Here is a 57,671-nt window from a genome sequence, read left to right on the forward strand (position 1 = left end):
CTGATTGTTGAAGAACAATGTTACTTCGTTGATAGGGTAGTTTGCCGCAATATGCAGAGCATTCAGTAGGTTTGCTTGACCGTCTGAGCGTAGTTCTGCCAGAGGAATTTGTGAGCCGGTCACGATGACAGGTTTACCTAGATTCTCCAACATGAAAGACAATGCAGAAGCGGTGTATGCCATGGTGTCGGTACCATGCAAAATCACAAATCCATCGTATTTATCGTAGTTGTCACGGATATCGTCAGCGATTTGTTGCCAGTCAGCAGGAGTCATATCCGAAGAATCGATCAGTGGCTCGTATTCGTGGATAGTGTATTCCGGCATTTCTGGACGGTGAAACTCGGGCATGCTGGCGAGTTGTTTTTCCATAAAGCCAGCGACAGGGACGTAGCCGTGATCGGATTTTTGCATACCGATGGTGCCACCGGTGTAAGCGATGTAGATGTGTTTTCTAGTCATCGTTCTACTTTACTTTCATGTAGGGGAACAGTGGCGGGGATTATAGCGAAATGAAACCTAATAAAAAGGGGCATCTCGCACAGAGACGCCCCTTTTTGGCTAAGCTAGGATAGCTATTGCACTTGGCAATTTAAGCAGAACGCGTATTGACCTTTTGGATCATTAAAACTTTGTAGCATGCTAGCGTCTTGTTCAAATTGCTGAGCCACTGGTTGAAGGCTCTTAGGTAAGAAGCTCGTTGCGTCAATACCGAGTGATACTTTGACTTGGTTCATGAACTCTTGAACAAATTGCTCTGTCGGTGAAAGTGGTTCTTCAACCCAGTAGATTTCGTAGTTCTCTACCTCAGCCAGTTTCGCCGCCAGTTTAACGGCATCATCGAAATCACCCATTTGATCGACTAGACCGAATGACAACGCGTCTTGACCCGTCCACACGCGACCTTGCGCTACTTTGTCCACTTCTTCAAGTGACATATCTCGGTTTGAGCCAACCAAAGAAATAAAACGTTTGTAACCGTGCTCAATACCCAATTGGAACGCCTCAGAAGCGCCAGCAGAAAGACCCGTCGTGATGCCATCACCAGAGAATGGAGAGGTCCCCACACCATCAGTGCTAATACCAAGTTTGTTAAAGCCCTTCTCAAAGGTCGTAATTACGCTGAAGATACCGATTGAGCCTGTCAGTGTTGTCGGTTGAGCTACGATTTTGTCTGCGCTCATTGAAATCCAGTAACCACCTGAAGCCGCAAGGCTAGACATCGAAACCACAACGGGTTTACCTACTTCTTTTAAGGCTTCTACTTCATTACGAATCACTTCAGAGGCAAAAGCACTGCCGCCAGGGCTATCAACACGAAGTACAACAGCTTTCACTTTATCGTCGTTGCGAGCTTGACGAAGTAGGCTTGCGACTGTGTCACCACCGACCGTACCACGTGGTTGTTGACCATCCATAATGGCACCGCTTGCAACAACAACAGCAATGTCGTTTTCAGCAAGGTTTAGTTTAGGACGCATGGTAGCAAGGTAGTCGTAATATCCAATTGCGTTGTAGCTGTCTTTACCGTCACTGCCAAACTCTTTAGCGAACAGCTTACGCACGTCTTGGCGAGTAGCCAGTTCATCAACCAATCCCATTTTTACTGCAAGCTGAGCGATGTCGCCGTCAACCGACTTCATCTCTGCTAGCAACTCTTCCATGGTTGGATTTAACGCTTTTGCATCAATGTTACGGTTCGTTGCTACGTCATCAACAAACGCGCTCCATAGTTGTGTGATCCAACGAGTCGCTGATTCTTTTGCTGCGTCTGACATGTCATCGCGGATGAATGGTTCAATCGCGGATTTGTAAGTACCTACTCGGAATACGTGCGTTGAAACATCGAGTTTCTCTAACAAGGTTTTGTAGTACATGGAGTAAGAGCTATAACCCTTAATCAATACGCCACCATCGGGTGCTAGAAAAACTTTATCAGCGTAACTTGCAAGGTAGTATTGGCTTTGATTATAGAAATCACCCACCGCGTATACTGGTTTGCCTGATGCTTTAAACTCGTTCAGCGCTTTTGCAATGTAACGAAGCTTAGTTAGGTTAGTTTCTGGCATATCACGCAGAGCAAGTACAAGGCCCGAGACTTTAGGGTCGTCTTTTGCGTATCGGATGGTATCGACAATGTCGAATAACACGTTTTCTTTCGGAATTTCGTTACCTAAAACCGAACCAGCAATGGAATCCATTGGGTTAACGTAACGACGTTGCTCAACGATCGGTCCCGATAAGTTCATAACCAAAGCCGATTCTTTATCAATGACAGGTTGACCTTCTCCAGTGTAGGTAAAGGCAAAGTAGAAGACAGCAATCATCACTAAAAAGATCAGGTTCACTAGCGCAAGTCTGACGAAGGTGATGGCTTTCCATATCCCCTTGAATATCAGACCAATAAATTTGAAGAGTTTTTTCATCTTGTCTCCATAACGAGATAGTCTTTCCCTAATCTTACAAAGTATGGGTTCTTATCTCTAAGATCTCAAAAGATAACAATTTTTTTAGCTTATCACGCTCATTCACAATTGGCATAGTTTAACGTGAGATTGACGCGTGTTGCAAAATTGTAAACGCTTGTTTGATTTTTTGGTTTTTGCGGCGTACTGTGGTCAGACCACAACAATAAAAATGGATGTTTAGTGATGTCTGCCATGTACCCAAATTTGTTAAAGCCATTGGACTTAGGTTTTACACAGCTACGAAACCGCGTCCTGATGGGATCAATGCATACTGGTTTAGAAGAGCACAAAGAAGGTCTTCAAAAGCTGGCTGCGTTTTATGAAGAGCGTGCCAAAGGCGGTGTTGGCTTAATCGTAACTGGTGGTTTTTCTCCAAATTTACGTGGCCGATTGCATCCGTTAAGCGCTGAATTTAGTAAGCCTAAGCACGCCAAAGCACATAAGGTTGTGACGGAAGCGGTTCACAAGCACGGCAGTAAAATTGCCCTACAAATTCTCCATGCCGGACGCTACGCGATGCACCCATTCGCGCAAAGTGCATCGGGTATGAAAGCGCCTATCGCCAAATTTGCACCAAGCGAAATGAGCGAGCGACAAATCAAAAAGACCATCGAAGCTTTTGCTAATAGTGCAGAGCTGGCTCAGCTAGCGGGCTATGATGGTGTCGAGCTAATGGGCTCTGAAGGTTATTTGATTAACCAATTCTTATGTAAGCGTACCAACATGCGCTACGACGACTGGGGCGGCAGCTACAAAAAACGTATGCGTTTCCCTATCGAAATCGTTAAAGCAGTGCGTAAAGCCGTGGGCGAAAAGTTTATTATTATCTTCCGTCTCTCGATGTTGGACTTGGTCGAGCAAGGCAGCACGTTTGAAGATGTTATTGAATTGGCAAAAGCACTTGAAGAAGCCGGTGTGACAATAATTAATACGGGTATCGGCTGGCACGAAGCGCGTATTCCTACCATTGCCACTCAAGTACCCCGCGGAGCATTTACGTGGGTGACTGAAAAGGTGAAGCCGCACGTTTCTGTTCCAATCATCACCTGTAACCGAATAAATACCCCAGATGAGGCCGAACGAATTCTTTCTTCTGGACATGCTGACATGGTTTCTATGGCGCGTCCTTTCCTAGCTGATCCTTACTTTGTTGCTAAAGCCGAGCAAGAAAAGTCACAGCTCATCAATACGTGTATTGGTTGTAACCAAGCGTGCTTAGACAATGTATTTAAAGGCAAGCGAGCAAGTTGTTTGGTTAACCCATTAGCTTGCTACGAAACTGAAATCGTGGTCGAGGATGCGTTTAAGAAGAAAAATATTGCAGTCGTCGGCGCGGGACCTGCTGGCCTCGCTTGTGCGACAACGCTGGCAGAACGTGGCCACAAAGTGGATCTGTTTGAGAAGAACGATCGCATTGGTGGTCAGTTCCGTTTAGCCATGCAGATTCCAGGTAAAGAAGAGTTTCGTGAGACCATCCGTTACTTTGCGAACCGCATTGAAGAAACTGGCGTTAACTTACATCTAGAAACTGAGGCGAATTACGATCTGCTGACTGAATATGATGAAGTGGTCATGGCATCTGGCGTTGAGCCGCGTAAAGTGAAAATTGATGGGATAGAAAACCCAGAAAAAGTGATCGACTATCAAACGCTTATTCGTGATAAAACGGCAGTAGGTGAAAAGGTTGCCATTGTTGGCGCAGGCGGGATTGGTGTTGATGTGGCAACGATGCTTACTGAGCCCGTGGGACAAACACTTGATGATTGGCTGCATGAATGGGGAATCGACAAAGAAATGTCTCAACCGGGGGGATTGTACCCTTATCCTGACGCCGTTGCTGATAAAGAAGTGTGGGTACTTCAACGTCGTAAAGGTCGCGTTGGAAAAGGACCGGGTAAAACCACAGGTTGGATTCATAAACGTACGCTTGAAAAGCGCGGTGTTCACTTAGTCGGTGGTGTGTCATACGACAAGATTGATGATGGTGGCCTACATATTCAAGTGAGCGGCAAGGCGCAATTATTAGAAGCTGACAAAGTGGTTATTTGTGCGGGGCAAGAGTCGGTTCGTCCGTTTGAAGACAAATGGCATGAGCTAGGCGAGAAATTACATATCATTGGTGGTGCAGACCATGCTGGGGAATTGGACGCGGTTCGCGCCATCCGCCAGGGTGTGAAACTGGCTGTCAAACTGTAAGTATCATTCTTTCTTAACTATTTTGCTGCGCCAAGTGCGCAGCTTTTTTTTGCCTACTTAACGCCTAGAAATCTAAAATTGGCTATCTAAACCCCCAGAAAACAGGTTGTTATTCGAAAGTTTGGATTATGCTAAAGTGAGCTGCGTAAAAATAATAATTCAATCAAATAAGGACTTGTTCATGGAAGCTCTCGATCTCTTGCTCAACCGTCGTTCTATCGCCAAGTTGTCTGAGCCTGCGCCAGAAGGTAAAGCGTTGGAGAATATTATTCGTGCAGGTTTGCGCGCGCCTGATCATGCAGGTTTAACCCCTTGGCGTTTTGTTATTGCTCAAGGCGATGGTTTAAAGAAACTGTCGGACATTCTTGTTAAAGCTGCTGAAGCGGAAAACAGTGAAGATGCGGTCGTTGAAAAAGTAAAAAATGCCCCGTTTCGTGCACCAATGGTCATCACGGTGATTGCGAAGGTGACGGAACATGAAAAAGTCCCTGCATTCGAGCAGTATTTGTCAGCAGGCTGCGCGGCACAAGCGATGCAAATGGCGGCGGTAGCACAAGGTTTCCAAGGTTTCTGGCGCTCAGGTAAGTGGATGTTCCACCCAGAAGTTCATCAAGCTTTTGGCCTTGAAGGCGAAGATCAAATCGTAGGATTCTTATATCTTGGCACACCAGGTTGCACCCCAATGAAAGTGCCAGAGCGTGACCTGTCTCAGTTTGTTGAGTTTCAGTAACCTAGAAAGTGACGCTATAACTGTTCATCTGTACAGTTTTCCTTGATTTGTTAGGGCTACATTAGATAATGTGGCCCTAATTATTATGATTTCCAAAACCTTATGTCTCGTCTGTTTATTGCTGAAAAACCAAGTCTAGGTCGCGCGATTGCGGCTGCACTACCAAACCCTCAAAAGAAAGATCAAGGCTTTATCCGTTGTGGTAATGGTGATGTCGTGACTTGGTGTATTGGTCACTTGTTAGAGCAAGTTGAGCCTGATGCCTACGATGAACGCTATAAAAAATGGAATATAGCTGACTTGCCGATTATTCCTCAGCAATGGCAGCTAAGACCGAGAAAAAGTGCCAGTAAACAGCTCACGGTAATACGTAAACTCCTTAAAGATGCGACAGAAGTTATCCATGCAGGCGACCCGGATCGAGAGGGTCAATTGTTGGTGGATGAGGTGTTGGACTACTGTAAGCTATCCAAAACCAAGAAAGAAGCGACACAACGACTTCTCATTTCAGACTTGAACTTACCCGCGGTTAAGCGTGCATTAAGCTCTATGCGCAGCAATCGTGATTTCATTCCTCTTTCTGTTTCAGCTTTGGCGCGTTCTCGTGCTGATTGGCTTTACGGAATGAACATGTCTCGCGCTTATACTTTGCTGGGCCAAAAAGCAGGCTACCAAGGTGTCTTATCGGTAGGGCGAGTTCAAACGCCTGTACTTGGTTTGGTGGTGCGCCGCGACGAAGAAATCGAAAACTTTGTGCCTAAAGACTATTTCACTCTGCATGCATTGATCCCTTATCAAGATCAAAATGGTTCGTTTGATATTCGCGCTCGTTGGAAGCCAAGCGAGGCATGCAAACCTTGGCAAGATGAAGAAGGTCGAGTTCTTAACCGAAAGCTCGTCGAGAACGTGGCGAATCGCATTGCTAACCAGCCTGCGAAAGTCACGGAATCCGAGCAAAAGCAGACTAAGCAGTCTGCGCCACTTCCTTATTCACTATCAGCCTTGCAGATTGATGCTGCCAAACGCTATGGCATGAGTGCCCAACAGGTTTTGGATACTTGTCAGGCGTTGTATGAGAAGCACAAACTGATCACGTACCCACGTTCTGATTGTCGCTACTTACCGATGGAGCATTATTCGCAAGCGGGTTCTGTCACTTCCGCTATCGCTAACAATGCCAAAGAGCTACAAAGCGCGGTGCAAGGTGCGGATTTATCAATTAAGTCCAAAGCTTGGAACGACAAAAAAGTGGATGCTCACCATGCAATCATTCCAACGCCAAAACAAGCGAATGTGAATGCATTATCAGGTAATGAGATGAAGGTGTATCAGCTCATTGCACGTCAATATTTAATGCAATTCTATCCAGCTGCAGTTTACGCAGAAGCGAAGCTCGTCTTTGATATTGCTGGTGGTACGTTTATCGCTAAAGGTCGCCAGCTTGTTTCTCCGGGCTGGAAAGCGTTGATGGGGAAAACGGACAAAGAAGACGATGGTATCGATGCTGTGCCGCCACTTGCGGAGGGCACCGTGCTGACTTGCCGTGAGGGTGAAATCAAAGATCGTAAAACAGAGCCACCAAAGCATTTTACTGAAGCAACACTGCTTCAAGCCATGACGGGCATCGCTCGTTATGTGGCAGATAAAGAACTAAAGAAGATATTACGTGAAACCGATGGTCTGGGCACAGAAGCGACGAGGGCTGGTATTCTTGATACCTTATTCAAACGCCAATTGCTGACTCGTCAGGGGAAATCGATTTTGAGCTCTCCAGCAGGACGTGGTTTGATTCACGCTTTGCCAATGGATTCGACTTACCCGGATATGACCGCGCATTGGGAACACCAATTACAAGGTATGGCAGAAAGAAACCAAGCGTATCAACCTTTTATGCAAGCGTTAGAACAACGTATAGATGGGCTTATGGGGGAGGTAAAGTCAGGTCCGATTCCGGAATCTCTGCGTCACCTTCCAAAAGTAGAGCGACCAGCATTCAAGCGTAAAAAGCGCAATTACAATAAAACAGGTTCATCAAAAACGACGACCACCAAACGTAAATCCTCTAAGTAATTCATGCCTTCCGGCGACTAAGCGGCACCAGCTAGTGCCGCTTTTGATATCAATATGATGACTAGTCGAACAAGTTATCGTTCTTGTCGATTGCGCCTCTGACGTCATCTTGCGTTAATACGCGTTTACCTAAATCCTGCTTTACTTGTCTACCCAAGTCGATCAATGCATCTCGATTTGCTTGAGTTTGACGCTTGCCTGCACTTCTTAAGCAGTAATTGAGCTCATGATCTTCACTAAAATTCACCAGATCTTTATCTGCGGCCATTGTTACTCTCCTTAGTGGGGTTAATACCTCACTAAGTCTGGATAGGAAACGGTGAAATTCAAGTTAAGTAATGAGATTGGAGAAGTGGAGAATGGGCGACGAAACAGGGAACCTTTCGTCGCCTAACGTTAACTTATTGATACTTGACTATTACCAAGGAAGTTCGGTGCCATCATAGTTAATAAACTGCCCCGAATTTTCTTGCGTGCTTTGCTCAATCACTTTTGCTAAACCATCAGCAGATGTTTGGGTGTCGATAAGCGCATTGGGTCCACCCATTTCAGTACGAACCCAGCCCGGATGGAGTGCCAAGACAGTGAAGCCCTCATCGGTTAGGTCATTACTCAAACTTTTAACAACAGAGTTGAGTGCCGCTTTGGAAGAGCGATAGATGTAACCACCACCAGAGGTGTTTTCCGTCATGCTGCCGACTTTAGAGGAGATACACGCAATTTTCTTCGCTTTGCCTTGTTGTAGCAGCGGATAAAAGCTTTCCACTAACTTCAATGGAGCGATGGTATTTATCTCGAAGACTTGTCGCCACTCTTCGATGTCGGTGTTACCAAATCCATAGCCTTTAGGCCCGTAGTAACCTGCATTGTTGATCAGCAGATCGATTGCAGGGAGTTCGCTTGCGAGTTGGGCGACTCGTTGGTAATCCGTCACGTCCAATTCATGTAGCACCAAGGTATTATAACGCGACGCTAATGCGTGTAGATCTTTACTGTCTGTTAGGTTACGGCTTGTCGCGTGAACTTGAGCGCCTTGTTGCAAATAGAGCTCGGTTAAACTCAAACCGATACCGCGATTCGCACCAGTAATAAAGACTGTCTGACTCATGAGTACACCTATCTGTCTGATTCAATAAGGTTAAGTGGAAACAGAACCATTGTGTTAGCTAAGGGCGATAAAATCAACTAACCACCATGCACCTAACATCATCGACATGAACAGAGAAATCGCGCAGAAAGAACCAAAGAAAGCGCCGAGTATCGTATATAAGGTTTTATTCATAACAGGTAGAAATTTAATTGATATTGAAAATCATTATCAATTAAATTTCTTTTTAATCAACTCAAGGAGTTGGTACTATTTCACAACGTTTTATGAAAAGAATGTCTCATGCTGCCACTGATTTATCACCCTATTTACTCGCAACTCGATCTACCAGATGGTCACCGTTATCCGATCATGAAATATCGCTACCTTTATCAAGCTGTGATGGAAAAACTCGCGAGTGAGGGTTGGGGAGGGCAAATTGAATTCTTCCAACCAAGCCCTCTAAGTACGGATGATATTAAACAGGTGCATGATGGGGAGTATGTCGACTTGTTGGTGACGGGAGCTATGCCTGCGGCCAAAATGCGTCGAATTGGGTTTCCTTGGAGCGAGGTCCTGATAACACGGACACTGACATCCACCGCCGGAACAGTGCTGACCGCAGAAAAGGCATTAGAGCATGGTGTCGCGATTCACCTAAGCGGTGGCTATCATCATGCGCACAAAAACTTTGGCAGTGGTTTTTGTCTATTCAACGATCTGGCGATTGCTGCTAAGCACATGCTTGATCATGAACACGTCGATAAAGTGATGATCATCGATAGTGATGTCCACCATGGCGATGGCACGGCAACGATTTGTGAAAGTGAACCCGACATTGTCACCTTGTCTTTCCACTGCGATAAAAACTTCCCAGCGAGAAAGCCAGACTCTGACCTTGATGTTCCATTAAGTCGTGGAACCAGTGATGAAGCTTTTTTGATGACGTTTAAAGAAGTGGTCGAAATGGCAATTAATCTGCATCGCCCTGATATGGTGATTTACGATGCTGGGGTGGATATTCATGTCGACGACGAACTGGGGTACTTCAACGTTTCGACGGAAGGCATATTTGAGCGAGACCGTTTCTTAATGCAGTTGATGAAAGACAGAGGTATTCCTGTTGCGGCTGTCGTTGGTGGTGGTTATCGAAGTGAACACGCGGATTTGGTGCCTATTCATATGCAGCTGTTGAATGCTGCCGAATTCGTTTTTAAAGACTGAATCTAGAATGTTGAAAATCGAGGAAATGGACTCAGCTCTCGAATGAACATTTAGGGCTGGGAATCCTTTCCCAATTTTATTTTCCTAGCCTTTGACGTTGTCTAAAACAACAAATGGATGGATTTAGCTAATGCAGAAAGAAGATGCTCCTGCCTTATACCGAGGCGAATACTAGGGGGCTTCGCGGTATTTAGATAGTTATAAACACCTTACAATTCGCCTGATAAAAAATGTAATCAGCAACTAACCTTTTGATTGGTAAGGTGACGTCTCAAGTTTTTGAGTTTTTTAGTGATAATGAGCTATTGTCGATTAAATTCACTGAGTGGGTGGTTTCTATCACTTTAGGTGCTTTCATTTGCGCGGAAATGACCATTAAATTATTTTTTCGGTGAATTTGAATTCATAATTAATATGTATTTTATAAATAATTGATGTTTAGTTTGCTTATGGCAGTCAAGTTTATCAATTTATGAATGAGATAGGATAACGCCTTTAAATTCATAAAATTAAATAAACTATTCGGACTGTATATGAACCATCAACGCATTTCCAATACCATCTCTTTTAAAGGGCGAGGGGGAGAGTTTTTTGGCATCTGGATTGTCAATGTTCTACTTTCTATCGTTACGCTCGGAATTTACTCTGCTTGGGCCAAAGTAAGAACAAAGCGCTACTTCTACGGTAACACGTACATCGACGGTGATAACTTTGAGTATCATGCCGAGCCAATGCAAATCTTAAAGGGACGTTTAGTCGCGCTGGCGATTGTATTGGTATGGGGTATCGCAAACTCATTCATTCCCCAATTGGCGCTTGTGCTCTTACTTCTGTTTTATGTCGCTTTGCCATGGTTGTTATGGAGCAACGCACGATTTGATTCTGCAATGACGAGTTACCGCAATGTTCACTTCTCTTTTAATTCGTCACTGAAAGATGCATACATCACCATACTTGGCCGAGGCTTTGGTGCAGCGCTGGCAGTCATGGTTTTCATTGGTATCTGTGTGGCGGTTGCGAGCGTTTCGCAAGCTGCGTCGGTTATTTTAGGGCTTTGCTCAGTCGTCGTTATGGCTGCATTTTATGGTTGGGTTGTGGTTGGCGTTCAACGTTACTTTGTTAATGGCTACCGCTATGGTGATTGGCAGTTTAGTGGCGAACTTGAAACCAGTTTCTTTGTAAAAACCTACCTGAAAGCCGTAGCAATCGGCCTTAGCACAGCTGTCGCGATTGCGATTGTAGCGATCATTGTGATGGTTGGGAGCTCAGGGCTAATGGAAGCAGCAACGGGCGACTTGGCTTCACTGAATAAATCTAGCCCTGTCATTACAATGGTTGTCATGTACCTTGGTATGATTGGCTTAACCATCGGCTTGACGGCATACACAGCAACAAGAACTCGTAACTACTTGTTCTCCCAAATGAAGCTAGAAAAAGAAGGGCAAGAAGAAAACAACTTTACGTTTAAGTCTACCTATACAGTTGATGGCTACATGTGGCTGATTATCTCAAACTTCCTATTACAAGTTGTGACCTTGAGTATTGCGAGACCATGGGTAATGGTTCGTACTTCTCGCTATGTTGCTGACAAGACGGTCGTCGTTGGAGACATGAGCCAACTGAAAGCAGCAGACCAAGATTCAAAAGTGAAATCAGCGATTTCTGATGAAGTTGCACAAGCCTTCGATCTCGGTGTTGGAATCGGTTAATGCAGTTTGAAGGAACCGCGTTTCCACCCAAAAGCTCTGATCGACATCAAGCCAAATTGGATGTCGCTCAGGCCAACTCGTTGAGTTTGGTTGTTGCTGACAATATTTTCAGCTGTGACCAGCAGCACTCGGACATTACTGCTCCAGTCGGCAATTTACCCGTCAGATTTAAGCTGCCCAATGGTTGGGTTTTCGTTACCGAACGGACTGAAGAAGTGTCTCGGTGGCTACAGGCAAATAAAAGGTCGAGCTTTGTTGATAAAATAGAATCAAACTGGCTTGCTTGGGTCGTGTCTGCGATGGCATGTATTGCCGTTGTGCTCGGGGGATATTATTACGCGTTACCTTGGGTGAGCGACAAAGTCGCATACGCTATTCCTGACAGTGTCTCAGTTGTACTTGGCGAAAAGGTACTTCAAAGCTTGGATTCCCGTTGGGAACCGAGCGAGCTGAGTAAAGCCGAACAAGAAGCCATTCGAAGCAGGGTAGAGCAGCACTTAACACAGTTAGAGGCGTTGCCTTACCAAGTAGAGATTGTTTTCCGATCTTCTGAGCTAGGGGCGAATGCGTTTGCCTTACCTGGTGGAAAGATTGTGCTGCTCGATGAATTAGTTTCGCTGTCTAAAAACCAGCAACAACTGGACAGTATTATTCTTCACGAGCTTGGTCACATTCATCATCGCCACATGTTAAAGAGATTGGTGTATTCGAGTGTCCTTTCTGTTGGTGTCGCTCTTTTAACCGGTGAAAGCTCTGGCATCGTGGACAATCTTGCCGGCGCAAGTGTGTTTGTCTTGTCCAGTGGTTACTCCAGAGAAGCCGAAATACAAGCCGATGCATTCGCAAGAGAGGCGATGCTCAAGGTTTATGGCGACACAAAGCCGATGGCTGAAATGTTTGAGTTGTTCCGTAACCAAGGTTATGAAGAGTTGCCTGAGTGGTTGAGTACTCATCCAGATCTCGATAAAAGGATTGAGGCAGCGAAAGGAAACTAATTCTTTCATACCAATACTTAACGATGAGAGCTCACTAAATATTAGTGGGCTTTTTTCTTGCATATTGAAAAGTGCTTCGAGGATTAGACAGGCTTTTCTGGATGTGGCTGAGTGCGGGGATTGCGTTCAACTAGGGATTTAGAAATCCCGCAATTTCCCAAGCGCTAAAACGACGAAAGCCCGTTGATTTCTCAACGAGCTTTCTAAATGTGGCGTGAGTGCTGGGCTTGCATTCAAGGAGGGATTTGTCTAAATCCCTCTTTAAACCTTCAGATACGAAAAAGCCCACTAATTGCTTAGCGGGCTTTTTCTGAATGTGGCGGAGAGATAGGGATTTGAACCCTAGATACGCTATTAACGTATGCCGGTTTTCAAGACCGGTGCTTTCAACCACTCAGCCATCTCTCCGTTGTTGAGGCGCATAATATAAGGCTTTGAAAACCTTGTAAACCCCAAAATGAACTGTTTGGATGTTTACTGTTCAATTTTGTGTTGTTTGCGGATAAAAGAATCAAAAAAGCTCTCCGAGTGGAGAGCTTTTTTCAATTAATTGCTTTTAGAATAGAAGCGCTGAAGTTCTGTTAGTCCTTGCATCAAGACAGGCAGTTTAGGCGTTGTTTCTCTTAAGCGTTTGTAGTTGTCATCATACAGCTTGTAGTTACCAAATTTATCGATAACTGTCGTTTGGGAGCTGGTGATCAGCGCGATTTCACGAGTGTCGCCCGCTAAAATCCAGCGGCGACGACTTTCGTCAAATAGGTTACGACCACTGCTGTAATCATAAGGGTTCGATGAGACGCCTAACATGTCTTGTAACAGCGTTACCGACAAGTCCAGATGGCTTGTACTGTGCGTAAATTCACCTGGCAGCATTCCTGGCCAATGAATAACCATAGGGACCTGAAGCTGGTAGCGGCTGTAATTGCTGTTCGCTCCCCAACTGTTGGTATTGGTCTCATTAAACTCGCTACCGTGATTAGAGGTGATGACCACTATCGTATTGGTAAGTAGTTGTTTTTCATCGAGATCAGAAATGATTTCAGCAACTGTCTTATCGGCAGATTTTACCGCTTTCTCATATGCTTTCTTGAATCGCTCGCTGGCTGGCATTTCTTCATTTGCCGCTTCTGGTTCAGATTCAAAGTTATCGACAGTGGTGACTTCGATATAGCTAAACCAAGGTTGGCTTGCTTGTTCGGTTAGCCATGTATTCCATGCAGCAATGGATTGTTTGTCGGTGTGTGCTTGCGTACCGTCTAACGTGTTAGCAAGATTAACTCCACGGAAGATTACTTCTGAGTAAAGGTCATCTTCAAAACCATTTCCGCTGAACAAACCAAAGCTATAGCCTTGATCTTTTAATACATCCAAAAGAACCGGTGCAGAGCCTTGTGCTTTGATGCTACTTGCGTAGCTACTTGGTAAGCCATAAAACAGACCGAATGCACCGTACGTGTCATTGCTAGAACTGTAGTGGTTTACAAAGTTTTGGTTGTCTTGTGCAAACTGGTACATGTTTGGCATTTCGTCTTGGTTTAGCGCATCTGCACGTAAGTTGTTCACACTGATCATCAGTACGTTCAATTTGTTACCACGACGATTAAATTCGAGTTTTTCGAGCGGGTAGCTCACCAGGTCAATATTACCTTGGTTTTCCGCTAAGCGTTTTAGGTATTCTTCACGGTCTAGTAGGCCATGTTTTTCCATAAAGCTTTTCGCGGTCATTGGGTAAGACAACGGGAAATTAGAGCGCTGGCTAGTAATCGGGTTATAGAAATAGGCATCAGCCCAAATATAAACCAAATGGCTGGTCATAAAGCTTAAGAAGAACACGGCAGCTAAAGGGCGGCCAACGTGTTTATGGGAAAGTTTGCGTTGTTTACGCCAAACCCATTCTGATAAGCCTAACTGAACCAGGAAGATAAGTGGCATAACCACAAAAAGGTGCTGCAAGTCAGAGCTGATGGCACTTTTATCTTCGCTAAACAACAACTCCCAAACCACGGGGTTTAAGTGCAAGTTGATGGATTGGTAAGCTTGGGTATCGATCAGTAAGACCGTTTGACCGACGGTTGCGAATATCACTGCCACCAAACGGAAAAGCTTCCTAGATGGCAGGACAAACGTCAGCGGGAATAGAACCAACAAGTAGAGCGCGAAAACAAGAAAGCCAAAATGGCCAACCCAGGATACCGCCAGATAGAATTGCCCCATTAGGGTCTCTGGCCAAGGCGACTGAACGATATAGCGCGTACCTATCAACATCGATGCAACGATGTTGAAGAATGCAAACCAGTGACCCCAACCAACCAGTCGAGATACACGTTCGCCGTATGAGTTTCCGCTGTCTACCATGTACTTGTTCTATTATCCGTTATTAGTGTGATTTTGGCACTTCAAGAGAAGATACGAGCGCCTGAGCAAATTTTTCAGCAATAACTTTGCGTTGTGAAGCAGCAACTTGTTGATTTAAGACATTGGTTGCGATATTTCCGGCAATCATTAGCGTCAACTCAGGAGAGGCGGCGTGTTTTTCTAGTACAGCGCCCACTTCAGCAAGAATTTTCTCTACTTGTTCGTCAGTATATTTAGATGTAATCGGCATAAAGACTCTAATAATGATAGTAAAAGCGGCTTATGATAACCTACAATGCCCAACAACTTAAACCTTGTAGCAAGATAAAATCACTATGAGCCTTCATCTTTCAAACGTTATTCTGCATCAATTATGCAAAAACGATCAGGACGAACTGGTTGTTAAACTTCGCCCGGCATCGTTAGAGAACGATACCGCTACAGAAAACCTTGTCGCGGAACTGCATCGCGTATTCCATTCTAAAGCAGGTAAAGGTTTTGGCTCTTTCCAGTCAGACAGCGAATTTCAATTTTGGCTTCAAGAAATGCGCAAAGGAGAGCGAGATTTTTACGACTTCTCACAAATTAGTGCAAATCGCTTGAAAGAAGAGTTGATTAAGTACCCATTTGCAGACGAAGGCATTTTAGTGTTTGCGGAATACCAAAGTTTAGCAACGGATTACTTGTTTATCGGCATTTTGCCTATGAACCAGAGCCTAAAGGTAACTGAAGGCTTGGATATTGATGCAACAGATTATCTAGACATCACTAAAATGGATATTGCTGCGCGCATTGACCTATCAAGCTACGATACTGACCGTGAATCAAATCGTTACCTTTCTTACATCAAAGGACGTGTTGGCCGTAAAGTGGCAGACTTCTTCTTAGATTTCTTACAAGCCGATGTTGGCTTAGATACCAAACAGCAAAACCAAGTGTTGATGCAGGCAGTTGAAGACTTTTGTGCAGACTCTAAGCTTGAGAAGCAAGAAGCGAATGAGTACAAAAAGCAAGTTTACAACTACTGTAACGAGCAAATTAAAACTGGTGATGAAGTTCAAATTTCTGAGCTATCTGGTGAATTACCGCCTAGCCAAGATGGCACCAGTTTCATGAACTTTACTAAAGAACAAGGTTACGAGTTGGAAGAGTCTTTCCCAGGTGATCGCTCAACCGTACGCAAATTGACGAAATACTTAGGAGCAGGTGGCGGTTTGAACATTAGCTTTGACAGCCTGTTGCTTGGCGAGCGTATTTTCTACGATCCGGAGACGGATACGCTGACCATTAAAGGGACGCCTCCGAATCTGAAAGATCAGTTGAGTCGCAACTAATTCAAGAAAGAGAGAGCCATGTGCTCTCTTTTTTTATGTGAAGTGTGCACAGTTTGAGCATGAATCATGGTATATGCTTGTTATTAATAGAAATAGTCGAGGAATGAGTGTTGCAGCAATTAAAAGAGGGAATAAGGCGAGTCGTCTGGATTTTATTTGTTGTGTGGTGTGCGTTTGCCGTAGGTATATGGCTTCAGGCGCAACAGACCATGAGAACGATGTCTACCGTGGACGAACTTGGTAGCAAAGTAGATGAAGTAAGAAATATTTTTCATTTCGAACTTCCATATCGTGCTCAACATGTCGATCAAGTTTCTCTTAAGCTCCAATTGGTTTATGCGGTTCGCTTACAACTCGAAAGTGAACAGGGCCAAGGATTGGGTGCTCCAGACTTAACCCAACTTCTTTATTCGACAGACCGTTTTTTAGAGGGTGCGAAGAGCTTTATTGGTAGTGATAGTGAACTCGTCGCGCTCGCAGACCAATTACGCAACAGTCGAGAGTCGGCAAGCAACTCTCAATCACTACAGACGATGTACTTTCGGCTCGGTGCATTAGTGCTAGAAGCGATGTTTAGTGACTCTGCGACGAGTGCAGACACTTATCAAGAATTAGATTTGTTGTTTACAGAATCGAAAACTTTAGCGCTTGAAGAACAGTCCTCTTTCCAACGTCGCCTTGCTCAAACATCCAGCGTGCTTGCTGCTCACGCAAAAGGCAGTCATCTTTCGAGCCAATTGCTCAACCCTGAATTCCCGAACCAACTGGCTGCGATTAGTGCTTCGCTAGAACAAAAACTGTTGGTTTACCTCTCGCTGTTGATAATGGTAAGTGCTTCCTTACTTGTATGTGTCTGTTGGGCTTTGTCTTATAAAGAGTCAGTTCTAACCGAAGGAAATCAATCCGATTCAAAAAACATAAATTCGCCAATACAACCACTCTCTCACCAACTTGATAGGGTTGAGCGGGGGAGTGAGCAGACGGAGCTTGAACCAGCAAATTCAACTGAGGTGAACGGACCTGAGAGAAGCGATTCTGAGTCCCACCAACAGTTGTTAAATGAAAGTCCCGAACCTTACATTGATATAGAAAGAATGCTTGACTCTTTGTCCGACGATGAAGAGTCCGTGCGCATGCTGTTAGACGTGTTTATTCAAGATCATACTGATGACGGCAGTAAGCTAAGAAGATTGTTACTGGAAGATAAAGAACATGCTCAGCGAGTTGCGCACAGCTTGAAAGGGGTATCGGGCAGTATAGGTGCAATGCCTCTACACTATATCTCTGGAGATATCGAATCTTTAATTAAACAAGGCGAGCAAATCTCAGACGATAAATTGAGTCAGTTAGAAGATACGTTAAAGAAAACGACACTTTTTGCCGAAAGAGTTCTCATTAGTGAAAACATTCGAGAAGTGCTAACGGATTGATATTCCTCTGACTTAAAATATAGGGTGCTGAGGTATTAAAGGTGCGTTCACGAACCTGATGCCTTGGTTCGTTCTGTTCCTGTTCTACACATTTTGACCATAGGTAATTTCATGTCCATCCGTCGACTGTCCTCTTTGATGGTAGCTTGCTTGGTTTTGAGTCTTTCAGGGTGTTCCCTGCTAGAGGTGAAAATCGACAGCCAAACTGTACCGCTCACCAAACAAGAACTCAACATGCGTATAATGACGCGTGAATACGCACAACAGTTTTTTGCTCAAGTCGAACAAGCTGCTGATGTGCTCCAAAAAAACTATGAGCCGAGCGACAAAGTAAACCAATCTTATATTCTGCTGTGGAAGATCAATGCTGAAGAAGGTCTTCAAGCGGCGGCTTATCAAGTTTCCCCAATGGCTGCGCTCATAGATACGTGGGTGTTCACTCACCAGATGAACCAGTTCTATAGTGAAGGTGCGGGCAAAGATTTGTTTGCGACGGGTGAAGCTAAACAAGTCTCTGCACATCTAGCCAAAGAAGTCGATAAACTCGCTCAGTCTCTTTTGAAAAAAGACGTTTATGAAAACACCAAAGTGTTTGTCGCTGACTTTGTAGAGAAATACCCATTCGCGGATCTAAGCATGATTCGTACACCCGCTTACCGTGCTTGGCTTGAGGCTAACCAAATCAGTGAAGAAGAAGCTGTCACAACATTGGGCACGATGCCAGAAGCCATCGGTGATGTTTCTGACCGCTTAAGTTTGGTGTCTGAGCAAACGCCTAAGATCATGACGTGGAAAGCGCAACTATTGGCGTTAAATAGTTCCGCAAGTATTGAGCAAGTAAACGCAGCACTAAATAGCTTGAAGGTGACTTCTGAGTCGTTAAAGGACTTTATCGATAATAACCCTGAGTACATGCGTAACTTAGCCGAGCAAATGGCGGTACAGTTACAGCCTTTGGTTGAAGACATTGACCAGAAAACGGAAGAGCGTTTGTCTCAGTTGAGTGAAGAGCGTCAAGCTCTGGAATTGATGGTGGCAAGAGAGCGCCAAGAAATCGCACAAATTATTACGAATGAGCGTGAGAAGTTTGCACAAGACCTAGACCATGTTTCACAAGAAGTTGTGAATCTAGCGATGGACAAATTGATTCAATTGGTTAAGAGCACAATTATTTACTTCATTCTATTTATTTTGGTTATCTTCTTTGCTCCGTTGGTTCTGGGTTATGCATTAGGTAAGCGTTCAGCAGTAAGAGCAGGGTCTAAATCGGCTTGATTACCTGTACGTAAATACTAAATGACAAACACAAAAAAGGACCGAATCATCGGTCCTTTTTTATTTACGGAAAGTTTCTATCTATGGAAAGCTGATTTAAGCCGTTTGCTGCTCGAGTTCACTTTCTGATTGTTCTTCCGTTGCTGGTGCTGTTGGTTCGCATTTATCAACAAACCAGCCCATGTAAGAAGTAAAGATGGTAACGATAATGCATACGAAGCTCAGCCACATGAACGGTGCGTATGATAATGTTGCCACACCCAAGATGCTTGCCATATAGATTCCGTTGTCACTCCACGGCACCATACCTGATGTCAGTGTGCCACCGAACTCTGCGTTACGAGATAAGTTTTTGCGTTTGTAGCCAAGGCGGTCGTAGTTCTTAGCACAGATCTTAGGCGTAAGAATCAGTGATACGTACATCGCAGAGCCAAATACGTTACCCATGAAGGCCGTACCAATCGTGCTCGTCGCAAGTGAACCCGCGCTCTGAACACGTCGTTCGAACAGCTTTGCAATAGTCTCAAGCACACCTACTTTGTCGAGCAGGCCACCGAAACCAAGACCAAACACGATTACCGCTACAGAGCCCAACATAGAAGACATGCCGCCACGGTTGAGAATCGAATCAATGAAGTCGACTCCTGAAGAAATCGCAAATGGCGCCCAAGCCGTGTTAAACGCTGTCAGGAAGTCCACATCCTGAATCATCACTGCCCAGATAATACCTAGCAGAGAACCAAAGCTAATCACAGGGAAAGAAGGCATACGCATCGCAAGTAGAGCCAATACGATGACCACTGGAACAAAGGAATAAGGCGTAATGAAAAATTGTTGCTCCATTGCCTGAATAACAGAATCCACTTGGCTCATGTCCACTTTGCCAGCGAAGTGAAAGCCAAATGCGGTAAACATGATACCAGTGATAATGTAGCTGATCAGCGCGATAGGTAGCATACCCTTGATGTGCTCAACGACTTCTACATTCGACATAGAAGAAGCAAGGATCACAGAGTCTGAAAGTGGAGACATCTTGTCACCAAAGTAACAACCCGATAGCACCGCGCCTGCGGTGATTGGGGCTGGAACTCCAAGACCTTGACCAATACCCATCATGGCAATACCGGCTGTACCCGCAGCACCCCAAGAAGTTCCCGTTGCTAGCGCAGTCAAAGAACAGATGATCATGGTAGCAAGCAAGAAGATAGAAGGGTGGATTGCTTTCAAACCGTAATAGATGATGGTCGGAACAATACCGCCTGAGATCCAAGTACCGACTAAGGCTCCTACAGCAAGAAGAATTAGCACGGCACCTAGGCCATTAGAAATGCCATTTAATGCGGCTTTTTCTAGGTCTTTGTATTGATGGCCGAGCCTTAAACCCAACAGTATGATAATGAACCAACCAATGTACAGCGCTAGCTGAATAGGAAGGTCTAATTTGGCAGTAAATGAAAATGCCAAAAGTAGAAACAAACCTAGTGAGATAAATACCTGTATCAGACTAGGTAAGCGTGTTGTAACTTGCTTCATATGTGCCTCTGTCGTTCTTGGAGCAATAGAGGAAGGCCGCTCCCTGTTTTAATCGGCGCCTAACATACATTAACAAAAATTATATTTCGAACATTTGGTACTTTATCTTGATGTTCGTCGGTAAAAACGTTTGCTTGTGAAATTAATCACCATTAATTATTAATATTAACGGTTTGAAATGTTTTGTGATGTAAAAATTATGTGCTTCAAATGTTGCTTTCTCATTGGGTGGTAGGACCATCGGTGTTGATTTCACACTTTTCTTTCGTCATCTATCCAGTTGAGCGTAAAGAAAAAGGAAGAAAATGGACTTGATTATAAAATTTCGCCGCAAACGTTAAAAAAGTTGCGTTTATTTGCAAATTAGGGCTTGAGATTTTGTGTCGAAAATTGAACTATGGAGAGAGTTTCAGAAATATACATGGAGAGTTAATGCGATGAGAGTAGGTTTAGTTGGTTGGCGTGGCATGGTTGGTTCAGTCCTTATGCAGCGCATGGTCGAAGAGAAAGACTTCGATTTGATCGAGCCAGTTTTCTACAGCACGTCTCAAATAGGTATTCCTGCACCAAACCTAGGTAAAGATGCTGGTCTACTTCAAGATGCGTTCGATATTGAAAGTTTAAAACAGCTTGATGCGGTCGTTACGTGTCAAGGTGGTAGTTACACTGAAAAAGTTTACCCAGCATTACGCCAAGCGGGTTGGAAAGGTTACTGGATTGATGCTGCTTCTACGTTACGTATGGCACAAGATTCTATTATTACCCTAGACCCAGTAAACCTTACGCAAATTCAGCAAGGTATTCATGGTGGAACCAATACATTTGTTGGTGGTAACTGCACAGTAAGCCTAATGCTAATGGGTCTTGGTGGCCTATTCGAGAAGGGTTTGGTTGAGTGGACAAGCGCAATGACGTACCAAGCGGCGTCTGGCGCAGGTGCACAAAACATGCGTGAGCTGATTTCTCAGATGGGTGTGATCAACGATTCTGTAAGCTCTGAATTGGCTAATCCAGCAAGCTCTATTCTCGATATCGACAAGAAAGTTGCAGACACAATGCGCAGCTCTTCTTTCCCTTCAGAAAAGTTTGGTGTGCCACTAGCTGGCTCTCTTATCCCTTGGATTGATGTTAAGCGTGATAACGGCCAAAGCAAAGAAGAGTGGAAAGCGGGCGTAGAAGCGAACAAGATTTTGGGCTTCCAAAATGCGCCAGTGCCAATCGATGGTACATGTGTCCGCATTGGTGCGATGCGCTGTCACTCTCAAGCTCTGACAATCAAGCTGAAGCAAAATGTACCAATGGATGAGATCGAAGAGATCATCGCAACGCACAACGATTGGGTGAAAGTTGTTCCTAACGATCGTGACATTACGGCTCAAGAACTTACACCAGCGAAAGTGACAGGTACGTTGTCTATTCCAGTAGGCCGTCTACGCAAGATGGCAATGGGTGATGACTTCCTAAATGCATTTACAGTAGGTGACCAACTATTGTGGGGGGCTGCTGAGCCACTACGCCGCACTCTACGAATCATCCTTGCTGAGAAAGCTTAATTTGTCTCAATGTTGAGATGGTTATTTTGAAAGCGCCCAACTGGGCGCTTTTTTGATATTACAATGACAGTAAGCTGACTTTTGTTGCATACCGTTGCCGCGAAATTAATCCATTGGAGTGCGGTAATGAAACAAAATACAAAAGGTTTTACTCTCATAGAGTTAGTGGTTGTCATCGTCATACTCGGCATTCTAGCCGTCGTTGCCGCACCTAAGTTTTTAAATCTTCAACATGATGCGAGAGCTTCAGTAATAGAAGGTGTAGCAGCTTCTTTGCAAAATGCTTCCGAAATTGGTCATGGAAAAGGAATTCTAGAGGGCTTCGAACACAAACAATGGGCGGATACAGACACAGAGGATGAAGATGGTAGACAGTACCACTATGGATTCCCAGCAGTGAAAACTAAAGGTATGCCGAAGTTTGTTGATTTAGATGCTGATTATAATTTAACGAAAGGTACTGAGTTTACTTGGGCTGTATATGATAACTACAGTCCGGGCTACACTGTCCCAGTTTACATGGTTTATACCTTCTCTGATTTAGTATCGGCCGAAAAGCACTATCCGTACCCAACAACAGCGGAAATAGAAGCTACCAAATGTTACGCTCGTTACGAGATTCACGCATTTGCAGATAGTTCGGGTGCCGAAACAAAAGTGTTTACTGAAACCAGTGGTTGTTAAAGTAACGATACTTGAAGGCCAATAAAAATATATAGCTAAGTCATCCCGAGTTTTAGGAAGAGCGAGATCCCCAACTCGCTCGTTCCTTGCTCTTGAGGATGACGGGCATTGTTCTCTAAACTAAAACAACGTCACTACCGAAAGCGACGAAGGAGTGCAGTCGGGAATCTCTTGGTTCGGTGTGCAACGCTCCAATACTTGGAAGCGCTCCGCTGGAAGGCTAGTGAAAGAAACTACGCTCTAAAAGGCGTTGATAGAATCTATCCCCGGAAAGACAAAATATCGCCGATTCCCGATTCTAATCTTCCTCATCCGCTCTGACGACGCGATTATCAGGATCTGCCAGCTCACTACCACAATGCTTGCAGTGCATCGCATCAGAATCATGACCGGAGCGATTACAGTTGGGGCATTTCACAAGCTCTTTGTGAGCATTCATCTCATTGCTCAGTTCTGCGGTAATAATCCCGGTAGGAACTGCCAATATCGAATAACCAAGCAACATAGTTAATGACGCGATTGCTTTACCGAGATGCGTTTGCGGCACCATGTCGCCATAGCCTACCGTAGTAATCGTCACAATCGCCCAGTAGATGCTTTTTGGGATACTCGTGAAACCGTTGTGTGGCCCTTCAATCACAAAGATCAACGCACCAAAGATGGTGACGAGAATTCCCACCGTACTAAAGAAGATAATAATCTTGCGTCGCGCCATTAAAAGGGAGCGCAATAAAATATTCGAGTCTTGCAAATAGCGAACTAACTTTAAAATACGGAAGATGCGCATAACACGCAGCAGTCTAACGACCCCCATAAAGGAAGCGCCAGGGAAGATGATAGCTAAGTAGGTTGGCAGTATCGCTAAGAGATCGACGACACCATAAAAGCTGGTGGCGTAGGACTTAGGTTTGGGCGAACAATACAGTCGCAGCAGATACTCAATGGTGAATAAAGCGGTGAAAGTATATTCCACGTAGCGCAACTCTTGCGACCATTCTGTCATTACAGTCGGCAGAGATTCCAGAATAAGAACCACGAGAGATGCGATGATCGCGACGATCAGCGCGATATCAAAGATGCGTCCGGCACGAGTATGAGTACCGAAAATAATCACATATAAATGATGCTTTAGAGACTTGCGAGGCATGATGTTGCACTATCGACGTTAAAATGAAACGGATTGCAACATCATACCAGAAGTTAAGAAACTTAGGCTAAACCAGGAAACAGGTTTCTTAAACCGTTCGCGATAAACTCAATACCAAGCGCGCCGAGGATTAGGCCCATAATACGAGTGATCACGTTGATGCCAGTTTGTCCAAGGAAACGCACAATTAAAGGCGCGGAGCGGAACAGTAACCAAGAGCAGAAACAAAATAAAACGATCGTTAAGCTGATACCAACTGTATCCAGCGCGCTAGGGTAGCGTGCGCCGTAAACGATGGTTGAGCTAATTGCACCTGGACCTGCCATTAACGGCATGGCAAGTGGTACGACACCAATTTGTTCACGGCTTACGTATTCCGTCTTCTCTTGCTTGTTTTGCTTATCTTCACCCAACTTACCACTCATCATCGAGAATGCGATGCTTAGAAGCAGTAAACCGCCAGCTACGCGAAACGAATCGAGCGAAATACTGAACATGTCCAGCAGCAACTGACCAGCAAACAAAGAAATAATCAGAATACTCGCGACAGCAATATTGGCTGTCGTGGCGGTTTTGCTTTTCTCTTCTGGCGTCATATGCCCAGTCAAAGACACAAAAACAGGCATGATGCCTACCGGGTTAACTGCGGCGACCAAACCGAGGAAAAACTGTAGGAAAATAGCTAACTCTAAAGTCTGCATGTTGCTTACTCGTAAACGTTCACAATAGTGAAAAAGAGAGGGGGTAATTTTAGGCGGTAATGTAAGGCAAAAGTGCGTTGGGAAGAAATGAAAAAAACTAACGTATTTGGGCTAGTATTTGTGAGAAAAACTAATTATTGAAAGAAATGTATGCATTCTGGAAACGAATTGTTACGTAGAAGGCTGGTGAGAACCTGAACTGATTTACACAAACGTTAACATTCGCACATTTTTCACAAAAAGAAGGGTGGTTTGTAGAGAGATATGACGCATTCGATATACTCTCAGTAGCACAAAAATTAGGGTCCACATGTAATTTTGTTGGCTAAAAATGAAACTTTTTTACAGATTGTTGTTGTTTCTTTTATTTTTAAGTTCGTTTGCTTCTTTTTTGTGCAATTAAAAATTAAGCTTAATTTGTTTGTTTATCAATTATTTAGCTGGTTTTGTTGTGGTAAACCACTACTTTGGGGGTATTTCAGTTGTGAGAACTGATCCAAGTCAATTTTTTTCACACTCTGAAATATTATACTCAGCCCTGAAAGCAATTTACTAAGATGGTTGTTAGTTAAAACGCTGATAAACAGTCAAAACGAAAGACAATAGCCTTACTAAAAAGTTTTTAATATTTATTATTTTAGGAGATCCACCATGCCTGTAACTAACTTAGCTGAACTAGATGCTCTAGTAGCACGCGTTAAAGCAGCACAAGAAGAATTCGCAACGTTCTCACAAGAGAAAGTAGACGCAATCTTCCGCGCAGCTTCTCTTGCAGCTAACCATGCTCGTATCCCACTAGCACAACAAGCAGTTGCTGAATCTGGAATGGGTATTGTTGAAGATAAGGTAATCAAAAACCACTTCGCTTCAGAATTTATCTACAACAAATACAAAGATGAAAAAACATGTGGCATCTTGGAAGAAGATGACAACCTAGGCACGATGACTATCGCAGAGCCTGTAGGTATCATCTGTGGTATCGTTCCAACAACGAACCCAACTTCTACAGCAATCTTCAAATCTCTAATCTCTCTAAAAACTCGTAACGGCATCATCTTCTCGCCACACCCACGTGCGAAGAACTCAACTAACGATGCAGCGAAACTAGTTCTAGATGCAGCAGTAGCAGCGGGTGCTCCAAAAGACATCATCGGTTGGATCGACCAACCATCTGTAGAGCTTTCTAACGCTCTTATGAAGCACGACGGTATCGCTCTTATCCTTGCAACTGGTGGTCCAGGCATGGTTAAAGCAGCATACTCTTCTGGTAAGCCAGCAATCGGTGTAGGTGCAGGTAACGTTCCTGTAGTTATCGATGAAACAGCTGACATCAAACGTGCTGTTGCTTCTATCCTTATGTCTAAGACTTTCGATAACGGCGTAGTATGTGCTTCTGAGCAAGCTGCAATCGTAGTTGGTGAAGTATACGACGAAGTGAAAGAGCGTTTCGCTTCTCACAAAGCTCACGTTCTATCTAAATCTGATGCTGATAAAGTACGTAAAGTACTTCTTATCGACGGCGCACTAAACGCGAAAATCGTAGGTCAACCTGCTCCAGCAATCGCTGAAATGGCGGGTGTTAAAGTTCCTGCTGATACAAAAGTACTTGTAGGTGAAGGCCTAGGTAAAGTTTCTTACGATGATGAATTCGCTCACGAGAAACTATCTCCAACTCTTGGTCTCTTCCGTGCTGACGACTTCGAAGACGCAGTTGCTCAAGCAGTAACAATGGTTGAAATCGGTGGTATCGGTCACACATCTGGCCTTTACACTAACCAAGACGTTAACGCAGACCGCATCCGTTACTTCGGTGACAAGATGAAGACTGCACGTATCCTTGTAAACATCCCAACTACTCACGGTGGTATCGGTGACCTTTACAACTTCAACGTAGCACCTTCTCTAACTCTAGGTTGTGGTTCATGGGGTGGTAACTCTATCTCTGAAAACGTTGGTCCTAAGCACCTTATCAACAAGAAAACTGTAGCTAAGCGAGCTGAAAACATGTTGTGGCACAAACTACCTAAGTCTATCTACTTCCGTCGTGGTAGCCTTCCAATCGCAATGAGCGACCTAGAAGGTAAGAAACGCGCATTCCTAGTAACTGACCGTTTCCTATTCAACAACGGTTACGCTGACGAAGTAGTTAAACTGCTTAAAGAGCAAGGCATCGAAGTTCAAACATTCTTCGACGTAGAAGCGGATCCAACACTATCTGTTGTTGAGAAAGGCGCAGAAGCAATGAAGAGCTTCCAACCTGACGTAATCCTAGCTCTAGGTGGCGGCTCACCAATGGATGCAGCTAAGATCATGTGGGTAATGTACGAGCACCCAGAAACTCACTTCGAAGAACTAGCAATGCGCTTTATGGACATCCGTAAACGTATCTACAAGTTCCCTAAAATGGGTCAAAAAGCTGAGCTTGTATGTATCACTACAACTTCAGGTACGGGTTCTGAAGTTACTCCATTCGCGGTTGTTACAGACGACAAGACTGGTGCTAAGTACCCACTAGCTGACTACGAAATCACGCCAAACATGGCTATCGTTGATGCTAACCTAGTAATGAATATGCCTAAGTCTCTAACAGCATTCGGTGGTTACGATGCAGTAACTCACGCTCTAGAAGCTTACGTATCTGTTCTTGCTAACGAATACTCTGATGGTCAAGCTCTACAAGCACTTAAGATGCTTAAAGAATACCTACCATCAAGCTATGCAAACGGTGCAAACGACCCAATCGCTCGTGAGAAAGTACACAACGCGGCAACTATCGCTGGTATCGCGTTTGCGAACGCATTCCTAGGTGTTTGTCACTCAATGGCGCACAAGATTGGTGCTGAGTTCCACCTACCACACGGTCTTGCTAACGCGCTACTAATCTCGAACGTTGTACGTTACAACGCGAACGATAACCCAACTAAGCAGACTGCATTCTCTCAGTACGACCGTCCACAAGCACGTCGTCGTTACGCTGAAGTTGCTGACCACCTAGGCCTAAGCCAAGCTGGTGACCGTACTGCTCAGAAAATTGAACGTCTACTAGCATGGCTAGAAGAGCTGAAAGGTGACCTAGACATCCCGCTGTCGATTCAAGCAGCAGGCGTTGCAGAGTCTGATTTCGTTGCGAAACTAGACGAGCTAGCGGTTGAAGCGTTCGATGACCAATGTACTGGTGCGAACCCACGTTACCCTCTAATCACAGAGCTAAAAGAAGTACTAATGGCTTCTTACTACGGTAAAGCCTTCGTTGAAGGCGAAACTTTCGAAGGTACAACTGTTATCAAAAAGAAAGCAGACCAAGTAGCGAAAGAAGCAGCACCAAAAGCTAAGAAAGAAAAAGCTAACGCATAAGCAAGATGTTAGTTATGGGATAGGTTTTCGCTAGCACGAAATCTACCATCGGGAAAAAGCAAAGCCCCAGTCGAGAGACTGGGGCTTTTTTTTATGCTTTTCAAATTATGAGAAGTTCTGCTTGAAGAGGTGTTTTGGTTAGGAGGTTTACTCAGACTTCGGTCGTTACGACTCGACCGCTAAAGTACTCGTTAGCAACAATATAAGCCGTATTCCTCACTAGCTCGTCTTGAATTTGCGCCCAATGTCGTTCATCTACATCTTCACTCGTATGATTTACTGAAGGGATGACACCACCAACCCGGATGTTGAAAGGGGTCAGTTCTTTTGCCCAGCTGTGGGTAAAACCAGAGACTAATGCCGCCATGCTTTCCACACCCGTGAGATCTTCATGATTATCATGAGAAATGACATTGACGATTACGCCTTTCTTTTCTCTGGAGCGGAAGCGCTCTGCGCTCACTTGACCATAGGTATAAAGAAAGCGAGCCGCAGATGAAAGATGATCGATATAAGTACTCATTGGTTCTGGAGCCATCAAACTTGGCATTGGTGAACTGGTCCAACAATTGACGATGACATCTGGTGTCGCACCAAGCTGAGATTCTATTTGGTCAAACAATAAATTGATGGACGTGGTGTTATCACTGCACACATTAATGGCGTACACCTTATCTGAAAAGGCGCTAATTTGCTCATAACTGGCTCTCAAGGCCGTTGGATTCTGGTCGCAAAGAACAATCGTTGCCCCTAAGTGGGCAAAGTGACTAGAGCATGTTCTGCCGAGGATAGTTCCTGCGGAAGTGACGAGAATGATTGATTCTTTAATATCCATAGCACCTACACTGTCATTTCTTGTGTTAAACAATACATCAGTGGTTTGTGCTAACAGCATGGATGAATTTTTATGAGCTCAGTGTGAAAAGCTTCAAAGTAACGCTTTTGAACCGCAACTATTGTTTGGGAATTTGTAAGGCGTCACATTTCTGACGTGTGCAGAATGCAATCTGTTGGAGTGAACACGGAGCGTTAAGCCTGCGTTTGGATTTGATACTGACGCTGTGCCGTCACTAATTGATTGTAAAGCCCTGCGTCAGGAATCAGTGTTTTGTTACGTTCGCCTAAACTACGGCGCTCATGACCGGAAAGGTTGTGATAGACGTTTTCCGGTAGGTTGAACGTGTCTTGAGGCAAATAGGTTAGTGCATCAGGTTTAAGGTAGTGGCTTAGTTTAGCAGACGGTAAACCCGCATCATGGAATTGCTTTGCTTGCTCTGCAGCTAGCTCGTAACTGCTGCTGTCTGAGCGAAGCGCTTGTGGTTGTGATAAACCAAACTGTTTACGAAGGAGGTCATCGCTTGTAATGACTTCTTGTACTTCTTCAACCGGGACTACATCGCGAACATCATTAGAGAACATAGACAGAATCAGCGAGAAATCAGCGCGGCGACCTTCATGTACAGCATGGTTAATACCATTGCCGAACTGAAGTTCGTTGATGATTACTGCCTTGTCTAAAGTATGGATTTGCATGATGTTCCTCGCTTAATGCACTTTTAACGGCAACGAAGGGAAGAACTTTAGGAAAAAGAGGGGATTAATTGAAAAAATAGGTCGGAGAAGCAATAAAAAAGCCCGCAATAATGCGAGCTTTTAAATATGACTAAATTGAACTTAGGGGGAAGTAAATTACTTCGCTAGGTTCTCAGCTACGAAGTCCCAGTTTACAAGAGCCCAGAAGCCGTTCATGTAATCAGGACGTACGTTGCGGTAATCGATGTAGTACGCGTGTTCCCAAAGGTCAACAGTTAGAAGTGGAGTAGTACCTTCTTCTGTTAGAGGCGTTGCAGCGTTAGAAGTGTTAACGATCTCTAGAGAACCGTCAGCTTTCTTAACTAGCCAAGTCCATGAAGAACCGAAGTTGTTGATTGCTGAATCAGTGAACTTCGCTTTGAATTCTTCGAAAGAACCGAATGCTGCGTTGATTGCTTCAGCAACTGCACCAGTTGGTTCGCCGCCCGCGTTTGGAGCTAGACAGTGCCAGTAGAACGTGTGGTTCCAGATCTGTGCTGCGTTGTTGAATACGCCACCAGTAGAAGTCTTGATGATTTCTTCTAGTGTTTTGCCTTCGAACTCAGTACCAGGGATAAGACCGTTTAGCTTAACTACGTAAGTGTTGTGGTGTTTACCGTGGTGGAAATCTAGAGTTTCAGCAGAGATGTGTGGTTCTAGTGCGTCTTTCGCGTAAGGTAGAGCTGGTAGTTCAAATGCCATTACTCAATTCTCCATAGATATGAAAGGGTTACCTTTCGATTGCTTCCAGTGTTTTTATTTACATGTAGTCTTTACGACTGACTTGAAAAGTATTTTAGCAAGTTTTTACTTTATTAAAACCCCGATATGAAAATATTTTAAGATAAAACCCACAAAGACTTACTAATTATATGGTTTTTATTCTGTGGTTATTGAGTAAAATGTGGCAATAATTAAAGTTCACATCCATGAATGAGGAAGCGATGGAAACTATCGATAAAATCAAACAGCAGATCTCTGAAAACACAATCTTGCTGTACATGAAAGGATCACCGAAACTGCCTAGCTGTGGTTTCTCTTCTCAAGCTGCACAGGCGCTAATGGCTTGTGGCGAGAAGTTCGCTTACGTAGACATTCTACAAAACCCAGACATCCGTGCTGAGCTACCAAAATACGCTCAATGGCCAACATTCCCACAACTATGGATTGAAGGCGAACTGATCGGTGGTTGTGACATCATTTTGGAAATGTTCCAGAAAGGTGAGCTTCAGCCTCTTATCAAAGAAGCGGCAGCACGCGTTGAAGGTGACGCTGAGTAATTCGTAAATACTCAAATTTGGCGATAGAATACAAAGGAGCCGCATTGGCTCCTTTTTCTTTTTTAGGTTAGTGGAATGAACATAAAGCTTTACTACGTACATGACCCAATGTGCAGTTGGTGTTGGGGTTACAAACCAACCATTGAAAAATTGAAACAACAGCTGCCGGGTGTCATTCAGTTTGAGTATGTGGTGGGTGGCCTTGCGCCAGATACTAATCTGCCGATGCCTCCAGAAATGCAACAAAAGATCGAACAAATTTGGAAGCAGATCGAGCGCCAGCTTGGCACCAAGTTCAATTATGATTTCTGGACCTTGTGTACGCCAGTAAGAAGTACATACCAATCATGCCGTGCGGTTATCGCCGCGGGGTTCCAAGATTCTTATGAGCAAATGTTAGAAGCAATTCAGCATGCGTACTACCTGCGAGCTCTTCCTCCTCACGAAGAAGCAACGCACCTGCAATTGGCAAAAGAGATTGGTTTGAACGTTCAACAGTTCAAAAACGATATGGATGGCGCTTTGTTAGAAGGCGTGTTCCAAGATCAGTTGAGTCTTGCAAAAAGCCTTGGTGTGAACGGGTACCCAAGCTTGGTACTGCAAATCAACGATGCTTACTTCCCGATTGAAGTTGATTACCTATCGACTGAGGCGACGCTAAAGCTTATTCGAGAGCGCATCGTTGATAATATGTCCGCTCAATGATTGAATTGAAGCCTCTAAAGCGTTATTCGTAGGTATTCAAATTAACAAAAAGCCGCTCACTCGAGCGGCTTTTTCGTAACGAATTGTATCCATTCAAATGATGCGATTACAGCACCATTGCAGCAATCCAACCGAAGATGATCAGTGGAATGTTGTAGTGGATAAATGTCGGAACAACGGTTTCCCAAATGTGCTCGTGTTGGCCATCCGCATTTAGCCCCGATGTTGGACCTAACGTTGAATCAGAAGCTGGAGAGCCTGCATCACCTAGCGCAGCAGCAGTACCGACTAGTGCGATAGTTGCCATTGGTGAGAAGCCGAACGCTAGTGATAGCGGGACATAGATAGTTGCAAGGATTGGAATCGTAGAGAACGATGAACCAATGCCCATAGTGACCAATAGACCAACGATCAGCATAAGCAGAGCAGCTAGAGGTTTGTTATCGCCGATGCTTGTTGATAGTGATTGTACTAGTGTTTCAACGCCGCCAGTTTGCTTCATTACTGCCGCAAAACCTGCCGCTGCAATCATGATGAAGCCGATCATTGCCATCATGTGTACACCTTTAGTGAACACATCGTGCGTCTCTTTCCATGCGATAACACCACCGAAGGTGAATACCATAAAGCCAGCTAGTGCACCGATGATCATTGAGCCCGTGTATAGCTGTACGCTTAGCGCAGCAAGAATACCCAAGCCAGCAACCAAAATGTGTTTCTTATTTAGCTTCTCTTCAGATTCTTGAACAACGGTCAGTTCAGTTTCTTTGTATTCACGAGGTTTACGGTAGCTAAAGAAGATTGCCGTCAGAAGGCCAAACAACATACCTGCGCCCGGCAACAGCATTGCTGTCGGTACTTGGCTTGCCACGACATCTGTTAGACCATTGTCATGTAAGTTCTTCAATAGGATGTTGTTTAGGAAGATGCCACCAAAACCGATTGGTAGAATCATATAAGGCGTGATCAAACCGAAGGTAAGCACACAAGCGACCAAACGACGGTCCAGCTTCAGCTTAGCGAAAACGCCCAAAAGAGGTGGAATCAAAATTGGAATAAAGGCGATGTGTACCGGAATCACGTTTTGAGATGACATGGTGACAAGGACAAGCACAACCAATACTGCGTATTTAAGACCAGTAGTCGACGCAGAGCTTTCTTTGCCATTTAGGCGCTTGATAACGCTTTTAGCAAGTAGGTCAGTAATCCCCGAGCGAGAAATAGCAACGGCAAATGTACCAAGCATTGCATAGCTTAATGCGATGGTTGCACCGCCGCCGAGTCCGCTTTCAAAGGCAGAAACAGTATCGGTAAGACTCATACCAGCAACAAGGCCACCAACGATGGCACTAAACGTGAGGGCAACCACCACGTTTACGCGCATCAATGCTAACACGAGCATGACGCACACAGATATAACGACAGGATTCATACTTTTCCTAATATGTTGTGTTTATTTATTATTCTTCGCTAACAAGCGGCCAACCGCCTAGGGCCTTCCATTTGTTTACGATGCCGCAGAATAGCTCTGCAGTTTTTTGTGTATCGTAAAGCGCAGAGTGTGCTTCACGATTGTCAAAGTCCATCCCTGCTGTTTTGCATGCTTTAGCCAGAACAGTTTGGCCATAAGCAAGTCCACTTAATGTCGCGGTATCAAAAGTGGCAAATGGATGGAAAGGGACTCTTTTTAGTTTGCAGCGTTCGTTGGCTGCATTCACAAAACTTAAGTCGAAAGCCGCGTTATGTGCCACCATGATTGCACGCGAACAATCTTCTGCTTTTTGCTCTTTACGGATCAACTTATAAATTTCTTTCAGCGCTTCTTGCTCAGAGACAGCACCACGGAGTGGGCTAAAAGGGTCACGAATGCCGTTGAATTCTAGCGCTTCTTTTTCTAAATTCGCGCCTTCAAAAGGTTCGATATGAAAATGAATGGTGGAGGCAGGATGCAAATCGCCGTTTTCATCCATGCTCAACGTTACGGCACAGATTTCTAAAAGTGCATCAGTTTGAGCATTGAAACCTGCGGTCTCAACGTCAACTACCACTGGAAAATAACCACGAAAACGCTTTTTCAGGGTTAGAGCTTCATTTTCTATTGTCATGTTGGCTTATTTTTGTGTGACGAAGGCTGCATTATTGCAGATTCTATCGATGAGAAAAACCGCAATTTGGATAAATGTAGAATTCTGTTTCGTCCGTATTGGGTGAGACTTATAACTAAAAATAAGGGGGAAGGTCACCTGTTATTCTCGTGATGTTATTTCCCATTTTACGCGCTTGCCAAATCGTCCCTTAAGTCCTTCTATCAAGTTGCTATTTTTATGTTGGCGGGATTTTTGCATTCTTTCACGTGTTTTTAATTCAGGCGAATAAGCGGCAATAGAGTGCCGTTTGAGAGATAGTACCTAGATGAATAAATGGCTTGTAACCAGTGGTGTCGCGTTATCTTTACTCAGTGCACATAGTTTTGCATCAATGGGTAAACGCTACGTTGCCACTCCGCAACAGTCACAATGGGAAATGGTGATGAATACGCCATTGGAATGCCAACTTGTGCATCCTATTCCTGGATTTGGTGACGCGGTATTTTCGTCTCGTGCGAGCAAAAAGATCAATTTGGATTTTGAGCTAAAGATGCGTCGTCCTATGGGGGAAACGCGTAACGTTAGTTTGATTTCTATGCCACCACCTTGGCGTCCGGGTGAGAATGCCGATCGAATTACCAACCTGAGGTTCTTCAAACAGTTTGATGGCTATGTTGGTGGGCAAACTGCGTGGGGCATTTTGTCTGAGCTAGAAAAAGGGCGCTACCCAACGTTTAGCTACCAAGATTGGCAGAGCCGTGATCAACGTATTGAAATTGCGTTGTCTTCGGTATTGTTCCAAAGCAAATACAATGCCTTTAGTAACTGTATTGCTAACTTGTTGAAGTACAGTTTCGAAGATATTGCCTTTACGATTCTTCACTATGAACGTCAAGGCGATCAGTTAACCAAAGCGTCGAAGAAGCGTTTGGCTCAAATTGCTGATTATGTTCGTCACAACCAAGATATCGATTTAGTCCTTGTTGCAACCTACACAGATTCAACGGATGGCAAGAGTGCGAGTCAAAGTCTTTCAGAAAGAAGAGCAGAGTCACTTAGAGCGTATTTCGAATCTCTGGGTTTATCGGGTGATCGTATTCAAGTGCAGGGCTACGGCAAGCGTCGACCAATTGCTGATAATGGCTCACCAATTGGTAAAGATAAGAACCGCCGTGTGGTGATTTCGCTAGGACGAACCCAGGTTTAATTGAAATGCTAACCAAATAAAAACGCCAGAGTCAGACTCTGGCGTTTTTATATCACTGTGTTCTTGTTGAAAGTACTTATGCGCTTGTGTTGCTACCTTCATGTCACTTCAGCTAGTTTAAGCGAAATTTAGCAATGATTTCGCAATTCGTAGCCGTATCAATCTTTTCGACTTGTTTTGCAATCGCTGGATTCGGATGTCGTTTCATAAAATCAATCAGTGCTTTTGTACAGCAGCCAATCGAATCAATAAAGCTCGCGCAATCTTTGTTTGGGCACTGAGGAATCAGTGTGAGTACTTTTTCAGATGCGAGTTGCAGATATTTGAGTTCATACTCGGTATCGCCAGCCCAGCGCCAAAATTGAGCGAGGTTATGGCATGAAATCACTGAAATTAGTAAGCGTTCATCAGCTTCTATTTCCACGCATTCGCTAATATCTTCACTCAGGCTAAGGGCTTGCTGGTAATGAAGAATGCTGCGAACAGGGTCATCTAGTTGAAGAGCAGTATCGGCTAGAAGTGTGTGTTTTTCCCATTCACTGATCATTATCGTTTGTCCCACATATCGATGTTGCGAACAAATCTAAACGATAATTATTATCAAGTAAAGGTATTTGTTTATAAATGAGCAGGCAGCTCTCAGATCTGCCTGTCATCTTTTACAGCATTTCAGAATGGGGGCTGGGTTTAGCCCTCTAAACCTGCTGATGCTTGCTTGTTTTGGATCAGCTCGATCATGTAGCCATCAGGGTCTTTCACGAAAGCGATGTGCGTTGTACCGCCTTTTACTGGGCCCGCTTCACGAGTGACATTGCCACCTGCTGCTTTGATTGCGTCACAAGTTGAGTAGATATCGTCTACGCCAATTGCGATATGGCCAAATGCAGAGCCTAAGTCGTACTCGGTTGTACCCCAGTTGTAAGTCAGCTCGATGACGGCACCTTGAGACTCATCACCGTAACTTAAGAATGCTAGCGTGTATTCGTACTCTTTATTTTCATTGGTACGAAGTAGCTGCATGCCCATTACTTCAGTGTAGAACTTGATAGATTTGTCTAGATCACCCACGCGTAGCATGGTGTGAAGAATTCGACCGTTTGACATTATTTGCTCCTAGCGATTGTTTCAGACGGGTTTATTCGTCTGGGTACACTTTTTCTTTGTATTCACAGAGATCTTCAATGATGCAGCTACCACAGCGCGGTTTTCTTGCCACACATGTGTAACGACCATGAAGGATCAGCCAGTGGTGTACATCAAGCTTAAACTCTTTTGGCACCACTTTTAGCAGTTTTTCTTCTACGTCATCGACGGTTTTACCCATCGCAAACTTTGTACGGTTAGAAACACGATAGATGTGTGTGTCCACCGCGATAGTTGGCCAACCGAAGGCGGTATTCAGTACCACGTTAGCGGTTTTACGACCGACACCCGGCAAAGCTTCTAGTGCTGCACGATCTTCTGGTACTTCACTGTTGTGCTTCTCTAGTAAGATCTTACAAGTCTTGATGGTGTTTTCGGCTTTTGAATTAAACAGACCGATGGTTTTGATGTATTCCTTTAAACCATCGACACCCAAATCAAGAATGCCTTGAGGCGTGTTCGCAACAGGGTAGAGCTTGTCTGTTGCCTTGTTTACGCTTACGTCCGTCGCCTGCGCAGAAAGCAGTACGGCGATAAGCAACTCAAACGGCGTGCTCCAGTTGAGCTCTGTCTGAGGATTGGGATTGTTTTCTCGGAGTCGTTCGAGAATTTCAATTCTTTTGACTTTGTTCATTGCTGACTTCCAAACCCGTCTTTGCGGTTTATGAAAAAGGCCCTACGAGTGATAGAGCCTTGATTTTAGAATTCTTGTATTATGCGTTAGTTACGCGGGCGCGCTCAATGGCTGGTTTTTCTTCTTTCGGCTGACGTTCCTGAATTGAGCTGTCGATAACGTTTTTCAACGCAATCAAAAGTCCTACGCCGATAAACGCACCTGGCGGCAATAATGCCAGTAAGAAGCTGCTATCGAAGTGGAAAACTTGAATACGCAGTGCCGCAGCCCAGTCACCCAATAATAGGTCTGCACCATCGAATAAGGTGCCGTTGCCGATAAGTTCACGCATAGCGCCAAGTACAACTAATACGGTTGTCATACCAAGACCCATCCAGAAACCATCCAATGCTGCTGGTAATGGATCATTCTTCGATGCGTAAGCTTCCGCACGGCCGATGATAATACAGTTGGTTACGATCAATGGGATGAAGATACCCAGAGATAGATACAGTCCGTAGGCATAAGCGTTCATCAAGAGTTGAACACAAGTTACCAAGGCTGCGATGATCATAACGAAAACCGGAATACGGATTTCTTTTGGTACGTAGTTACGAATCAGTGAAACCGTCAGGTTAGAGCCGACAAGCACCAACAAAGTCGCAATACCTAGACCAAGGGCGTTGGTAATGGTCGAAGAAACCGCAAGTAGAGGACACAAACCCAGAAGTTGCACTAGGGCAGGGTTGTTGCTCCACATGCCGTTTTTCATTAGCAGTTTATTTTCACTCATGGTTGCCTCCTGCGCAGTCTAGGGGCTGATTCAGAATCTCATCACGAGACTTATTTACGTAGTTTACTGTGTTTCTCACCGCTTTCACTACCGCACGAGGGGTAATGGTTGCGCCAGTAAACTGATCGAAATCGCCACCATCTTTACGAACTCGCCAAGAATTCCAGTTACTTTCTGTCACTTGCTTACCGGTGAAGCTCAAGATCCAATCCGTAACGCGTAAATCAATTTTATCACCCAATCCAGGCGTTTCTTGATGGCTTAGGATACGAGTACCAAGGATCTTGCCTTGGTTATCGATGCCGGTGATGATTTTGATTTCACCGTTGTAGCCATCTGGTGCGATAGACTCAATTGCCATTGCCGTTGGTTGACCATCTTTGGTGGCAATGTAAGCTGGCATCGAGCGAACCGTACCTAGATCGGGTGCAGATACCATAGTACATGCCGCGACAAGGTTGTTGTCATGCATTTCTTCCGGAATCACTTGGTTAAGAACCGACAGCAATTGCTTTTGTTCCTGAAGCTTAATTTGATCTTTTGTTAGGTACTGAGTCAGTGCCACAAGACCGGTTGTTGCACAGGCGAAGATCGCCAATGTCAGACCATTTTTTCTAATAGCGGTTAACATGTTTACCTCAGTGACCGTAAGTTCTTGGTTTGGTGTAGTAGTCGATCAACGGTACACACATATTGGCAAGCAGAACGGCGAACGCAACGCCATCTGGGAAGCCACCCCAACTACGAATAATGAATACCAACGCGCCGATGAGAGCGCCGAAAATCAAGCGACCTTTCACAGTAGTTGACGCTGAAACAGGGTCGGTAGCGATAAAGAACGCGCCTAACATCGTTGCACCTGAAAGTAGGTGGAAGATTGGTGATGCGGTTTCTCCCGGCATGATCAAGCTAAACACGGTGCTAAACAGTGCCAAACTACCTAGGAAACCAACAGGAATGTACCATTGGATGATGCGCTTTTTGATCATCACTAGGCCACCAACCAAGTAAGCTAGGTTTACCCATTGCCAACCGATACCCGCAAGTCCGCCAAACATTGGTTGTGATAGCACCTCATTTGGCGTAGCACCAGTATGAATACCAGTTTTGAATGCATCTAATGGGGTTGCCATTGTTACGCCATCCACACCAGCGCGAACTTGTTGCAGTGACAAACCATCAAAGTCATAGCCAGTGAAGATCAGAGACAACGCGTCTGCAAAAGTCACGTGCTCAGACATCAATGAAACAGGCGCGCTCCAACTTGTCATTTGGACAGGGAAGGAGATAAGCAATACGACGTAAGCGACCATCGCTGGGTTAAATAGGTTTTGGCCAATACCACCGTATAAGTGCTTTGCAATAACGATGGCAAAAATCAAACCGATAACCATGATCCACCAAGGAGACCATGGTGGGATTGCCACAGCTAATAGCCAGGCTGTCACGATGGCACTGTTATCACGCAGCGCACGCATTGGAGAACGTTTACGCACAAGCATGACTAATGCTTCAAGTGACACTGCGACCGCAATAGCGAACACAAGTTGAATGATGGTGCCCCAACCAAAGAAATAGGTTTGAGCCACTAAGCCAGGAATAGCGCACAGTGCTACCCATTTCATCAAATCAGGCGTGCTGCGACGGCTGTGAGCGTGTGGTGAACTGGCAATAAAAAACGACATTACTCGTTCTCCTCAGTATTGTTCTTATTCGCTTCTTGCTGAGCTTTACGTGCTTTAGCGCGAGCAATGGCAGCGGCAACAGCAGCTTTCTTCGGATCCACTTCTGGTTCTTCAGAAGGTGTTTCTTCAACAGATTCTGTTTGTGCTTCTTGCTGAGCTTTACGTGCTTTGGCACGAGCAATGGCAGCGGCAACCGCGGCTTTCTTTGGATCCATTTCTGGCTCTTCAGAAGGCGTTTCTTCAACAGATTCTGTTTGTGCTTCCTGCTTCGTTTTACGTGCTTTAGCGCGAGCAATGGCAGCGGCAACCGCGGCTTTCTTTGGATCCACTTCTGGCTCTTCAGAAGGTGTCTCTTCAATAGACTCTGTTTGTGCTTCCTGCTTCGCTTTACGTGCCTTAGCACGAGCAATAGCTGCGGCAACCGCGGCTTTCTTCGGATCCACTTCTGGCTCTTCAGAAGGCGTTTCTTCAACAGATTCTGTTTGTGCTTCTTGCTGAGCTTTGCGTGCTTTAGCACGAGCAATGGCAGCAGCAACAGAAGCTTTCTTTGGATCTTCTGCTTGTTCTGCAGGCGCATCCGTTTCTGCAGATTCAGTAGAACCGTCTTGCTGAGTTTTACGTGCCTTAGCGCGAGCAATAGCAGCGGCAACTGCAGCTTTCTTTGGATCTTCAGATTGTTCTGCTGGTGTTTCCGCTTCTGCAGATTCCGTAGAGTCTTCTTGCTGAGCTTTGCGCGCTTTTGCACGAGCAATGGCTGCGGCAACAGCGGCTTTCTTCGGATCTTCCGCTTGCTCTGTAGGCGCTTCAGCTTCTACAGATTCGGTTGAATCTTCTTGTTGTGCTTTTTTCGCTTTAGCTCTGGCGATAGCTGCCGCGACGGCTGCTTTCTTGTCACCAGATTCAGCAGGTGTTGATGCGTCTGCTTGTTGAGCTTTCTTCGCCTTAGCACGGGCAATCGCTGCTGCAACCGCTGACTTCTTGTCGTCAGCATTATCCGTGGATGCGTCGCCTTGTTCTTTTTGCGCTTTGCGTTCGCGAGCAAGACGTTTGCGTTCTTCGCGTAGCTTAGCCATTTCTGAGTTATCAGGCTCAGCTGCACCAGATTGAGCTGCTGCAGCTTGTTTCGCTTTCGCTTTGGCAATCGCGGCTGCAACCGCAGGTTTCACTGCTGGCTCGGCTTTCGCTTCAGTATTCTCTTTCTGTGCTTTCACGCGAGCGATGGCTGCAGCAATCGCATCGTCACCGCCAGAGGCTTTCATGTCTTTACGACGATCATCCGCGGCTTTCTTAAAGCGATTTTCACGTTCTGCTTTTTCGCGTTCCATACGCGCTTTCTTCTCTTCAAAGCGCAGCTTAGCTCGTTCAGCTGCTGCCGCTTCTTGAGCGCGTGTACGGATTTCAGCTTTCGCTTGACGATAGTATTGAACCAGTGGAATTTCACTTGGGCACACAAACGCGCACGCGCCACATTCAATACAGTCTTTTAAGTTCAGCTCTTCGAGCTTTTCGTATTCTTGGCTTTTTGCATACCACTGAAGCTGCTGTGGCAATAGCGATGCAGGGCACGCTTCCGCACATTGGCTACAACGGATACATTCCATTTCGTATTGGTCAGAAGCGATCTCTCGACGCTTCGGTGCCAGAATACAGTTTGCCGTTTTAGTGATAGGAACCTGAGCGTGGGGGAGGGTAAAGCCCATCATTGGACCACCCATGATCAGGCGCTGCAGTTTCTTATCTGCTTTGTAGCCAAACTCGTCTAACAGTGCTTGTACTGGCGTACCAAGTAGCGTCCAAACGTTACGTGGTTGCTTGAAGGTCTTACCCGTCAGAGTCACGATGCGATTTACTACAGGTTCGCCATCGATCACTGCACGTTTAATTGAGTAGAGAGAACCAACGTTTTGAACCAGGATGCCAATATCCGCAGGGATAGCGCCGCTAGGAACTTCTTTGTTGGTCAAAATCTTGATGAGCTGCTTCTCACCACCAGAAGGGTATTTGGTTGGGATAACGCGGATCACGATGTCTTTGTTCATCGCCGCTTGTTCCAGCGCTTTGATTGCTGCTGGCTTGTTATCTTCAATACCAATGATGGTCAGTTTTGGCTTAAGGATATGCTCGACGATCTCGATACCTTGAATCAGTTCGCCCGCATGTTCCTGCATGAGTTTGTCATCGGCGGTGATGTAAGGCTCACATTCTGCCGCGTTAACGATAAGAATTTCGGTACGTGCAATACCCGATTGGATCTTCTTAGCTGTTGGGAAGCCTGCGCCACCCATGCCAGAGATACCAGCAAGACGGATCACGTCGATCAATGCATCAGCGGATTCTTGGGTGTAATCGGCTACTGGCGTTTTCTCACACCAAGTATCGTTACCATCTGGCGTAATCACTGCGCACAGTTCGCTTAAACCTGATGGGTGAGCGACGGTTCGTGGCTCAATAGCTGTTACTTGTCCAGAAGTTGGTGCATGAACAGGAACGGTGAAACCACTGTCTGACGCCGTTAGCTGTTGACCTTTCAACACTGTGTCACCAACAGCAATCAATAGATTACCTGCTTTACCGATGTGTTGTTTTAAAGGTAGGACGATTTCCGACGGAATGGCGGCATGAACCAATTCAGTTTTGTTGGATTGCTTTTTGTTTTCTGCCGGATGCACGCCGCCTGGGAAATCCCATAGCGAACCAGTACGAATTTGTTCAATCAAAGACAACATACGAAACCTTATTTAATTGAATCAGTCACGTTCGCTGCGTTGGCAGCATCCGTAATGTTAACCACTGGAATAGCGTTAAGCTTCCACTTCCAGCTCTCTGTGGTAGTTTCCACAGGAATCATTTCAATACAGTCAGTTGGACAAGGCGCAACGCACAAGTCACAACCGGTACACTCGTCTTTGATAACGGTATGAAGGGCTTTAGTTCCACCAACAATCGCATCGACAGGACACGCTTGAATACACTTGGTACAACCGATACACATGTCTTCATGAATGAAAGCAACGGTTTTGACTTTGCTGTCGAGATCGTGTGCCGACTCTTCCGCTTCAACGCCCATTAGGTCCGCCAGTTTTTCAATGGTTGCTTGACCACCTGGAGGACATTTATTGATTTTATCGCCATTCGCGATTGCTTCTGCGTATGGACGACAACCCGGGTAGCCACATTGGCCACACTGAGTTTGAGGAAGAATAGAATCGATTTGATCGACAATCGGGTCCGCTTCGACTTTGAAGCGAATCGATGCAAAACCAAGTATGGCCCCAAATACAGCGGCGAGGGCAGCAAGAGCGATGATCGCAATTAAAATCGTACTCATCGTTTACTTCACCAAACCTGTAAAGCCCATAAAGGCAAGAGACATCAGGCCTGCGGTGATCATCGCAATCGATGCGCCTTTAAATGGCATAGGTACGTCAGCAGCGGCAATACGTTCACGCATTGACGCAAATAGGATCAGTACCAAAGAGAAGCCAACCGCTGCGCCAAAACCGTAAATGATCGATTCGATAAAGTTGTGGTTCTCGTTGATGTTGAGTAGAGCAACACCTAGAACCGCACAGTTCGTTGTGATCAGAGGTAGGAAGATACCCAACAGACGATACAGCGTTGGGCTGGTTTTGTGCACGACCATTTCAGTGAACTGTACAACAACAGCGATCACCAAAATAAAGCTCATGGTTCGTAAATATTCGATGCCCAGTGGACGCAGAACATAGCTTTCCACCAAGTATGCACACACAGACGCGAGCGTTAGTACAAAAGTTGTAGCTAAGCCCATGCCAATTGCTGTTTCCAGTTTTTTAGACACGCCCATAAAAGGACACAAGCCTAAAAACTTCACCAGTACAAAGTTGTTCACCAGCACAGTGCCGACCAACAACAAAATATATTCGGTCATAGTTATTACGTTCTTAAAATCCGATCCCAATATTATCGTGTTTTGTGACACCAATAACAACCAGAGAACGGTGTGGTTTTATGCGCCCGATGGAAAATTATACGTGTATGTGATGTGAGCAGATGAATTAATAAGAAATTGAAAAGTTTGGTGAATGGTTGTTAACAAAGAAAAACGCAATTTCCGCCACTGATTTAACGCACGCGTTGTTGATGATTTTGGTATCACTTCGTGTGGTTAGCTAGAAACGACAAAAGCTCATCCCCCTAATGAGTTAGAGGTATGAGCTTTGATTATTTTACAATCTCGCGATTACAGTTTTTCTGTAAAAGTTCGGCTGATCACGTCTTGTTGTTGCTCTCGAGTTAGCGAGTTAAAACGTACCGCGTAACCTGATACTCGAATCGTCAACTGAGGGTATTTCTCTGGGTGTTCAACCGCATCCAATAACATCTCTCGGTTCAGAACGTTGACGTTAAGGTGTTGACCACCTTCAATCGCAATGCCCTCGTTGCTTGCTTCGTGATGGAAGTAACCATCCATTAGCGCGGCTAGGTTTTTCTTCTGACTCAAGTCATCTTTACCCAGCGCGTTAGGCACAATTGAGAAGGTGTAAGAAATACCATCTTTTGCGTAAGCAAACGGCAGTTTAGATACCGATGCCAAAGACGCAACCGCACCTTTTTCATCACGACCGTGCATTGGGTTTGCACCCGGGCCAAAAGGCATACCTGCGCGACGGCCATCTGGTGTATTACCCGTTTTTTTGCCGTAAACCACGTTAGATGTGATCGTTAGGATCGATTGAGTTGGTACTGCTTCGCGGTAGGTATGCATCTTCTGAATTTTCTTCATGAAGCGCTCAACCAGATCACAAGCGATGTCATCAACACGGGCATCGTTGTTGCCAAATTTTGGATAATCACCTTCGATTTCAAAATCAACGGCGATGCCATCTTCATCACGAACTGGCTTCACGGTCGCGTATTTAATGGCCGCCAAAGAGTCAGCGACAACAGACAGACCTGCAATACCACATGCCATAGTGCGGTGCACGTCGCGATCCATCAATGCCATCAGTGATGCTTCGTAGCTGTAACGGTCATGCGAGTAATGGATGATGTTCAACGCTGTGACGTATTGCGTTGCTAGCCATTCTAACATGTTGTCGAAGCGTGGCATCAAAGCGTCAAAGTCGAGAATTTCATCTTGAACTTTGTCCACTAGCGGACCAACTTGCGCTTTCGATTTTTCATCGATACCACCGTTGATGGTGTACAGAAGCGCTTTTGCAAGGTTGGCACGTGCGCCAAAGAACTGCATGTGCTGACCAACAATCTGCGGGCTCACACAACATGCAATCGCGTAGTCGTCATTGTCGAAATCAGGACGCATTAGATCGTCGTTTTCGTATTGAACAGAAGAGGTATCAATCGATACTTTTGCAGCGTATTGTTTGAACGCTTCAGGCAATTGCTCTGACCAAAGAATCGTCATGTTTGGTTCAGGAGCAGGGACCCATAGTGTGGAGCGTATGTAAGTATCGGAATGTCGTTTTAGATACTAGTGTACGGCCATCAACCCCCATACCTGCCATTGCTTCTGTTGCCCAGATTGGGTCGCCAGAGAACAATGAATCGTATTCTGGTGTACGAAGGAAGCGAACCATGCGCAGTTTCATGATGAAGTGGTCGATCATCTCTTGCGCTTGCGATTCATCAATCAAGCTATTTGCGATATCACGTTCTAGGTAAACATCTAGGAAAGTTGATGTACGACCCAATGACATTGCTGCGCCATTTTGAGACTTAACTGCCGCCAAGTAACCAAAGTAGGTAAATTGAATCGCTTCTTGCGCTGTTTTTGCAGGTAGCGACATATCAATTCCGTATTTCAAACCCATTTGACGAATGTCTTCAAGTGCTTGAACTTGGTCTGCAATTTCTTCACGTAGACGAAGCGTTTTCTCAAGATCGCCACCGCGCTCTAGGAACGTTTGTGTCGAGTTGTATTGCTCTTTTTTGTCCGCTTTTAAGAAGTCGATACCGTAAAGGGCGATACGGCGGTAGTCACCAATGATACGACCACGGCCATAGGCATCAGGAAGGCCAGTGATGATGCCTGATTTACGACACGCTAGGATTTCTTTGGTGTAAAGGTCGAAACACGCTTTGTTGTGAGTTTTACGGTACTCAGTGAAGATCTTTTCGACTGTTGGATCCAATTCGCGGCCATAAACTTCGCACGAGTTTTTCACCATGCGAATACCACCATTAGCGATGATTGCACGTTTTAGAGGCTGATCGGTTTGTAAGCCAACGATCTTTTCCAGATCTTTGTTGATGTAACCCGCATCGTGAGAAGTAATCGTTGATGGCAGATCGGTATCGAAATCAACAGGAGCGTGTGTGCGGCTTTCTTGTTTAATGCCTTCAAGCACTTGGTTCCATAATGCTGAAGTGGATGCGCTAACCTCGGCTAAGAAGGACTCGTCTCCCTCATAGGGTGTGTAGTTTTTTTGGATGAAGTCACGAGTGTTGACAGAGTTTTGCCACTCACCAGCAGCGAATCCAGCCCATGCGTCTAGCATATCAGTCGTCGGAATAGTCATAAGTAAATCCCTAAGTTATTGATAAATAGAATGGAGGCGACGAGTAGGACGGAACCATTCTTAACCCTGTCAATCGTATGGATTTAATCTGTATGAGTAAAATGAATGCTTTTCATTTTTTTAATGATTATTTTGCATTTGCTTAAAAATCAATGGTTTAATTTTGGTTTAAGGCCAAAAAGAAGAAATAAATCTCTAAGAATAGAAAATAAAGGCGGAATTTAAAAAGGAACGTTGCGCTAGAGTTAGTGAAGACGGTACTGGCAACGAGATGCTCTGAGGCGTTTATTGGTGCTGAGCCGTTGAATTTAGATACGAAAAAAGCCCAGTTTTTCAACTGGGCTTTTCGGGAATTTGGCTCCTCCTGCTGGGCTCGAACCAGCGACCTGCGGATTAACAGTCCGTCGCTCTACCAACTGAGCTAAGGAGGAATTGCTTTGCTTGAAAGCGGGACGAATCTTACCGAGCACCCACAAAGCTGTCAACACCCAAAAAACACATTTTGAGCAAAAAAGTTAGTTTTTACATCTTTACTTTTTTGTACTCCTTGCCAGTAAAGGGCTGGAGTTAGTTATCCACCAAAATTGTGGATAACTATGTTGATGAGATCTGAGTAAAGATCATTGTTATGCAACTGGGTGTGTTTTGTGTGAATTTTTACGCGAGAATATTCACTGATTAGTCAAGTAAAACAGTGATTTATTAAATTTGCTATGAAATCAATTAAAGTGGATAAAATTTACACTTTTGGGGATAAAAGATGATTTTTGTGTTTTTTGGGGAAAACTTGTGGAAATTATAACGTGATGAGTGCAGACGCTTCATCGACTAGGGCGAAAGACTATATCAGAACGTGTTAAATAAGGCTAGATCAAAGTAGAGAAAGCACAAAATTTAATAGTAATGAGCTATAAATCATAGATAGACGTAGATTTCATCTTTGAAGGTGTATATATATACAGCCAAAGTGCAGTAATTTTGAGGAAGGGTATGAGTAAAGTTTATGAACTGGTCTCTGATTATCAACCATCTGGTGATCAACCAACAGCCATCAAGCAGTTGCTAGAAGGGTTAGATTCCGGTCTTGCCCACCAAACACTCTTAGGTGTAACGGGGTCTGGTAAAACATTTACATTAGCGAATGTTATTGCAGAAGCGCAACGACCAGCGATTCTACTCGCACCCAATAAAACACTTGCTGCTCAGTTGTATGGTGAAATGAAGTCTTTCTTCCCCAATAACGCGGTGGAGTATTTTGTTTCGTACTATGACTACTACCAACCGGAAGCGTATGTTCCGACCACGGATACCTTCATAGAGAAAGACGCGTCAGTTAACGCGCACATTGAACAAATGCGTTTGTCCGCTACAAAAGCACTACTAGAACGTAAAGATGCCATTATTGTCGCGTCGGTATCGGCTATCTATGGTTTGGGTGACCCTGAATCGTATCTACAAATGATGTTGCACCTGCGTCGCGGTGATGTGATTGATCAGCGCGATATGCTACGCCGCCTTGCAGAGTTGCAATACTCACGCAATGACGTCGCATTTGAACGCGGTCAGTTCCGTGTTCGTGGTGAGGTGATTGACATCTTCCCAGCCGAGTCAGATCAAGATGCTGTACGTGTAGAAATGTTTGATGATGAAGTCGATTGCATCAGCGTATTCGACCCATTGACTGGTGTGGTCAAGCAGCGCGACTTGCCGCGTTATACTATTTACCCGAAGACGCACTATGTCACGCCACGTGAGCGTATTCTTGATGCAATTGAAAGCATTAAAGTTGAGTTAGAAGTTCGTAAGAAACAACTACTAGACAATAACAAGTTGTTGGAGGAACAGCGTATCAGCCAACGTACTCAATTCGATATTGAGATGATGAACGAATTGGGTTTCTGTTCAGGTATCGAAAACTACTCTCGTTACTTGAGTGGTCGTGCCGAGGGTGAGCCGCCACCGACACTATTTGATTACTTGCCTCACGATGGTTTGTTGATCATCGACGAGTCGCACGTGACGGTTCCGCAAATCGGTGCCATGTATAAAGGCGACCGTTCGCGTAAAGAAACGCTGGTGGAATTTGGCTTCCGTTTACCTTCTGCTTTAGACAATCGTCCGATGAAATTTGAGGAATTTGAGTCGATCTCACCACAAACTATTTTCGTGTCGGCAACTCCAGGCAATTACGAATTAGAAAAATCTGCAGATGAAATTGCCGATCAAGTCGTGCGCCCAACGGGTCTGCTTGATCCTGAATTGGAAGTTCGCCCAGTGGCAACTCAGGTCGATGACTTGTTGTCTGAGATTCGAATTAGAGCGGCTAAAGATGAGCGTGTTTTGGTAACTACACTAACCAAACGTATGGCAGAAGACTTAACGGAATACCTGCATGAGCATGATGTTCGAGTGCGTTACCTTCACTCAGACATCGATACTGTCGAGCGAGTCGAGATCATTCGAGATCTGCGTTTGGGTGAGTTTGATGTGCTGGTTGGGATCAACTTGTTACGAGAAGGTCTTGATATGCCAGAGGTATCACTGGTGGCGATTCTTGATGCGGATAAAGAGGGCTTCTTACGTTCAGAGCGTTCTTTGATTCAGACCATTGGCCGTGCGGCACGAAATATCGAAGGTCGAGCGATTTTGTATGCAGACTCGATTACAAAATCGATGAAAAAAGCAATGGATGAAACGGATCGTCGTCGTGAGAAACAGAAAGCTTACAACGCAGAGATGGGTATTGAGCCTCAGCCTCTGAAACGCAATATCAAAGACATCATGGAATTGGGTGATATTACTAAATCTAAGCGCCAGCGTAATACCAAGCAGGTACCATTATCTAAGGTGGCAGAACCTTCGCAGTCTTACGACGTGATGTCACCACAGCAATTGGAAAAAGAGATCAGTCGTTTAGAAGCTGCGATGTACCAACATGCTCAAGATCTTGAGTTTGAATTGGCCGCACAAAAACGCGATGAGATAGAGAAACTACGAGCGCAGTTTATTGCCAATAGTTAACTCTTTAGGCCTACCAAAACCCGAGTGCATTTGTATTTGGGTTTTATATTTCCCCAAAAAACAGACAAAAAAGAAGCCAATAGGCAGTCGGGTCTATTGGCTTGTTTTGTGAACATATCGTTCACTAACAACGTCAGTTGGCTAGGTGACCCGAGGGGTCATTAAACAAACAGCATGGTTTGTGCCATATTTTAACCTGTTGATATTCGGTTTAATTTGTTTAGAATACCCACAATCTAACGAATGTTTATTTGCAAAATGCAAAGCGTAATGCGATTATTATTTAAAACACAACAAAAAATCGGCTAGGCTATGCAACAGATAACAGAAGGTCAAAAGTCACGTTACCTATTAATGGTCGAAGATACCGCTTCCGTTGCGGCATTGTACCGTTCTTACCTAACGCCACTCGGCATTGATATCAATATTGTTGGAACAGGCAGAGATGCAATCGAAAGCCTGAATCACCGTATTCCGGATCTTATTCTTCTCGATCTTCGTCTGCCAGATATGACGGGGATGGACGTATTGCACGCGGTGAAGAAAAGTCACCCTGATGTGCCAATTATTTTCATGACTGCTCACGGTTCTATCGATACCGCGGTAGAGGCGATGCGTCATGGCTCTCAAGATTTCTTAATCAAACCCTGTGAGGCTGATCGGCTGCGCGTAACGGTAAATAACGCGATTCGTAAGGCAACGAAATTAAAGAATGAAGCCGACAACCCAGGTAACCAAAACTACCAAGGCTTCATCGGCAGTAGCCAAACCATGCAGCAGGTTTACCGCACCATTGACTCGGCAGCGAGCAGTAAAGCCAGTATCTTCATTACTGGTGAAAGTGGTACTGGTAAAGAGGTGTGTGCCGAGGCGATTCACGCAGCAAGCAAACGTGGCGATAAGCCATTTATTGCGATCAACTGTGCTGCTATCCCTAAAGACTTGATCGAAAGTGAGTTGTTTGGCCACGTTAAAGGTGCGTTTACCGGAGCAGCAAATGACCGTCAAGGTGCAGCTGAACTGGCTGACGGCGGGACGTTGTTCCTTGATGAACTATGTGAAATGGACTTGGATTTACAAACCAAGTTATTGCGTTTCATCCAGACGGGTACGTTCCAAAAAGTAGGCTCTTCTAAGATGAAGAGTGTGGATGTTCGCTTTGTGTGTGCGACTAACCGCGACCCGTGGAAAGAAGTACAAGAAGGCCGTTTTCGTGAAGACTTGTATTACCGCCTTTACGTGATTCCTTTACATTTGCCGCCACTACGCGAACGTGGTGAAGACGTGATCGAAATTGCGTATTCTTTGCTGGGTTATATGTCTCACGAGGAAGGCAAGAGTTTTATTCGTTTTGCACAAGATGTGATTGAACGTTTCAACAGTTACGAATGGCCGGGTAACGTTCGTCAGTTGCAAAACGTGTTGCGTAATATCGTGGTACTGAACAACGGCAAAGAAATTACTCTGGACATGCTACCACCACCACTGAATCAACCGGTGGTTCGTCAATCGATTTCAAAATTTATTGAACCTGAAATCATGACAGTGTCAGACATTATGCCGCTTTGGATGACTGAAAAAATGGCCATCGAGCAGGCGATTCAGGCGTGTGATGGCAATATTCCACGCGCTGCGGGTTACTTAGATGTCAGCCCTTCAACCATATATCGCAAGTTGCAAGCTTGGAATAATAGGGAAGAAAAACAAAACGTATGAGCATGGATGTATTGAATCAGCAAAAAATCGACGAATTGGCCGCGGAAATTGGCCTAGATAACGTTCCTATTTTGCTGGATATTTTCCTCGGAGAAATGGATGTCTATATCACCAACTTGTCGCAATACCAAGGCAGTGAGCAACTGATCTATCTAAAGGAAATCAGTCATGCTTTAAAAAGCAGTGCCGCCAGTTTTGGGGCTGATCGCTTGTGTGATTTGGCCGTAGCGATTGATAAGAAAGCTAAATCAGGTGAGTTAGTAGAAGGGGGGGGAGACATTACTTCGATGTTAAACTTGCTTCACATTACTCGTGATGCGTATCGTTTATGGACGCAGTAGCCCTGTATTAAACCTTGTAAAAACAAAGCCCTTCACGTCGGTGAAGGGCTTTGTCATTTTATACGCTCAGGTGCCTCAATTGTAGGCCACTTCTTGTGTTATTTTGCAACCAATTGGTTTTCAATCGCTAACTTAAGTTTGTCACGATCATGACGCCAGTCGCGGTTGGTAGACGCCAATGACTCGGTGACCACATTCCAGTTATCCAGAACCTCTTGATCGGTTTCCTCTGCAAGTACGACATCAATCTGTCTGCCTTGGCATGCTCGCTCACACCATTCCAGCTTTTGTTTCATCGTCATACGACCCGCTGGACCATATTCTGGACTAAGGTTCGCCACAAAAATGACTTTTGCTTTTTGGTTCGCTGCGATTGCTTTCCCCAATTCAGGTAAGAGTAGCGGTGGCATGATACTCGTTAGGAAGCTACCAGGGCCGAGGATGATGGCGTCAGCTTCTGCAAGAGCGGTTACCGCCTCTTTTGTTGCTGGCACTTCCGGTGAAAGGTCTAATCGGCGAAGATCTTTATCCATTTCATCCACATTAGTTTCACCTGTTACCCATTGCCCATCTACAGACAAAGCAGTGAGGTCGGAAGGATGTTCAGACATAGGAAGAATGTTGACATCGACTTTCAACATATTGCGAATCAGATTGATCGCGTCTAAAGGGCGGACGGAGAGGTTATCCAATGCCGTGAGCATCAGGTTCCCCAAGTTGTGGCCATCTAATTCACCAGTCCCTTTAAAGCGGTACTCAAACATCATCGAGCTGATCGATGGCTCTGTGATCAACTGGTTGATACAGTTTCGTGTATCGCCCCAAGCTATTCCGCCTTGACAATGGCGGATACGGCCTGTTGATCCGCCGTTGTCAGTGGTTGCCACAATGCCCGTTGCATTGCTGCCAAAATCATTAAGTGCGGCCAGCATTCGACCTAAACCGTGACCACCGCCAACTGCGACCACTTTCTTATTGGTGTAGATATTCATTACGTTCTTCTAATAATCTTGTAAAAAGCGACTACAATTTATCTTAATGAGTGTCTTAACGGTACTCACTTAGCGGTAAATTGTGTTTCTAGAGAGTTTTTTATCACTCTGCTCTGGATTCCATTACAAATTTTAAGTATTTTACACGGCAAAGCTATCAGGGGGCTTTCCTCTGGTTGCCATAACTCCGAGCTCACTATGCTAAGTCTAAGGATAGGCGTTTTGAGCCAGTGACATACTGTCACAAGGGCATAATTGGAAATGATTATGCCTCCCGTGTTTGGAAAGGTGTTCCGTGGCGCAACAATTCGAAGACAAATTTCATCGTAAGTTCTATTACTTGCGTCTGTCTGTGACCGACGTTTGTAATTTTAAATGTACCTATTGCCTTCCTGACGGCTACAAGCCATCGGGCAATAAAAACTCGTCTTTTTTATCTCTACCAGAGATCAATCGTGTCGTAAGAGCGTTTGCAGATTGTGGTACCTCAAAGGTACGCATCACTGGTGGTGAGCCGAGTTTACGCAAAGACTTTACTGACATTATCCACTCTGTCGCAACCACGCCGGGTATCAAAAAAGTCGCAACAACGACAAACGGTTACCGCATGGCGAAGCACGTTGCTGACTGGCGTGAAGCTGGCTTGACCAACATCAACGTAAGCGTGGATAGTTTAGACCCTCGCATGTTCCATCAAATCACGGGTGAAAATAAGTTCACTGAAGTGATGAATGGTATCGAACGCGCGTTTGAAGTGGGTTACGAGCAAGTCAAAGTTAACGTGGTACTAATGAAAGACCTCAACCACAACGAACTGCCCGCATTCCTTAACTGGATTAAAGATCGTCCAATTCAACTGCGTTTTATCGAATTAATGCAGACTGGTGAAATGGATGATTTGTTTGCGAAACACCATGTTTCTGGTGTTGCTATTCGAAATCAATTAATTGCTAACGGTTGGTTACTCAAAGTTCGTTCTCATAATGATGGCCCTGCACAAGTGTTTGTTCATCCGGACTATAAGGGCGAAATCGGTCTTATCATGCCTTATGAAAAAGACTTCTGTGAGAGCTGTAACCGACTTCGCGTCTCTGCTAAAGGTAAACTGCACCTGTGTCTGTTCGGCGATCATGGCGTAGAGTTACGGGACCTATTAGAACGTGATGACCAAGAAAATGAATTGATTGAGCGTATTCAAGCCCAGCTGCAAACAAAATCGGTCAGTCACTTCTTGCATGACGGCAATACGGGTATGACGCCACATCTTGCGTCTATCGGCGGTTAAATTCAGATTTTACATTGGGAGCTGACGTGGCTTCCGATGACTTTCCAGAATCGATACTTTGCGTATCAAAATCAAATTAAAGAATAGGTGAACAAATGGGTCACGCTGAAAGCAAATTTCAACCTGCAAACATTGCCGTTCTAACGGTATCTGACACGCGTACAGAAGAAAACGATACTTCAGGCGGCTATCTAGTTGAGCACGCAAAGGAAGCGGGTCATAACGTTGTTGATAAACAAATCGTTATCGATGATATGTACAAGATTCGTGCAATCGTTTCTCAATGGATTGCTGACGAAAACGTACAAGCAATTATGATCACTGGCGGTACAGGTTTTACTTCACGTGATAGTACTCCAGAAGCGCTTAAGCCACTATTTGACAAAGAAGTGGAAGGCTTTGGTGAATTGTTCCGTCAGGTGTCTTACGAAGAGATTGGTACATCAACCATTCAATCTCGCGCCATTGCGGGCTTTGCTAACCACACTGTTATCTTTGCAATGCCTGGTTCTACAGGTGCATGCCGCACGGGTTGGACGAAGATCATCAAGCAGCAGCTAGACGCGAGTCACCGCCCTTGTAACTTCATGCCGCACCTATCTGTATAACCTTTCCTAAAAGCGAAGGAACAACAATGACCCAATTTACACATATTAATGCGTCTGGCGAAGCTAACATGGTCGACGTGTCTGCAAAAGCGGAGACCGTTCGTGAAGCGCGTGCAGAAGCATTTGTACACATGGCGCCAGAAACACTGCAACTGATTGTTTCAGGCCAACACCACAAAGGTGATGTGTTTGCAACCGCGCGTATTGCTGGTATTCAAGCGGCAAAGAAAACATGGGACCTGATCCCACTTTGCCACCCTTTATTGCTTTCTAAAGTTGAAGTCCAGCTAGAAGCGATTGAAGCGGAGAATAAAGTACGTATCGAATCAGTATGTAAGCTGGCGGGTAAGACAGGCGTGGAAATGGAAGCGCTTACTGCCGCTTCTGTTGCTGCACTGACAATTTATGATATGTGTAAAGCGGTGCAAAAAGACATGGTTATCGAGCAAGTCCGCTTATTAGAGAAAACGGGTGGCAAATCTGGGCATTTCAAGGCGGAATCATGATTAGAGTACTTTTCTTTGCTCAAACACGAGAGTTAGTTGGTATCGATGGTCTTGAGCTCGAAGGCGCGTTTGATAACGTTGAAGCGATTCGTGCACATTTAGTGGATGCTGGTGTAAATAAAGAGGGTAAATGGGACCTTGCGCTTGAGCCGGGTAAACTGCTTGCCGCAGTAAACCAGTCTATTGTTCCGCTAGACGCAGAAGTGAAGTCAGGTGACGAAGTTGCCTTCTTCCCACCAGTAACAGGGGGCTAAAATGGATCCTCGCGTTTCAGTGCAAGCTGAAGACTTCTCTGTTGATCAAGAATACCAGCGTCTATCAGAAGGGACAGCCTCTGGTGCTGTGGTCACTTTCATCGGTAAAGTTCGTGATATGAACTTAGGTGATAATGTCATTGGCCTTCATTTAGAACATTATCCTGGCATGACAGAGAAAAGCCTGATCGATATCTGTGACGAAGCCGAATCGCGTTGGCCGTTATTGGGCATCCGTGTAATTCATCGTGTTGGCGATCTCGACACTGGTGATCAAATCGTTTTTGTTGGTGTTTCTAGTGCCCATCGAGGTGCTGCCTTTGATGCTTGTGAGTTTGTTATGGACTATTTAAAGACCAAAGCACCTTTCTGGAAAAAAGAACGCACGATCAGTGAAAATCGCTGGATCGAGTCACGTGATACGGACCATCAAGCAGCGCAACGCTGGGAGAAGTAGAACTCTTATTTGTTCTACAGCTTAATCCTAAAAGGTCAGATGTATAGAGCAGCTGGCCTTTTTTCTTTTTTACTCTGCCAAGTTATCTCCAATCCAATTCTCCAGCGTGCGTAAAAGCCGTGTATTCCTCCATTTTTGCTCCCGGTGACCTTGTTCACAATAAAAAATATCAAACAAGATATATGCAATTATTAATTAGACTCAATGTGTCATAAATGTTAATTTTTGTTCATATATCTAGCATAAGATGCTATCAAAGAGTTTGATTTTAGAGTTATCGAAAGTTTAAGCTGCCAAATGGATGCTTGAATCCTTATTTCGCTAGGCAATACTTTTTGATTAGTATTTATTGCTAAATATGAGCACTAATTACAGAATTATTAGTTTTTTTGCTACATTTTTATGGCAAATTACTTTGAGGATTGCTAATGTGTGCCGCAGTCTTTGTAAGGTTTTAGACGTTTATGCTCAAAAAGTGCACTAAAAAGTTCTAAAATGCTGACCGTTCCAGTCCCTTGCAAAGAAGTCATGGATGCTAATGAAAAACTTGGAGTTTTACGCATGTATAAGAACAAAATCACTAAAGCCCTTCTTCTAGGTGCTGGTTTGGCAGTGGCTGCCACTTCAACTACCGCTTTCTCTGCTGATGTTCCAGCAGGCACTAAACTTGCTGACAAACAAGAACTCGTTCGTGGTAACGGTACTGAAGTTGCGACAATTGACCCGCATAAATCTCAAGGTGTTCCTGAATCTCATGTGATTCGTGATCTTCTTGAAGGCTTAGTGAATCAAAATGCAGATGGCGATACTATCCCAGGTGTTGCAGAAAGTTGGGAAACGACAGACAACAAAACGTTTACTTTCCACTTACGCAAAGATGCAAAATGGTCTAACGGCGACCCTGTAACAGCGCAAGATTTCGTATACAGCTGGCAGCGTGCTGTCGATCCAGCAACGGCTTCGCCTTACTCTTGGTACATGGAATACACCAAGATGAAAAATGCGAAAGACATCGTTGCAGGTAAAAAAGACAAGAGCGAGCTGGGTGTTAAAGCGACTGATGATCACACGCTTGTCGTTGAGCTAGACACTGCGGTTCCTTACTTCGTAATGATGGCTGGCCACACAACAATGAAGCCAGTGCACAAAGCAACAGTCGAAAAGTTTGGCGACCAATGGACAAAACCTGAAAACTTCGTAGGTAACGGTGCATACGTCGTAAACAAGTGGGTAGTGAACGAGCGTCTTGAACTTGTACGTAACGAACAGTACTGGGATAACGATAAGACCGTTATCAACAAAGTTACGTACCTTCCAATCGAGAACGGCGTTGCTGAAATGAACCGTTTCCTATCTGGTGAAATCGACTTCACGTCTAAACTGCCAACTGAGCACTTTAAGCGTTTGAAGAAAGAATACCCAGAGTCAGTATCGGTTGAAGGTAGCCTATGTACTTACTACTACTCATTCAATACGAAGAAAGAACCATTTAACGATGTTCGTGTACGTAAGGCGATCTCTTACGCGATTGACCGTAACATCGTAGCAAACGCAATTCTTGGCCAAGGCCAGAAACCTGCTTACTTCCTAACGCCTGAAATTACAGCGCACTTCAACCCTGAGCTACCAGCTTACGGTAAGATGACGCAAAAAGAGCGTAACGAAGAAGCGGCACGTCTACTTGCAGAAGCGGGTTACGGCAAAGACAACCCTCTTAAATTCTCTCTTCTATACAACACAGATGAGAACCACAAGAAACTGGCGGTAGCGCTAGGTTCAATGTGGAAGAAAACTCTAGGTCTAGACGTAACGCTAGAAAACCAAGAGTGGAAAACATACCTATCTACTAAAGACCAAGGTGATTTCGAAGTAGCACGCGCAGGTTGGTGTGGTGACTACAACGAAGCATCTTCATTCCTAACCCTTATGGTTAGCTCGAACACTACGGGTGGTCAGCACTGGGGTAATAAAGAGTACGATGCTCTGATCGACAAAGCGATTAAATCGACTTCAGAAGAAGAGCGTACCAAAATTTACCTAGAAGCTGAGCAGCTAATGGCGAAAGATATGCCTATCGCGCCTATCTACCAGTACGTTCGTTCTCGTCTACTAAATCCGCATGTTGGTGGTTTCCCAGCAAATAACGCGGAAGAAAAGATCTACTCAAAAGATCTTTACATCAAAGCAGACTAATAAAGTCGCTTCAAGACTATAAGAAAAAGGCCCACACGTCCTAATCACTGGACGTGCGGTGCCTATCATCAAATTTTTAACTGTCACAGACTGAAAGAGTGAGTTTATGCTTAAATTCATCGCAAAAAGGATATTTGAGGCGATCCCAACTATGTTGGTTTTGATCACCGTATCTTTCTTTCTCATGCGTTTCGCACCGGGTAACCCATTCTCGAGCGAGCGTCCATTACCGCCAGAAGTTATGGCGAACATCGAAGCTAAATACGGCCTAGATAAGCCAGTATTTGAGCAATATACGACTTATCTGACCAACGTTCTCCAAGGTGACTTTGGTCCTTCATTTAAATACTTAGACTACACAGTAAACGAGCTGATCTCGGTTGCTCTTCCTGTGTCAGCAAAGGTAGGTTTCATTGCCTTTATCTTTACTGTCATTCTTGGGGTAAGCATAGGGACGATCGCAGCCCTCAAACAAAATACTTGGGTGGATTATGTGATCATGTCGACCGCCATGCTCGGGGTGGTTATGCCCTCATTTGTATTGGCGCCCGCTTTAATCTATCTGTTCTCGTTGCACTGGAACTTATTCCCTGCCGGCGGTTGGAATGATGGCGGATGGCAATACCTCGTACTCCCAGTTATCGGTATGTCACTGCTCTATGTCGCGACGTTCGCTCGTATCACCCGTGGTTCGATGATAGAAACGTTGAACAGTAACTTTATTCGTACAGCACGTGCGAAAGGTCTAAGCTACCGTTACATCGTTATCAAACACGCGCTAAAACCAGCACTACTTCCTGTTGTGTCATATATGGGGCCTGCCTTCGTAGGTATCATCACAGGTTCG

At 44.8% G+C, this 57,671-nt stretch carries 49 protein-coding genes, 2 tRNA genes, 1 pseudogene and 1 riboswitch (2 of these 53 cut by a window edge); of the genes and pseudogenes, 25 read left to right on the forward strand and 27 right to left on the reverse strand.

Annotated elements, in window-relative coordinates:
* Positions 1-462, reverse strand: partial view of an asparaginase gene (gene ansA / locus ATB76_RS17405; protein WP_038871249.1) — the start only. The gene continues 552 nt to the left of window position 1, outside the view; the window shows 462 of its 1,014 coding nt (coding positions 1-462); its start codon is at positions 460-462; the stop codon falls past the left edge of the window.
* A gap of 113 nt (positions 463-575) precedes the next feature.
* A complete protein-coding gene (gene sppA / locus ATB76_RS17410; protein ID WP_038871246.1) occupies positions 576-2,426 on the reverse strand; it encodes a signal peptide peptidase SppA in 1,851 nt (616 codons plus the stop codon).
* Between the two features lie 225 nt (positions 2,427-2,651).
* Here sppA and ATB76_RS17415 point away from each other — a divergent pair, with 225 nt between their 5' ends.
* From ATB76_RS17415 to ATB76_RS17425, 3 genes are all read left to right on the forward strand, one after another.
* Entirely contained in the window at positions 2,652-4,664 is a 2,013-nt protein-coding gene (locus ATB76_RS17415) for an NADPH-dependent 2,4-dienoyl-CoA reductase (protein WP_061035804.1), read from the forward strand.
* Positions 4,665-4,845: 181 nt separating this feature from the next.
* Positions 4,846-5,394, forward strand: coding sequence for an NAD(P)H nitroreductase (locus tag ATB76_RS17420; protein WP_041057986.1), 549 nt, complete (start codon positions 4,846-4,848; stop codon positions 5,392-5,394).
* A 102-nt stretch (positions 5,395-5,496) separates the two neighbouring features.
* A complete protein-coding gene (locus ATB76_RS17425) occupies positions 5,497-7,464 on the forward strand; it encodes a DNA topoisomerase III (protein ID WP_061035805.1) in 1,968 nt (655 codons plus the stop codon).
* Positions 7,465-7,525: 61 nt separating this feature from the next.
* Here ATB76_RS17425 and ATB76_RS17430 read toward each other — a convergent pair whose 3' ends face one another.
* Positions 7,526-7,732, reverse strand: a complete 207-nt coding sequence (locus ATB76_RS17430; protein ID WP_042601264.1) for a hypothetical protein — start codon at positions 7,730-7,732, stop codon at positions 7,526-7,528.
* Positions 7,733-7,882: 150 nt separating this feature from the next.
* Positions 7,883-8,572: an SDR family oxidoreductase gene (locus ATB76_RS17435; protein ID WP_061035806.1), complete on the reverse strand. Its 690-nt coding sequence runs from the start codon at positions 8,570-8,572 to the stop codon at positions 7,883-7,885.
* Positions 8,573-8,854: 282 nt separating this feature from the next.
* On the opposite strand from ATB76_RS17435, the gene ATB76_RS17440 reads away from it, so the two are divergent.
* The 3 genes from ATB76_RS17440 (at position 8,855) to ATB76_RS17450 (ending at position 12,479) form a co-directional block, all read left to right on the forward strand.
* On the forward strand, positions 8,855-9,775 hold the full coding sequence (locus tag ATB76_RS17440) for a histone deacetylase (RefSeq protein WP_061035807.1): 921 nt from the start codon (positions 8,855-8,857) through the stop codon (positions 9,773-9,775).
* A 533-nt stretch (positions 9,776-10,308) separates the two neighbouring features.
* Positions 10,309-11,484: a YjgN family protein gene (locus ATB76_RS17445; protein WP_061035808.1), complete on the forward strand. Its 1,176-nt coding sequence runs from the start codon at positions 10,309-10,311 to the stop codon at positions 11,482-11,484.
* Positions 11,484-12,479 carry a M48 family metallopeptidase gene (locus ATB76_RS17450; protein WP_061035809.1) on the forward strand — a complete coding sequence of 332 codons (996 nt, stop codon included), beginning with the start codon at positions 11,484-11,486 and terminating at the stop codon, positions 12,477-12,479. Before ATB76_RS17445 ends, ATB76_RS17450 begins: the two co-directional genes overlap by 1 nt.
* Before the next feature lie 317 nt (positions 12,480-12,796).
* Here ATB76_RS17450 and ATB76_RS17455 read toward each other — a convergent pair.
* From ATB76_RS17455 to ATB76_RS17465, 3 genes are all read right to left on the reverse strand, one after another.
* A tRNA-Ser gene (locus tag ATB76_RS17455) sits at positions 12,797-12,887 on the reverse strand.
* A 138-nt stretch (positions 12,888-13,025) separates the two neighbouring features.
* The gene (locus ATB76_RS17460) at positions 13,026-14,834 is read right to left on the reverse strand and encodes a DUF3413 domain-containing protein (RefSeq protein ID WP_061035810.1); all 1,809 of its coding nucleotides are present in this window, start codon (positions 14,832-14,834) and stop codon (positions 13,026-13,028) included.
* A 22-nt stretch (positions 14,835-14,856) separates the two neighbouring features.
* Entirely contained in the window at positions 14,857-15,084 is a 228-nt protein-coding gene (locus tag ATB76_RS17465) for a YejL family protein (RefSeq protein WP_038869203.1), read from the reverse strand.
* An 85-nt stretch (positions 15,085-15,169) separates the two neighbouring features.
* Between ATB76_RS17465 and yejK the strand changes: the two genes are divergently transcribed.
* From yejK to ATB76_RS17480, 3 genes are all read left to right on the forward strand, one after another.
* Positions 15,170-16,168 (forward strand): nucleoid-associated protein YejK, encoded by a 999-nt coding sequence (gene yejK / locus ATB76_RS17470; protein ID WP_061035811.1) that lies wholly within the window; start codon positions 15,170-15,172, stop codon positions 16,166-16,168.
* A 110-nt stretch (positions 16,169-16,278) separates the two neighbouring features.
* Entirely contained in the window at positions 16,279-17,598 is a 1,320-nt protein-coding gene (locus tag ATB76_RS17475) for an Hpt domain-containing protein (protein WP_061035838.1), read from the forward strand.
* Between the two features lie 111 nt (positions 17,599-17,709).
* A complete protein-coding gene (locus ATB76_RS17480) occupies positions 17,710-18,873 on the forward strand; it encodes a hypothetical protein (protein WP_042601270.1) in 1,164 nt (387 codons plus the stop codon).
* Positions 18,874-18,969: 96 nt separating this feature from the next.
* On the opposite strand, the gene nhaC is transcribed toward ATB76_RS17480, so the two are convergent.
* Positions 18,970-20,406 (reverse strand): Na+/H+ antiporter NhaC, encoded by a 1,437-nt coding sequence (nhaC, locus tag ATB76_RS17485; RefSeq protein WP_038869209.1) that lies wholly within the window; start codon positions 20,404-20,406, stop codon positions 18,970-18,972.
* A 437-nt stretch (positions 20,407-20,843) separates the two neighbouring features.
* On the opposite strand from nhaC, the gene asd reads away from it, so the two are divergent.
* Positions 20,844-21,959 (forward strand): aspartate-semialdehyde dehydrogenase, encoded by a 1,116-nt coding sequence (gene asd / locus ATB76_RS17490; RefSeq protein ID WP_039974093.1) that lies wholly within the window; start codon positions 20,844-20,846, stop codon positions 21,957-21,959.
* A gap of 126 nt (positions 21,960-22,085) precedes the next feature.
* Positions 22,086-22,643 carry a type II secretion system protein gene (locus ATB76_RS28835; protein WP_038869212.1) on the forward strand — a complete coding sequence of 186 codons (558 nt, stop codon included), beginning with the start codon at positions 22,086-22,088 and terminating at the stop codon, positions 22,641-22,643.
* A 298-nt stretch (positions 22,644-22,941) separates the two neighbouring features.
* On the opposite strand, the gene ATB76_RS17500 is transcribed toward ATB76_RS28835, so the two are convergent.
* A complete protein-coding gene (locus tag ATB76_RS17500) occupies positions 22,942-23,790 on the reverse strand; it encodes an ion transporter (protein ID WP_038869214.1) in 849 nt (282 codons plus the stop codon).
* 62 nt (positions 23,791-23,852) lie between these two features.
* Entirely contained in the window at positions 23,853-24,491 is a 639-nt protein-coding gene (locus ATB76_RS17505; protein WP_038869216.1) for a YchE family NAAT transporter, read from the reverse strand.
* 651 nt (positions 24,492-25,142) lie between these two features.
* On the opposite strand from ATB76_RS17505, the gene adhE reads away from it, so the two are divergent.
* On the forward strand, positions 25,143-27,845 hold the full coding sequence (gene adhE, locus ATB76_RS17510) for a bifunctional acetaldehyde-CoA/alcohol dehydrogenase (RefSeq protein ID WP_038869217.1): 2,703 nt from the start codon (positions 25,143-25,145) through the stop codon (positions 27,843-27,845).
* Positions 27,846-27,996: 151 nt separating this feature from the next.
* Here adhE and ATB76_RS17515 read toward each other — a convergent pair whose 3' ends face one another.
* The 3 genes from ATB76_RS17515 to sodB all read right to left on the reverse strand — a co-directional run bounded on the left by ATB76_RS17515 (position 27,997) and on the right by sodB (position 30,119).
* Positions 27,997-28,740 (reverse strand): SDR family oxidoreductase, encoded by a 744-nt coding sequence (locus ATB76_RS17515; RefSeq protein WP_042601271.1) that lies wholly within the window; start codon positions 28,738-28,740, stop codon positions 27,997-27,999.
* Between the two features lie 134 nt (positions 28,741-28,874).
* The gene (locus ATB76_RS17520; protein ID WP_042601272.1) at positions 28,875-29,378 is read right to left on the reverse strand and encodes a VC2046/SO_2500 family protein; all 504 of its coding nucleotides are present in this window, start codon (positions 29,376-29,378) and stop codon (positions 28,875-28,877) included.
* A gap of 156 nt (positions 29,379-29,534) precedes the next feature.
* Positions 29,535-30,119 carry a superoxide dismutase [Fe] gene (sodB, locus tag ATB76_RS17525; RefSeq protein WP_038881576.1) on the reverse strand — a complete coding sequence of 195 codons (585 nt, stop codon included), beginning with the start codon at positions 30,117-30,119 and terminating at the stop codon, positions 29,535-29,537.
* Positions 30,120-30,361: 242 nt separating this feature from the next.
* On the opposite strand from sodB, the gene ATB76_RS17530 reads away from it, so the two are divergent.
* Positions 30,362-30,697 (forward strand): Grx4 family monothiol glutaredoxin, encoded by a 336-nt coding sequence (locus ATB76_RS17530; protein WP_038869223.1) that lies wholly within the window; start codon positions 30,362-30,364, stop codon positions 30,695-30,697.
* A 75-nt stretch (positions 30,698-30,772) separates the two neighbouring features.
* Positions 30,773-31,402: a DsbA family protein gene (locus ATB76_RS17535; RefSeq protein WP_042601273.1), complete on the forward strand. Its 630-nt coding sequence runs from the start codon at positions 30,773-30,775 to the stop codon at positions 31,400-31,402.
* Positions 31,403-31,508: 106 nt separating this feature from the next.
* Here ATB76_RS17535 and ATB76_RS17540 read toward each other — a convergent pair whose 3' ends face one another.
* On the reverse strand, positions 31,509-32,834 hold the full coding sequence (locus tag ATB76_RS17540; protein ID WP_038881580.1) for a Na+/H+ antiporter family protein: 1,326 nt from the start codon (positions 32,832-32,834) through the stop codon (positions 31,509-31,511).
* A gap of 28 nt (positions 32,835-32,862) precedes the next feature.
* Positions 32,863-33,507, reverse strand: coding sequence for a ribonuclease T (rnt, locus tag ATB76_RS17545; protein ID WP_038869335.1), 645 nt, complete (start codon positions 33,505-33,507; stop codon positions 32,863-32,865).
* 307 nt (positions 33,508-33,814) lie between these two features.
* On the opposite strand from rnt, the gene ATB76_RS17550 reads away from it, so the two are divergent.
* On the forward strand, positions 33,815-34,696 hold the full coding sequence (locus tag ATB76_RS17550; RefSeq protein WP_061035812.1) for an OmpA family protein: 882 nt from the start codon (positions 33,815-33,817) through the stop codon (positions 34,694-34,696).
* Between the two features lie 112 nt (positions 34,697-34,808).
* Here the strand turns inward: ATB76_RS17550 and ATB76_RS17555 are convergent, their stop codons facing one another.
* The 11 genes and pseudogenes from ATB76_RS17555 to ATB76_RS17605 all read right to left on the reverse strand — a co-directional run bounded on the left by ATB76_RS17555 (position 34,809) and on the right by ATB76_RS17605 (position 45,882).
* Positions 34,809-35,243 carry a DUF2753 domain-containing protein gene (locus ATB76_RS17555; RefSeq protein ID WP_005439686.1) on the reverse strand — a complete coding sequence of 145 codons (435 nt, stop codon included), beginning with the start codon at positions 35,241-35,243 and terminating at the stop codon, positions 34,809-34,811.
* 140 nt (positions 35,244-35,383) lie between these two features.
* Entirely contained in the window at positions 35,384-35,800 is a 417-nt protein-coding gene (gene gloA / locus ATB76_RS17560; protein WP_061035813.1) for a lactoylglutathione lyase, read from the reverse strand.
* A 31-nt stretch (positions 35,801-35,831) separates the two neighbouring features.
* Positions 35,832-36,473: an endonuclease III gene (nth, locus tag ATB76_RS17565; protein WP_038881585.1), complete on the reverse strand. Its 642-nt coding sequence runs from the start codon at positions 36,471-36,473 to the stop codon at positions 35,832-35,834.
* A 79-nt stretch (positions 36,474-36,552) separates the two neighbouring features.
* A complete protein-coding gene (locus ATB76_RS17570; RefSeq protein WP_005439683.1) occupies positions 36,553-37,245 on the reverse strand; it encodes an electron transport complex subunit E in 693 nt (230 codons plus the stop codon).
* Positions 37,238-37,876, reverse strand: coding sequence for an electron transport complex subunit RsxG (gene rsxG, locus ATB76_RS17575; RefSeq protein WP_061035814.1), 639 nt, complete (start codon positions 37,874-37,876; stop codon positions 37,238-37,240). Before rsxG ends, ATB76_RS17570 begins: the two co-directional genes overlap by 8 nt.
* Positions 37,877-37,883: 7 nt before the next feature.
* Positions 37,884-38,930 (reverse strand): electron transport complex subunit RsxD, encoded by a 1,047-nt coding sequence (gene rsxD / locus ATB76_RS17580; RefSeq protein ID WP_042601275.1) that lies wholly within the window; start codon positions 38,928-38,930, stop codon positions 37,884-37,886.
* Entirely contained in the window at positions 38,930-41,656 is a 2,727-nt protein-coding gene (gene rsxC, locus ATB76_RS17585) for an electron transport complex subunit RsxC (RefSeq protein WP_061035815.1), read from the reverse strand. Before rsxC ends, rsxD begins: the two co-directional genes overlap by 1 nt.
* An 8-nt stretch (positions 41,657-41,664) precedes the next feature.
* Positions 41,665-42,258 carry an electron transport complex subunit RsxB gene (gene rsxB, locus ATB76_RS17590; protein ID WP_005439677.1) on the reverse strand — a complete coding sequence of 198 codons (594 nt, stop codon included), beginning with the start codon at positions 42,256-42,258 and terminating at the stop codon, positions 41,665-41,667.
* Positions 42,259-42,261: 3 nt separating this feature from the next.
* The gene (gene rsxA, locus ATB76_RS17595) at positions 42,262-42,840 is read right to left on the reverse strand and encodes an electron transport complex subunit RsxA (protein ID WP_061035816.1); all 579 of its coding nucleotides are present in this window, start codon (positions 42,838-42,840) and stop codon (positions 42,262-42,264) included.
* A gap of 312 nt (positions 42,841-43,152) precedes the next feature.
* A pseudogene (gene pflB / locus ATB76_RS17600) lies at positions 43,153-45,451 on the reverse strand (formate C-acetyltransferase).
* A 355-nt stretch (positions 45,452-45,806) separates the two neighbouring features.
* Positions 45,807-45,882, reverse strand: a tRNA-Asn gene (locus ATB76_RS17605).
* Positions 45,883-46,441: 559 nt separating this feature from the next.
* On the opposite strand from ATB76_RS17605, the gene uvrB reads away from it, so the two are divergent.
* From uvrB to luxU, 3 genes are all read left to right on the forward strand, one after another.
* The gene (uvrB, locus tag ATB76_RS17610) at positions 46,442-48,472 is read left to right on the forward strand and encodes an excinuclease ABC subunit UvrB (RefSeq protein WP_038869344.1); all 2,031 of its coding nucleotides are present in this window, start codon (positions 46,442-46,444) and stop codon (positions 48,470-48,472) included.
* Between the two features lie 312 nt (positions 48,473-48,784).
* Positions 48,785-50,188 carry a quorum-sensing sigma-54 dependent transcriptional regulator LuxO gene (gene luxO, locus ATB76_RS17615; RefSeq protein WP_038869346.1) on the forward strand — a complete coding sequence of 468 codons (1,404 nt, stop codon included), beginning with the start codon at positions 48,785-48,787 and terminating at the stop codon, positions 50,186-50,188.
* Entirely contained in the window at positions 50,185-50,529 is a 345-nt protein-coding gene (gene luxU / locus ATB76_RS17620; protein WP_080869631.1) for a quorum-sensing phosphorelay protein LuxU, read from the forward strand. Before luxO ends, luxU begins: the two co-directional genes overlap by 4 nt.
* Positions 50,530-50,627: 98 nt before the next feature.
* Here luxU and ATB76_RS17625 read toward each other — a convergent pair whose 3' ends face one another.
* Positions 50,628-51,521 carry a YvcK family protein gene (locus ATB76_RS17625; protein ID WP_038869348.1) on the reverse strand — a complete coding sequence of 298 codons (894 nt, stop codon included), beginning with the start codon at positions 51,519-51,521 and terminating at the stop codon, positions 50,628-50,630.
* A gap of 173 nt (positions 51,522-51,694) precedes the next feature.
* A riboswitch (molybdenum cofactor riboswitch) is annotated at positions 51,695-51,828 on the forward strand.
* Here ATB76_RS17625 and moaA point away from each other — a divergent pair.
* The 7 genes from moaA to oppB form a co-directional block, all read left to right on the forward strand.
* Positions 51,817-52,806, forward strand: coding sequence for a GTP 3',8-cyclase MoaA (gene moaA, locus ATB76_RS17630; protein ID WP_038869349.1), 990 nt, complete (start codon positions 51,817-51,819; stop codon positions 52,804-52,806). It overlaps the preceding riboswitch by 12 nt.
* 95 nt (positions 52,807-52,901) lie before the next feature.
* Positions 52,902-53,414, forward strand: a complete 513-nt coding sequence (moaB, locus tag ATB76_RS17635) for a molybdenum cofactor biosynthesis protein B (RefSeq protein ID WP_038869350.1) — start codon at positions 52,902-52,904, stop codon at positions 53,412-53,414.
* A 26-nt stretch (positions 53,415-53,440) separates the two neighbouring features.
* Positions 53,441-53,920, forward strand: a complete 480-nt coding sequence (gene moaC, locus ATB76_RS17640) for a cyclic pyranopterin monophosphate synthase MoaC (protein ID WP_038869352.1) — start codon at positions 53,441-53,443, stop codon at positions 53,918-53,920.
* Positions 53,917-54,174 (forward strand): molybdopterin synthase sulfur carrier subunit, encoded by a 258-nt coding sequence (moaD, locus tag ATB76_RS17645; protein WP_038869356.1) that lies wholly within the window; start codon positions 53,917-53,919, stop codon positions 54,172-54,174. Before moaC ends, moaD begins: the two co-directional genes overlap by 4 nt.
* Before the next feature lies 1 nt (position 54,175).
* Positions 54,176-54,631, forward strand: coding sequence for a molybdopterin synthase catalytic subunit MoaE (moaE, locus tag ATB76_RS17650; RefSeq protein ID WP_038869358.1), 456 nt, complete (start codon positions 54,176-54,178; stop codon positions 54,629-54,631).
* Between the two features lie 561 nt (positions 54,632-55,192).
* On the forward strand, positions 55,193-56,824 hold the full coding sequence (locus ATB76_RS17655; RefSeq protein WP_038869516.1) for an ABC transporter substrate-binding protein: 1,632 nt from the start codon (positions 55,193-55,195) through the stop codon (positions 56,822-56,824).
* 106 nt (positions 56,825-56,930) lie between these two features.
* Positions 56,931-57,671: the 5' portion of an oligopeptide ABC transporter permease OppB gene (oppB, locus tag ATB76_RS17660; RefSeq protein ID WP_038869362.1), read on the forward strand. The gene runs 180 nt beyond the window's last position; only the first 741 of its 921 coding nucleotides appear in the window; the start codon lies at positions 56,931-56,933; the stop codon falls past the right edge of the window.

The organism is Vibrio sp. MOR3 (assembly GCF_001557775.1).
GTDB classification, from domain to species: Bacteria; Pseudomonadota; Gammaproteobacteria; order Enterobacterales; family Vibrionaceae; genus Vibrio; species Vibrio jasicida.

Coding starts and splice junctions, on each gene's coding strand:
- sppA (WP_038871246.1), bottom strand. CDS start 2,426: ATGAAAAAACTCTTCAAATTTATTGGTCTGATATTCAAGGGGATATGG.
- ATB76_RS17415 (WP_061035804.1), top strand. CDS start 2,652: ATGTCTGCCATGTACCCAAATTTGTTAAAGCCATTGGACTTAGGTTTT.
- ATB76_RS17420 (WP_041057986.1), top strand. CDS start 4,846: ATGGAAGCTCTCGATCTCTTGCTCAACCGTCGTTCTATCGCCAAGTTG.
- ATB76_RS17425 (WP_061035805.1), top strand. CDS start 5,497: ATGTCTCGTCTGTTTATTGCTGAAAAACCAAGTCTAGGTCGCGCGATT.
- ATB76_RS17430 (WP_042601264.1), bottom strand. CDS start 7,732: ATGGCCGCAGATAAAGATCTGGTGAATTTTAGTGAAGATCATGAGCTC.
- ATB76_RS17435 (WP_061035806.1), bottom strand. CDS start 8,572: ATGAGTCAGACAGTCTTTATTACTGGTGCGAATCGCGGTATCGGTTTG.
- ATB76_RS17440 (WP_061035807.1), top strand. CDS start 8,855: ATGCTGCCACTGATTTATCACCCTATTTACTCGCAACTCGATCTACCA.
- ATB76_RS17445 (WP_061035808.1), top strand. CDS start 10,309: ATGAACCATCAACGCATTTCCAATACCATCTCTTTTAAAGGGCGAGGG.
- ATB76_RS17450 (WP_061035809.1), top strand. CDS start 11,484: ATGCAGTTTGAAGGAACCGCGTTTCCACCCAAAAGCTCTGATCGACAT.
- ATB76_RS17460 (WP_061035810.1), bottom strand. CDS start 14,834: ATGGTAGACAGCGGAAACTCATACGGCGAACGTGTATCTCGACTGGTT.
- ATB76_RS17465 (WP_038869203.1), bottom strand. CDS start 15,084: ATGCCGATTACATCTAAATATACTGACGAACAAGTAGAGAAAATTCTT.
- yejK (WP_061035811.1), top strand. CDS start 15,170: ATGAGCCTTCATCTTTCAAACGTTATTCTGCATCAATTATGCAAAAAC.
- ATB76_RS17480 (WP_042601270.1), top strand. CDS start 17,710: ATGTCCATCCGTCGACTGTCCTCTTTGATGGTAGCTTGCTTGGTTTTG.
- nhaC (WP_038869209.1), bottom strand. CDS start 20,406: ATGAAGCAAGTTACAACACGCTTACCTAGTCTGATACAGGTATTTATC.
- asd (WP_039974093.1), top strand. CDS start 20,844: ATGAGAGTAGGTTTAGTTGGTTGGCGTGGCATGGTTGGTTCAGTCCTT.
- ATB76_RS28835 (WP_038869212.1), top strand. CDS start 22,086: ATGAAACAAAATACAAAAGGTTTTACTCTCATAGAGTTAGTGGTTGTC.
- ATB76_RS17500 (WP_038869214.1), bottom strand. CDS start 23,790: ATGCCTCGCAAGTCTCTAAAGCATCATTTATATGTGATTATTTTCGGT.
- ATB76_RS17505 (WP_038869216.1), bottom strand. CDS start 24,491: ATGCAGACTTTAGAGTTAGCTATTTTCCTACAGTTTTTCCTCGGTTTG.
- adhE (WP_038869217.1), top strand. CDS start 25,143: ATGCCTGTAACTAACTTAGCTGAACTAGATGCTCTAGTAGCACGCGTT.
- ATB76_RS17515 (WP_042601271.1), bottom strand. CDS start 28,740: ATGCTGTTAGCACAAACCACTGATGTATTGTTTAACACAAGAAATGAC.
- ATB76_RS17520 (WP_042601272.1), bottom strand. CDS start 29,378: ATGCAAATCCATACTTTAGACAAGGCAGTAATCATCAACGAACTTCAG.
- sodB (WP_038881576.1), bottom strand. CDS start 30,119: ATGGCATTTGAACTACCAGCTCTACCTTACGCGAAAGACGCACTAGAA.
- ATB76_RS17530 (WP_038869223.1), top strand. CDS start 30,362: ATGGAAACTATCGATAAAATCAAACAGCAGATCTCTGAAAACACAATC.
- ATB76_RS17535 (WP_042601273.1), top strand. CDS start 30,773: ATGAACATAAAGCTTTACTACGTACATGACCCAATGTGCAGTTGGTGT.
- ATB76_RS17540 (WP_038881580.1), bottom strand. CDS start 32,834: ATGAATCCTGTCGTTATATCTGTGTGCGTCATGCTCGTGTTAGCATTG.
- rnt (WP_038869335.1), bottom strand. CDS start 33,507: ATGACAATAGAAAATGAAGCTCTAACCCTGAAAAAGCGTTTTCGTGGT.
- ATB76_RS17550 (WP_061035812.1), top strand. CDS start 33,815: ATGAATAAATGGCTTGTAACCAGTGGTGTCGCGTTATCTTTACTCAGT.
- ATB76_RS17555 (WP_005439686.1), bottom strand. CDS start 35,243: ATGATCAGTGAATGGGAAAAACACACACTTCTAGCCGATACTGCTCTT.
- gloA (WP_061035813.1), bottom strand. CDS start 35,800: ATGTCAAACGGTCGAATTCTTCACACCATGCTACGCGTGGGTGATCTA.
- nth (WP_038881585.1), bottom strand. CDS start 36,473: ATGAACAAAGTCAAAAGAATTGAAATTCTCGAACGACTCCGAGAAAAC.
- ATB76_RS17570 (WP_005439683.1), bottom strand. CDS start 37,245: ATGAGTGAAAATAAACTGCTAATGAAAAACGGCATGTGGAGCAACAAC.
- rsxG (WP_061035814.1), bottom strand. CDS start 37,876: ATGTTAACCGCTATTAGAAAAAATGGTCTGACATTGGCGATCTTCGCC.
- rsxD (WP_042601275.1), bottom strand. CDS start 38,930: ATGTCGTTTTTTATTGCCAGTTCACCACACGCTCACAGCCGTCGCAGC.
- rsxC (WP_061035815.1), bottom strand. CDS start 41,656: ATGTTGTCTTTGATTGAACAAATTCGTACTGGTTCGCTATGGGATTTC.
- rsxB (WP_005439677.1), bottom strand. CDS start 42,258: ATGAGTACGATTTTAATTGCGATCATCGCTCTTGCTGCCCTCGCCGCT.
- rsxA (WP_061035816.1), bottom strand. CDS start 42,840: ATGACCGAATATATTTTGTTGTTGGTCGGCACTGTGCTGGTGAACAAC.
- uvrB (WP_038869344.1), top strand. CDS start 46,442: ATGAGTAAAGTTTATGAACTGGTCTCTGATTATCAACCATCTGGTGAT.
- luxO (WP_038869346.1), top strand. CDS start 48,785: ATGCAACAGATAACAGAAGGTCAAAAGTCACGTTACCTATTAATGGTC.
- luxU (WP_080869631.1), top strand. CDS start 50,185: ATGAGCATGGATGTATTGAATCAGCAAAAAATCGACGAATTGGCCGCG.
- ATB76_RS17625 (WP_038869348.1), bottom strand. CDS start 51,521: ATGAATATCTACACCAATAAGAAAGTGGTCGCAGTTGGCGGTGGTCAC.
- moaB (WP_038869350.1), top strand. CDS start 52,902: ATGGGTCACGCTGAAAGCAAATTTCAACCTGCAAACATTGCCGTTCTA.
- moaC (WP_038869352.1), top strand. CDS start 53,441: ATGACCCAATTTACACATATTAATGCGTCTGGCGAAGCTAACATGGTC.
- moaD (WP_038869356.1), top strand. CDS start 53,917: ATGATTAGAGTACTTTTCTTTGCTCAAACACGAGAGTTAGTTGGTATC.
- moaE (WP_038869358.1), top strand. CDS start 54,176: ATGGATCCTCGCGTTTCAGTGCAAGCTGAAGACTTCTCTGTTGATCAA.
- ATB76_RS17655 (WP_038869516.1), top strand. CDS start 55,193: ATGTATAAGAACAAAATCACTAAAGCCCTTCTTCTAGGTGCTGGTTTG.